The organism is Streptomyces coeruleorubidus (genome assembly GCF_008705135.1).
Classification (GTDB): domain Bacteria; phylum Actinomycetota; class Actinomycetes; order Streptomycetales; family Streptomycetaceae; genus Streptomyces; species Streptomyces coeruleofuscus.
This window is the reverse complement of the sequence record NZ_CP023694.1, coordinates 6,968,015-7,025,685: the sequence shown is the minus strand read 5'-3', so window position 1 is coordinate 7,025,685 and position 57,671 is coordinate 6,968,015. Positions and strand designations below refer to the sequence as shown.

The following is a 57,671-nucleotide window of genomic DNA, read 5'->3' as shown; positions in this document are numbered from 1 at the left end:
CTGGTGCTGCTGGCGTTCCCGGTGCTGGCCGCCGCGCTGCTGGTGCTGGAGGCCGACCGCCGCTTCGGGGCGCAGGTGTTCAACGCGGAGAACGGCGGCGCCGTCCTCTGGCAGCACCTGTTCTGGTTCTTCGGCCACCCCGAGGTGTACATCCTGGCCCTGCCGTTCTTCGGCGTGATCACCGAGATCATCCCCGTCTTCGCGCGCAAGCCGATCTTCGGATACACGGGGCTGATCGGCGCCACGCTCGCCATCGCCGGTCTGTCCGTGACGGTGTGGGCGCACCACATGTTCGCGACGGGAGCGGTGCTGCTGCCGTTCTTCTCCTTCATGACGTATCTGATCGCCGTGCCGACAGGGGTGAAGTTCTTCAACTGGATCGGCACGATGTGGAGGGGCTCGCTGTCCTTCGAGCCGCCGATGCTCTGGGCGGCCGGGTTCCTGGTCACGTTCCTCTTCGGCGGTCTGACCGGCGTCATCCTCGGCTCGCCGCCCCTGGACTGGCACGTGACCGACTCCTACTTCGTGGTCGCGCATTTCCACTACGTGCTCTTCGGCACGATCGTGTTCGCGATGTTCGGCGGCTTCAGCTTCTGGTGGCCGAAGATGACCGGCACGATGCTGGACGAACGCCTCGAGAAGATCCACTTCTGGACGCTGTTCACCGGCTTCCACACCACGTTCCTGGTGCAGCACTGGCTGGGCGCCGAGGGCATGCCCCGCCGGTACGCCGACTACCTCGCGGCGGACGGCTTCACCTGGCTGAACACCGTCTCGTCGATCGGCGCGTTCCTGCTGGGCCTGTCCACGCTGCCGTTCCTGTACAACGTGTGGAAGACCGCCCAGGAGGGCAAGCGGGTCGAGGTCGACGACCCCTGGGGATACGGGCGTTCCCTGGAGTGGGCGACCTCGTGTCCGCCTCCGCGGCACAACTTCGTCACCCTGCCGCGCATCCGCTCCGAATCCCCCGCCTTCGACCTGCACCATCCCGACGTGGCCCAGCTGGACGAGGCGGAGAACACCGGCAAACGCGATGTCGTCGAGCCCGGCGGGCACAAGGGCGAACGGCCGTGAGACCCGGCGGCCACGAGGCTCCGTACGACGATGCGCGGCACGCGCTGGCCGACGAGGCCGAGGGCTACCTCCTCGCGCACGCCCATCGCGACCAGGCGCGACGCGAAGCCGAGGACCTCTGCGCACGCATGCCGTGGCTGACCACGGCCCAAGCCGAGGAACTCATCGGCCACTACGTCCGCCGGCGCCTCGACGTCACCCGTGAGCTGCTGCACAGCACCGTCCGGCGGGCCGGGGAACTGCGTCAGGAGTACGAGAGCCGCTACGCCGCCCTCCGGCACACCCTGCTCCGCCGCCACGCCGCCTGCGCCTGCGCCGTCCTGGCCTGCGCGGGCGGAGTGAGCGCCCTGACGGTCCTGCTCACCCGCTGACCAGTTCGTGTTCCGGTTCCGACTGCGGTGCCGGCACGGCCTTCCGTTCCCACCGACCGGTGGTCCGTACGTAGCCGTAGATCACCGAGGCCATCGCCAGGATGAGCAGCGGCCCGAACAGCCACGGACGTTCGGCCATCTCCATCGGCAGATAGCGATAGGACGCCAAGAGCGCGGCGAAGACGGCCACTCCGTAGGTGACGAGCTGGACTCCCGACCGGTCCCAGCCGCGTTCGAGCGAGCGCAGGGCGGCCTCGATCGTGAGCGTGAACACCACACCGGCCACGAGGTCCACGCCGTAGTGGTAGCCGAATCCGAGCGTCGCGGTGAGCGTGGCGATCAGCCAGAACGTGCCCGCGTACCGCAGCACGCGTGGGCCCCTGCGGGAATGGATGAAGATGGCGGTGGCCCAGGCCGTGTGCAGGCTGGGCATGCAGTTGCGGGGGGTGATCTCGTCGAACGGTATCTCGTGCGGAGCGGCGCTGATCGGCGGTGGCAGGTCCGGCCACAGGTTGGCCACCGCCCAGTGTCCGCCGTCGGCGCCGTAGGCGAAGATCGGGCCGACGACCGGGAAGATCATGTAGATGCCCGGCCCGAGGACGCCGATGACCAGGAAGGTGCGCACCAGATGATGGCGCGGGAAGCGCCGCTCGGCCGCCACGTGACGGAGCTGGTACAGCGCGACGACGACCGCGGCCACCGCCAGTTGGGCGTAGACGTAGTCGAGGGCGCGGGCACCGACCGGGCCGGTGGCCGTGACGATCCGGCCCACCAGCCACGACGGGTTGCCCAGCGCGTGGTCGGCGACCGCCAGGTACGGGTCGAGCACCATCGGGCGGGTCTTCGAGGTGATGAGCAGCCAGGTGTCACCGGTCTTGCGGCCGGCCAGCAGCAGCAGACCCAGCCCGACACCCTTCAGCAGCAGAACACGTTCCTGGCCGGTGCGGCGCGTGACGGCGATGACCGCGCAGCCCAGAATCACCCACAACGCGCCGTTGCCGAAGGGATGGCCGTCGGTCAGATCGGCGCCGACCGCCCATCGCACCACGAGGAAGACGGCGTCGATGCCGATCGCGGCGCCGAGCGCGACGTACCGTTGCCGCCGGGTGAGCACCACCATCGTCAGCGCCATGCAGGCGTACAGCAGGAAGCCGGACTTGGGAGCGACGATCACCTCTTGCACCTGGCTGGTGATCGGCCCGGGCATCCCGTAGCGGCGCGCCGCGATCTCCAGCGCGACGAGGAAGCCGAGGGTCACCAGACCTGCCGTGGCCCACAGCATCGTGCGCGGTCGAGGCCATGCGGCGAGCGTGATTCGGCGTCTTATGCGCGAGAAAATCCGCGTTGTTATAGGTATCAATTGTTTTAGTCGATTTGTTAGTTGTGATGAGTGTGATCGTCACGCGATCGAACATGCTATCGGAGTGGTGCGCCCGGAGCCCCGTCCAGCAGAAGACCGATCGCAGCCGCCGCGTCCACGACCGTCCGGTCGGCCCGCAACCCGCCGCCGGGCCAACGGTCCTGTCCGCCGACCCACATCGTCCGCAGCCCGGCAGCGCGACCACCCGCGATGTCGTGCCCGGGATTGTCGCCGATCATCCATCCCCCGCCGGCCGGCATCAGACCGCACCGTTCGGCGGCCAGCCGGAGCCGCAGTTGTCACAGGCCGTCGAGCACTCTCGGATCGCACCGCACCAGCTCCGGCATCCGAGCGCGATAGGCCGCCCACAACTCCTCAACCGGTTCCACCAGTCGAAAGGCGTGGGCGCCCTGCCTGTCCGCAGCGATCAGCCGGCCCGCTGCCTCACCTCCGAGCTGTCGCTCGCCGGTAAAATCATTTCTACTGTTCCTGTCACTCGATCTCCGGAGGGCGTCCGCTCCGGAGCATGCGCAGCACGGCCCGTTCGGCGGGTCCATGCGTGGCCGGGATGCCGTATGCGCCCTCGTCGCCGAGGTGGGGCAGCACGGCGGCGACCGTCACGCCCTCCTCGTACAGCTCGATCACCCGCGGGTTGATGTAGGAAGCCCGGCAGACCGCGGGCGTGTTGCCGAGGTACCCGGCCACTTCGCGCGTGGCCCGGGCGATGGCACGGCGCCGGGCGGTCTCACTGCGCGCCACGGGGTGGGAGACGGCCAGTGCCACAGCGGCCATGACGGTGGCGTGCCAGGTTCGGAAGTCCTTGGCGGTGATCTCCAGGCCGGCGATTTCCCTGAGGTACGCGTTGACGTCGTCACCGTTCACGTCGTGCCAGGCCCGCCGCTCCCAGTAGGCAAGGAGCCGGTCACCGCCGCCCCGGCGCCGCAGCAACGCGGTGAGGCTGCGGCAGGCGGCGGGGTCCGCGACGGTCTGGAGCTCGACCGTGCCGGGACCGGCCGCTCCTCCCGTGCGGTGCCGTCCAGTACCCAGCCGGCCGCGTGCTTGTTCCTCGTGGCGCCGGCACTACACGGATGCCCGCCCGTCTCGCCCACACGCCGGGCGAGCCACCGTCCGGCGCCGCCTTCGGCGGGCCGGCGGCGGCTGATCGACCGCGTCGGGCCGAACCGGGCCCCGCCCGTGGCCGGGCGGGGCCCGCGCGCGTCAGTCCGGGTTGTCAGTCCTGTTTTCCGCGCCCGGTGAGCATGTCGCGCAGGCGGTCGACCATGCCGGTGCCGGGCGCGAGGAGTTTGTTGGCGGGTGGGGTGTCCGGCGCGGAGGGGTGCGGGCGGGTGGGCGCGTGCTCCTTGGCCGAGCGGACCTCCTCACCGAGCTTCGTCAGGGCATCGGCGGAGCAGACGTCGGCCAGCATCGGGAAGAGCCGGTTCTCCTCGTCGCTGACATGGGCGGTGACGGCGTTCTTCAGCCGCAGGATCAGCGTGTCGAAACGCCCGTCGCCGGGCCGGCAGTCTTCGAGTTCCTTGAGCATGCGCTCGACTTCGCCGTGGTCGGCGATCTCCTTGTCGGCGAGATCGTCTCCCCCGTCGACGTACCGTCGCACCGCCGGGTACAGGTACTCCTCCTCGGCCACCGAGTGCCGGATCAGCTCCATCGTGAGCCGGTCCGCCAGTTCACGTCGCCGCTCGTCGGCCCCGGGCAGCGCTTCGATCTGCGCGAAGAGGTCGTCCACCTCGCGGTGATCCGTGGTCAGTTCCTGGATGACGTTTCCGCCGTGTCCCATGGGTTCTCCACTCCTTGTCGTTCTGAGGCCGGGGGCCGCGGCCGGCGCCGTCCAGCCCTCCGGCGGCTCGCCACCCAGCAGGGATACCTGCCACGCCCGAACCGGCGACCTCATGCGGGACCGCCACTTCACTCCGGTGGCGGACAGCATCCGGCCGCCACCGCGGCGGAGTTCTCCTCCCGACCCCGCTTATGACGGCCTTCCGTGGGCACACGTGTGATGCCCGAAAGGGCAGCAAACGGAAGGAGTTGTCGTGTCGTTCCTCTGGGCGATCATCGCCGGACTCATCATCGGCCTGCTGGCCAAGCTCGTCATTCCCGGACGTCAGCCCATACCCCTGTGGCTGACGGTCATCATGGGCATCATCGGGGCCGTCGCCGGCAACGCGCTCGCCACCGCAATCGGCGTGCGCGACACCGGCGGTATCGACTGGATCCGCCACATCTTCCAGATCGGCATCGCAGCCGTCCTCATCGCGTTCGTCACCCCGATGTGGGCCCGACGGCGCGCATGACGGCCCACCCACCTCACGGGACGACGTGCCAGGCGTGCGAGCAGTGAACTGGAACCCCTGGGGGCCGCTTCGGGCCCCTGACGGCAGCGGGCCCCCAGGGATCCGGACGACGGTCGGAACCGCCGGGCAGCCGAGTGGCGTACGAGCGGGAAACGGCACGACGGCGCCCGTGCGGGCGACCGCCTCTCACGCCACCTCCGCGAAGACCTCCGTCCACTGCCCGCCATGCCCCGCACGGCCTGCCCAGGACGCCGTACTGCGCAGAGCCGGCATGAGCGCCGCCGGGGTCGCCTCGTCGCGCATCAACGCGTACAGCTCCGGCGATATGTCGCCGAGGCTCTGGGCCGCCACCTCCACCAACTGCCGGGCGAAGAAGATGTCCTTCCGGGCGAAGCCGAGAATCGTGTCTGTCAGGCGCTCACGGTCCTCGAGGCTTACCACCCGCAGGTAGAACCGCCAGTCGTCGGCCAGGCGCTCCCGCCAGTTGCCCTTGCCGGAAGGGTGCACCCCGTTGGTGAAGTCGAGGACGCGGTCCAGGAGTGCGCGGGCCGCGTCGCGATGGCCGGCGGCGGCGAGGCGGCAGCACAGGTGAGGCAGGTGCTCGAAGCGGCGGCGCCACGCGGGCAGGGCGATTTCCCCGTCACCCTCCGGGAGGTGGACCGGGAGATCCGCGAAGACCAACTTCTCCAGTGGCGCGAGGATTTCGGCCACCGGGCGAGACTCGATGTCGTCGAAGTGAGCATGCAGGGCGATCCTCAGCAGATACGCCTCATTGGCCGCCAGCATGAACTGGCGGCCGTGGTGATCGTACGGCGGACCGGCCGTCTTCTTCGCCTCCCCACCCCGTTCTTCCACGGCCCGCAGGACGGGTTCCAGCCTGGCCAGCGGGTCCTGCCCGCGCCACAACACCGCCTGCCGGTGCAGCTGTTCGCCGATGCCCATCAGGACCGTCTTGTGGATCTCCCCGTTGCGTGTGGCCGTCAGCCACGCGAGCGACTCGTCGACGGTCACCGGGAGGAGGCCGCCCTGGGTGACCGCCAGCATTTCCAGTCTGAGCCCGATGGTCTTGAGGCCGACGGGGGACTCCTGGAGGGTCTTGCCGATCGCGATCAGCGTCTCCCGGTGACCGGGATCCTCCAGGACGCCGGTCAGCATCTCGGGGCCGAGCAGGGCCAGCCGCTTGAGGCCGGTCAAGTCACCGCTGCGGACAGCGTCCTCGTGGAGCGGGCCGAGCAGGCGGTCGGGCTGGTCCGCGGCACGGCGGCCGAGGGCCTCCCGCAGCCGTACCGCGTAGCCGTCGGTGGCGGGCGGGGCGGTGGTGACGTGGAGGGCGAGGGCGCGCTCGGCGACGGGGTGTCGGCCCGCCGCGGCCGCCACCGTGAGGGAGTGCGGCCACGGGTCGCTCAGCCAGCGCCGGAGGCTGGAATCGGACAAGCGGTCCGGGTCCCGGGGCTGCCACAGGCAGGCGGCGATGGTCTCGGCCGGCAGGGGCACCTTGTCCCTGTCGAGGGCCTTGGCGATCACACCCGTCGTGCCTTGTTCGACGTCCAGTGTCTCGGTGGGTCTCAGGTGCCGCCGGCACCAGTCGCGGGCGGCGGTGACGCCCTGCCTGGCCGACTCCTGGGACAGCAGGGGCGCCAGCAGATACTTGGCGATGTGCTCGGCCGACTCGGGTGAGCCGGCGGCGCCGGCGAGTAGTTTCAGGAAGCGCTGGACCGGTCGGGAGGGCCGAGTGGCGAGCACCTCGGCCAGGGCACGCAGGCGCAGGGCGGCGGACGGGCCGGGGGGACCGGCCGACAGGTCCTCCACCACACGTCCGACAGCCTCCTCGATCTCCGGAACGGTGGCCGTCCGCAAGCCGGCCGCCCAGGCGGCGGCCGCCACCGGGAGGAGCTTGTCGAGGCTCGCCTGCCACGCCTTCTCCTGAAGTCCGTCGAGGAGTTCCGGCAGCTTCGCGATGTGCTTGCCGTACCGGGTGGGGTCCTCGGCGGCGAGGTGGGACAGCGCCGCCAGGGTGTGCAGCAGGGCCGGCCTGTTGCGAAAGGCGACCGCGGCGTTCAGCAGCTTGGTGAGCGCGGTCGCGCACTTCTCCGGCGACGCCGTGTGGAGACCCAGCAGGAGAAGGGTCAGGTCCCGGCCGAGCGGAAGGCAGTCGAGCAGTTCCCGCTCCTCGAAGCCGAGCAGGCGCGAGGCGGAGAGGAAGGTCGCGACCTCGTCGGGCTGCTGGTACGCGAGGTGGGTGACGGCGATGAGGACCCGGCGTCGGTCCTGGCGGTCCTCGCGTTCCCAGATGGCGCGCAGGGTGCGCGGCCAGGCCGCCGGCGCCGGATTGCTCGTGCCGGTGAGCACCGTCATGTACGACGTGGTCTGCCAGGGATCGGCGTTCCGCAGCGTCTCGACGGCCGCGCGCACCGCGTCCTGCGGCGGGTGGCGCAGGCCGGCGTGAATGCGCAGCGCAGTGAGGCGGGTGGCCGCGTGATCGTGGCACATCAGCTTGTCCAGCGCGCTGTACCAGCCCGCCGCACCCTCACGGTCCGCGAGGTGAAAGGCGTGCCGGGCGGCCTCCGCGAGGAGCAGGTCGTCCGGGTGGTCGGTGACGCGGTCGGCCGTTGCGACGAGCCCGCGCTCGGCGGCCCGCAAGGCCTGACCGGCCGCGTGCTCGGCGAACGCCTGGTGGTGGAAGGCGATGCGACCGCCCTCCACCTTGCGCAGCACGCCCCGGCGCAACAGCACGGACACCGCCCGCTCGGCGCGCCGCCGCCTGAGCGCCGCATGGGCGACAAGAGCGGTCACCGCGTCAGCGTGGCGCAGTTCCGGTTTGCCCTCGCGGAGCATCGCCAGGCCCAGTACCCGTACCTCCTCCGACAGGTTCCACCCGGCCTCTTCGTCCGTCGGCTCGTCGCCGAACACGGCGTGGCGGACGTCCTCGGTCACACGAGCCGCCCAGTACTCCCGGAAGAGGTCGGTGACGTCGAGGTCCCTGTCGCGTGGCCCGGCCGGGGCGTAGACGTCGAACAGCATGCGCAGGGACAGGGGGTGCCGGATCAGTTGTCCGAGCGGCAGTCCTCGGGCCGCCGCGTACACGAGCGTGGAACGCATCCGCTGCGCCAGCGGCTCCCCGGGACTCCGTCCGTGAAGTCCGCCTCCCTCGCGTGGGCTCGGCAGGCCGGGGTCGCGGCAGAAGACCCGCAGGTAGGCCTCCACGGCACGGTCGAGTTCGGAGTCCGGCTCCCATGGGGCGCCGACGTGCTGCACGGCGCTCGCTGCGGTGCGGCCGTCGTCGTAGCCCTCGAGGTGCTCCTTGATCAGCAGTGCCTCGGTGCCCGCCGGCTCGCGCTCCTCCAGTCTGCGTGCCTCCACCGACCGGCACGCGATGGCGACGGCCACGCCCAGCGCGCGGGCGCGCCGGACCAGAGCCACCAGCCGGTCCCGTCCCTCGTCCGTGTCGTCGTGGAGCAATAGATCCGCGGTGTCCAGCAACAGGGCGACGCGGCCGGATCCCTGCTGTGCCCGCACGGCGGACTGCTTTGCCTCAAGGGCTGCCACCAGCTCCCTGAGCTTCAGATCCGCCGGGTGGTCCGGAGTGCCGAGCAGGGCGGCCGCCGAGACGGCCACGACCGTCCACCCCGCTTCGCGCAGTTCCTCCCGCACCCCCCACAGTACGCAGCTCTTGCCGGTGCCCGGCTCGCCGAGCACGGCGCTGCCCTGTGAGCCACGGTTGACCGACTGGTTCCTCAGACCCTTGACGAGCACCTTCTGGGCCTTGCGTGTGACGTACACGTCACGCAGGTGAACGCCGGCCCGACCGCGGTCGTCCAGCAGGGGTACGACGGCCTCCCAGGCGCGCACGGTCCGCCGGTCGGCCAGGTCGACCTTGCGGAGGGCCACGCGGATCTCGTCCTCGTCGGACGGGACGGAAGGGGCCGTGGCCCGGGCAGGCCGGGCAGGCATCCCGGTGAGCCGGGCGTTGAGCGTGCCGGTGCGGGGCGAGGGGAGGCGGGAGGACGCCAGGACGGACCGCCGGTGTGCCTTCTCCTCCTGATCCGCGCGTTCGAGTTTCCTGCTCAGCTCGTCCTCGTCCGCGTACGGCGAATCACAGGTGGCCGGGTCGCAGCCGACCCGGGCGCGCACGATGGCGAACCATTCGAGGTTCCACAACTCGCCTTTGCGCCATGCCGTCATGGCGGACGCGCCGACGCCGAACCACTTCCCGACCGTCCCGTTCAGCGGCTGGCATGCGGTCTCGGGGTCGCCGTGCTCCGCCGTCCAGTGCGCCAGGGCCTCCCACAACCACGCGGTCTCCGGACGCGTTTCGCGGTCGTGACAGTCCGCCACAGACGTCCAGTCGAGTCGGCGGCCGCGTCCCGGTAGCAGCGGCCGCGCGTTCGCCGATTTCTTCACCACTTCCCCCGGCTCACCGCGCTGAAGAATTCCCCACATCCTGCCAGGTCGTCATGGTCCCGGCCGTCCGTTCTCCGGATGCGGGAGTGCGGAGCGCGAGAAGAAATCAGTCTGCGAGGCCTGCTGGGGGCGCTGGTCGCCGACCGGCCTCCGCACAGGGCGAGTTGAGCCCGGGGCGGGGCAGGACCTCGTACGGCCGAGGAGCCGACATGTCACTCGACACGCTGCACGAACTGCTGAACCTCGCACAGGACCACCTGCCGGCCCTGCCCGGCCCGACCGGTCCGGTGACCGCCGCGCTCATGCTGGCGCGGACCACCGTACGACACCTGTCGCTGATCTGGCTCGCGCGTGGGGCCACCCCGCAGGAGCGGGCGCTGATCCTGGCCGCGTTGCACGGCTCGCCGCGGCCGACCTGGCGGGACCGCTGCCGGCACCGGGTACGGCGTATGACGCGCCGCCGGTGAGTGGGACGCAGGCTTCCCGGACGGTTCGCCGCGCGTGGGGTGCGGCGGCCGTCCGGAGGGTCCCCTGGGGAGGGCACGTGGTGTCGGTGACCTCGACGGTGACCGCGGAACGGGCATGGCGCATGCCGACTTGGCCCCGAGTGGGCCGCAGGGCGCACGAGCTACCGGCAATCGCCCCAACCATGGTCCGTCCGAGGGACCCTGGACCTTTCCGAGGCCGCTCAAGATACGTCCTGGCGGAAGAGGCCTCACTATGGGTCTCAAGCAGGAAGCCCGCCCCACCGAACCGGCTTGGCGGCAAGATCGGCGGGGCGAGCACTGAGTACCAGGAGGTACCGCTATGAGTGTGGCTCCAACTCGCTCCGTACTGTCAATCGCTCGCCCGAAGGGCTGGGCGGCCCTGCTCATCGTCATCGTGATCGTCTATACCCCGGCGGCACAGATCCAGGACATCCTGACCAGTCTGATCGCCCTGTCAGGAGTGCTCGTCTCGGGCTCGGCAGTGAGGGCCGTATCAGCGCGACAGCCGCAGACGACCGCGTAAGAAGGGACCAGGCTCGATCGGGCCGGGAGGGGCGGCCACCACCGGGAAGTCGGGAGAGGACCAAGCGTGCCCCTCGCGTGCCCGATCGAGCAGCGGTCGGCGTTGCTTCCGCACCGGCTTCTGTACCTGCCTCATCACGGCGTCGAACCGGAGAGCCAAGTCCGCGCCGTGGCTACCCGAGAACGTCACGGTCGACGTCGGTATCGGTCGCCGCCAGCACCGTGACCCGGGTCCGGGTGGGATCGAGTACGGCGAAGGCCGCGTCCGACGTGTCGTGGTGGAACCAGTCCGTGAACGCCATGAACCGCAGCCACCGGTGATCTGTGGCCTGCCGCACCGCTTCGAGGAACGGTACGCCTGCGGGCAGCCCCATGAGCGCGTACAGACTTTCCCAGGCATACAGCCGCGCGTACGCGCCGCCCTGTCCTTGGCCGTTCACTCCGCCGTGGTACGAAGCCGAGAAGAGTTCGTTGAGGACATCGTCGGGCGTCGTCGCGCAGGCGAGTGCGCTGCCCCGGCGCCCGCCCTCACCTGCCAGACAGCGCAGGGGCAGTTCCGTGATGAAGGACATGCCGAAGTCGTCAGGGTTGAGCGGGCTCGGCAACGTGAAGAACCGTGCCTCAGGCTCACAGGCCCATCCGCCGGCCGTGAACGGCCGGGCAGCCGCCTCCGCCCGCCCGTCGTCTCGTGTGTCACTGGCCCTGCCGCCCGCGACGGCACCGCTGTCGGTCGAGGGAACCTCCGGGAAACGCGACCGGAGCTGCGTCGGCGTCTTGATCGGCCCCAGTCCCCGGACACGAACCGTGAAGCGGTGCTCGATGTCCAGGCGCGTCCTGGGCAACCGAGCCAGCGGGTGTCCCAGCTCACTCAGCCTTTCGGCGTACGCGTCCAGGGTGCGCCGGCCGGCCCCTGAACCGATCAGCGCCAACTCTCCGAGAAGACAGGCCCGAAGCTCCACCGCCGGACTCGGGATTCCGTCCGGCAACTCGCCGAACAGAGGCTCGAGGTCCCGCAGGCGCTGAGCCTTGACCAGCTTCGCGGCCACCGAGCGCAGCAACCGGTCGGCTTCCCCACGATCCGTGGCCTCGACGGGCAGCAGCCGGCCCACAATGTCCACGGCAAACGTCGCACAGTCCCGCGAGCGCGTGTCGGCGAGGGTCTCGGCGATCCGCCCGGCGGCCCGCGCCACGCAGGCGCCGCCGGGCCCCTCGGCGGACGCCCGCCGGCACAACTGCTCCACCGCTGCGTACAGCTCCTCCGGCCTGTGCTCGGCCAGATGCTGCAACTCTGGTCCCGACCACTCCGGGAGAGGTCGATCAGAAGCGTCGTCGCCGGGCGTCGCTCGGTTGTGGCTCACGCTCCGAGCCTACGAGCAGGAGATCAAGCAACTTTGGACAAGGATCCGACCCCCGGTGATCCGGAGCGAGTGCGCAAGCTCGCCAAGACTCTTCAGGGAGGAGTTCTCGGGTGTCCCGAAGAACTTGAGGAAACGGATCGGGGCATGCTGTCCCACCACCGCCAATCTCCGGGAAAGCGCAGGTCAGGAGCCCTTCCCGACAGGTTCGAGAATCGCCACGCACTCCACATGATGCGTCATCGGAAAGATGTCGACTTGGACGAGCTGCGGAAACTACCAGGTATGTCGAGTCCGATCGGTGTGGTGCGCCCGGCCAGGCGGCCCCGTCGCACGCTTGCTGGTTCATCCCCTGGATGACCGCCGCATAGAAGGCCGCGAGCCCATCGGCGTCCACGTCGGCGCCGAGCAGTCCTGCATCGATGTCGTCGCGGATGCGGGCGACGATCGACCCAGCACCGGCGCCACCCCGAAGGCCCGGAACCCCCTCGACATCGACGAACTGACCGAACGGTTGGTCGCGGCTGCCGGCGCGGAAGGGCTCGACACATTCGCAGTCAGTGGGTACTCACTCGGCTGCCCCGTCGCGATCAGCTCACTCGTGCTGAGCGCGTCTTTCACGTACGCCGAAACCCGCACCGATCTCGCAGCCTCCGTCTGGCACCAGTTGTTCGCGTCCGGTCAGCAGACACTGCTCGCTGAGTACCTGAACCTGATGGGGCTCGGTGAAGCAGCCTTGAACGCCCTTACCCCGGACCAGGCCCACGTCATCGCCGAGCAACTCGCTCCCGACCGGACACCTGCCGTTCGTCGAACGCCCTCAGGGGTGGCAGGCTCATGACTGATTTCCTCGCACGGAACTGAGGACCAGGAGCCCCTCACCTCTTCCTGGCCAGGCTCTGGACCAAGGAAAAGGATTCATCCACCCGGAAATCCGCATCCAGGGGAAAATTCCTTCCCCCTCACACACGTGGACATCATCACGGCCTCGACGAACCATGGTGCCAGGACCACCGCCGGCGGGTCACGGATGACGAAAAGGGACAGACTGCCATGATCGAGACGGTTTCCTTCAAGAACAAGGCCGTGGAAATCGCGGCACACCTGCACCTGCCGGACGACTTCTCAGAGGACAAGAAATACCCGGCTCTCGTCGGAATTCACCCGGCCGGCGGAGTGAAGGAACAGACCATCGGCCACTACGCGAAGCGGCTGGCCGCGCACGGATTCGTCACTGTGGTCTACGACTCCTCCTACCAAGGAGAAAGCGGCGGCGAGCCTCGCCTTCTGGAGGACCCGACGGCGAGAGTCGAGGACGCCCGCTGCGCAGCGGACTTCCTCACCACTCTCCCGTTCGTCGACACCGAACGGATCGGCGTTTTCGGCATCTGCGCCGGCGGCGGTTACGCGATCAGCGTGGCGCAGACCGAACGCCGCTTCAAGGCGGTGGCCACCGTCAGCGCGGCTCCGATGGGTGAGGGCTCCAGAGGCTTCCTGGGACACCTGTCACCGGTGTCCGAGCAGATCAAGACGCTGGAAATGGTCGCCCAGCAGCGCACGGCGGAGGCCAGGGGTGCGGACCCGGCCTACGCCCCGTTCGTCCCGGAAACGCTGGAAGAGATCGACGACAACACCCCGGACCTCCTGCGTGAGGGGTACGACTACTACAGGACGCCCCGCGGTCAGCAACCCCGCTCGAAGGGCCGTTTCCTGCTGAGCAGCATGGACAGGATGTATGCCTTCTCGGCCTTCGACCAGATTCCGGAACTGCTGACCCAGCCGATGCTCCTCATCGCGGGGAGCAAGGCGGACACCAAGATCTTCAGCGATCAGGCCTACGAGCTTTCCAACGGCCCGAAGGAGCTGTTCGTCGTCGAGGGCGCGACGCACATCGCCATGTATGACGTACCGGAGTACGTGGATCAAGCGATCAGCAAGATGGTGAATTTCTTCGCCGTCCTATAGCAGTGCACTCTTCCGACGCACAGCTCGGTTCACCCGGACAGAGAAAATCGTGGTGCCGAGGTCGTCTCGATCTCCGTCGACACGATCACCGACGAGCAGTGGGCCCAGCTGGACGCCGCTGACGCGATCATCTTCGGTTCCGCCACGTACATGGGCACCGCCTCGGCGGCCTTCCACTCGTTCGCCCAGGCCAGTAGCAAGCGCTGGTTTCCCCACGCCTGGGTGGACAAGCTCGCCGCGGGGTTCACCAACGCCGGCGCCCAGAGCCCGACCGACGCGGGTCCGGATGCGGTCCACCGCTCCGACATCGCCACCGCCGAGCACCTGGTTGCGCGCGTCGCCCGTCAGGCGGCGATCTTCCGCGCCGGGCGCGCCACCCTCGCCGCCTGACCACGCGGACTTCCCGCAACAGCCACACAAACACCCCACGCACACGAGGAGTGAACCGTGTCCGAATCCCCGAGCCTGGCCCTCATCCGCCGGGTGTACGAATCCCGCATGGCCCCGGAGGTCACCAGCGAGGTCATGGCGCCGGACCTCGTCTGGGACATCACCCCCGGATTCCCGAACAGCGGCGTCTACCACGGCTGGGACGACGTGGCGAAGAACTTCTTCGGCGCGACGATGACCAGCTACGAGTTCTTCGGCGCGGTACCGGAGGAGTTCTACGCGGACGACGAAGGCCACGTCTTCGTGTTCGGGCACTACCACGCTGAGACGAAGACCGGGAACAAGGCCGACGTCCGCTTCATCCACCTGTGGACCGTCCGCGACGGCAAGGCGGTCAGCATGCGGCAGGCCGCTGACAGCCACGTCCTCCAGGAAGCCCTCAACGGCTGACATCACCACCGGGAGAAACACCCCATGACGAAGATCCTCTTTGTGATCACCGCGTCCGACCACTGGACGCTGGCCGACGGCACCCGCCACCCGGCCGGCTTCTGGGCCGAGGAGGCGATCGGCCCGTACCAGGTCTTCAAGGAGGCCGGATACGGGATCGCCGCGGCCACCCCCGGCGGCGTGCCGCCCACCGTGGACGCCCTCAGCCTCACTCCCGACTTCAACGGCGGCGAGGAGGGCGCGGAGCGCATGCGCTCCGCGCTGCGTGAGGCCACCGAGCTGGCACACCCCATGCGGATCGAGGACGTGAACATCGACGACTACGACGCCGTCTTCTACCCCGGCGGCTGGGGCCCCATGGAGGACCTGCCCGACGACGGCGCCTCCGGCAGGCTGCTCACCGACTGGCTCGGCTCCGGCAAGCCCGTGTCCCTGGTGTGCCACGGCCCCGCCGCCCTGCTCGCCACCATCGGCACCGACGGGACCTCCCCGTTCGCCGGCTACCGCCTGACCGGGCTGTCCAACGCCGAGGAGAAGCAGAACGGTCTCGCGGACCGCGCGAAGTGGCTGCTCCAGGACCGGCTCGTGAACGAGCTCAGGGCCGACTACCGCGAGGCCGACCCGTTCACCCCGCACGTCGAGGTCGACCGCACCCTGTACACCGGCCAGAACCCCTACTCGGCCGTCCCCCTGGCCCAGGAACTGGTCAAGGCACTGAGCTGACACCACACAGCACCGCATGATCCCCGGCCACCCGGTACGCCCACGGCGCGTACCGGGCCCGCGTCTCACCTCGTGTAATCACATGAGCGGGAGATAAAATTCTCGTGCGCCGGCAGCCGAAATCCGGGGGAGAATTACCTCCCCATTACTTACAGTGCCGGGCCCTTGTGCGAGGCTGGAGATCATGCACCGCGACCCGCACCTGAACGAGCTGGGCGAGTTCCTCAAGGCCCGCCGTGCCGAACTCAGTCCCTCCGAAGTCGGGCTCCGCGGCGGGCAACGGCGGCGTGTGAGCGGGCTGCGCCGCGAGGAAGTGGCTCTTCTCGCCTCGATCAGCACCGAGTACTACACGCGCATCGAGCAGGGTCGTCTCCAGGCATCGGCCGCTCTCCTGAACGACATCGCCCGGGTGCTCCGGCTCAACGAGGCTCAGCACACCTACCTCTTCGATCTCGCGACCAGGCAGAGGGTGCGCCCTCCGTTCTCGGGCGACCGCCAGCAGGTGGATCCGCAGTTGCAGCGCATGCTGGACGATCTCACCGCCACTCCTGCCTTCGTCATCGGCCGACGGACCGACGTTCTCGGCTGGAACCAGCTCGCCGCAGGGCTGTGGACCGACTTCGGCCGCTACCCGGAAGAAGAGCGTGTGTTCATCCGGCTGCTGTTCACCGAGCCCTGGATGCGCGAGCTGTACGCGGACTGGGAGGAGGTCACCCGACTGGCCATCGCTCACCTGCGCATGGAGAGCGCACGGTATCCCGGCGAACCGCGCCTCGCCGCTCTGGTCGAGACCCTCTCCGCCCGCGACGCCCAGTTCCGTCAGTGGTGGGCCGAACATGACGTCGCCATGCGGGACAAGGGCACGAAGAAGCTCCGTCACCCGGTGGTGGGCGAGTTGACGCTCGACTGGAACACCCTCACGTGCGGTACGGATCCCGAGCAGCACATCATCGTCTGGAACGCCGAGTCCGGTTCCCCGTCCCACGACGCCCTGCGCCTTCTGGCCTCCTGGTCGGCGGAACAGAAGCGGACGGCGTCCGACACCGTCGCGTGAGCCTCCGGCCTCTCCGGGACCGGAGAGGCCGGAGGAGGACTACCTCACAGCGTTCACGCCCGTGAGGTCCGCCGACAATTCCCACAGGCGCGCTGCCTGTTCCGGGCGATCGCCCAGTCCATTCCGGCCCGGGTGGGATGCATCCAGGGGCTAATCCTTCCCCTGTCCGTCGCGCCGAGCGGCACCGCCACACGGTGCCCCAGGTCGCTCCGCGCCCCACGACGCGAGGAGGCGCAGTCCGTCATGGGACGGAGTGCGCGACTTCGAGCGATCGTCCCCCGGTCGAACCGCGTCGGCCGACGGCGCTCGAACAGCCGTCCCTCTGTCGCTGCCCGCGAGCCGGACGACGTCCGCACGGCGCGGCTCCCGGTACGCGCCGACGTGTCCCGAGCCAAGGGGGGTAAGGATTTCTCCCCTGGATAAGTCCCCCCTCGAGTGGAACTCTCCCCTTTGCGAGTTCGCGCGAAGAGGCCAGGGTCGAGGAAAGGGAAGCAGACGTCCCGTCGGGCGCGGGCGGAATTGTTTCCGGACATCACCCGCATTCCGCACTTCACGCGACCGGCGAATGACGACAGGCACATACACATCCCCCAGGAATGCCCGGCCGAGCGCCAGGCGCCCTGATCCGAAACACCCGCCAGGAGCACCACCACATGACCGACCGGAAGAAGTTCGCGCCGTCGGCGATCCACGAGTTCGCCCCGAAGCTCGCCGAGGTCACCGACACGGTCCTGTTCGGTGACATCTGGGAGCGGCCGGGCCTGTCCCCACGTGACCGCAGCCTGGTCACCGTCACCGCGCTCGTCGCCCTCCACCGCACCGACCAGCTCGGCTTCCACCTCGGCAAGGCGCTGGAGAACGGCGTGACCAAGGACGAACTCGTCGAGGCCATCACCCATCTGGCCTTCTACGCCGGGTGGCCCAACGCCATGTCAGCGGTGACCCAGCTCAAGGCGATCGTGGACAAGGCAGACGAGTCGGCCTGAGATCCGCCCCACCCGTCGCTCCCAGGGCGCGGGCCCCTCGTCTGCCCCGCTCCCACGCCCGGCCTCCGCAACCCGACCCATCGAAGACCAGAGGCACGCCATGCGAGCAACCGTCATCCACGCGCCCGGCGACATCCGGGTGGAGAACCGTCCCGAGCCGGAGATCACCGCACCGACGGACGCCGTCATCCGCACCGTCGCCACCTGCGTGTGCGGCTCCGACCTGTGGAGCTACCGCGGCGTCATGCCGGTCGACGAGCCGCAGCCGATCGGCCACGAGTACGTCGGCGTCGTGGAGGAGGTCGGCAGCGAGGTGTCGGGCGTCGAGCCCGGCCAGTTCGTCATCGGCTCCTTCGTCGCATCCGACAACACCTGCCCGGTCTGCCGCGCCGGTTACCACACCTCCTGTCAGCACGCGGAGTGGGTCACCGGCTGCCAGGCCGAGTACGTCCGCGTCCCCCTGGCCGAAGGCACCCTGGTCGCCGTACCGGAGCAGCCGACCGAGGAGCTGATACCGAGCCTGCTGACGTTGTCCGACGTGATGGGCACCGGCTGGTACGCGGCCAAGGCTGCCGGGGTCAGGCCCGGTGCGACGGCCGTGGTGGTCGGTGACGGGGCGGTCGGCCTGTGCGCCGTCATCGCCGCGAAGGAACTGGGTGCAGAGCGTGTCATCGCCATGAGCCGGCACGAGTCCCGTCAGAAGCTGGCCCGGGAGTTCGGTGCCACCGACATCATCACCGAGCGCGGTGATGAGGGGGTGGCACGGGTCAAGGAGCTGACGGACGGCACAGGCGCCGACTCGGTGCTGGAATGCGTCGGCACCCAGCAGTCAATGCAGCAGGCGCTGCGGTCCACCCGTCCGGGCGGCAACGTCGGCTTCGTCGGCATGCCGCACGGCGTGCGGATCGACGGGCAGGAACTGTTCTTCTCCCACGTCGGCCTGCGCGGCGGTCCCGCGCCCGTGCGGGCCTATCTGCCCGACCTGATCCACCGCGTCCTGTCCGGCCGTATCGACCCCGGCAGGGTCTTCGACCTCACCCTGCCCCTGGACGAAGTCGCCGAGGGCTACAAAGCCATGGACGAGCGTCGCGCCATCAAGACGCTGCTGCATCCGTGACCTCGCGCCCGACGGAGAACCACCGATGACGACATGGACGAGCGACGAGCTCCAACGCATCGCCGAGGCGGAGGAGTTGGAACTGGCCCCACTGCGGCGTGACGGCACGTTGCGCGCGCCGGTGCCGGTCTGGGTCGTCCGCGACGGTGACGACCTGTACGTCCGCTCCTTCCGGGGCACGGACGGCGGCTGGTGGCGTACGGCCCGCGCCGGCCGTGCTGGGCACGTCCGCGCCGGCGGCGTCGACAAGGACGTCGCCTTCACCGACGTACGCGACGACGAGACCAACGACCGTATCGACACCGCCTACCGCACCAAGTACGGCCACTACGGCGGCGCATACGTCCACCCCATGGTCGCCTCCCGCGCCACGACGCTGCGCCTGGTCCCGAGATGAGCGGGACGATCCGGTGGGAGGCCGCCGAGCCCCCGCCGGCACCCGAACTCTCACAGGAGTAAGTCCCATGCTCGGTCTCGAACTCGTCGTACTCCTCGGCGTGGCCGTGCTGGCGGGCAACGTCCTGGCGCAGCGTCTCGGCGTCGCGCCGCCCGTCGTCCTGCTCGCCCTGGGTGCCCTGCTCGGTCTGGTCCCGGCCGTCCGTCAGACCCAACTACCACCCGAAGTCGTACTGTTGCTCTTCCTTCCCGTGCTTCTGTACTGGGAGAGCCTGACGACCTCGAGCCGGGAGATCCGCTCGAACCTGCGCGGCATCGTCCTGATGAGCACACTCCTGGTCATCCTCACCGCGTGGGCCGTGGCGGCCGCGGGGCACGCGCTGGGGCTGCCATGGGGGCCCGCCTGGGTGCTGGGCGCGGCGGTGGCGCCCACCGACGCCACGGCGGTCGGTGCGCTGGCCCGCGCGCTGCCGCGTCGCCAGGTCACGGTGCTGCGCGCGGAGAGTCTCGTCAACGACGGCACCGCGCTGGTCATCTTCGGCCTGGCGGTCGGTCTGACCGTCGGTGAGGAGCATCTCACCGTCCCCCACGTCGGGGCGCTGTTCCTCCTCGCCTACGGCGGTGGGGCTGCCGTGGGCGTGGCGGTCGCCTGGGTCAACATGAATCTGCGGCGCCGCCTCCAGGACCCGTTGCTGGGCAATCTCGTCATGATCCTGGCGCCGTTCACGGCCTATCTGCTCGCCGAGCTGATCCATGCCTCGGGGGTCCTCGCGGTCGTGGTGTGTGGGCTGATCATGGCTCAGGTCGCGCCCCGTATCATCCGCGCCGAGCACCGTCGGCAGGCGCTGGCGTTCTGGCCGCTGGCCACGTTCATCATCAACGCCACGCTGTTCGTCCTGGTCGGTGTGGAACTGCAGTACGCGCTACGGCACATGAGCCGGCCGGACCTCACAGACGCGTTGATCGCGATCGGTGTGGTCAGCGTGGTGCTGGTAGTCGTACGGTTCGCGTTCCTGTTCGGCTCCGCCTACCTGATCCGCGCGCTCGACCGGCGACCGGAGCAGCGGCTGCGGCGCATGAGCGACCGGGCGCGCACTGTCAGCGGGTTCGCGGGCTTCCGGGGGGCGGTGTCCCTGGCCGTGGCCCTGTCGGTACCGGAGATTCTTGACTCCGGTGCGCCTTTCCCGAACCGTGACTTCATCGTCTTCGTCACCTCCGGCGTCATCGTGGTGACGCTCGTGGGGCAGGGACTGCTGCTGCCAGGGGTGGTGCGCTGGGCCCGGCTGCCGCGGGACACCTCCGTAGAGGAGGAAGAACTCCTGGCCGAGACCAAGGCCGGCGAGGAGGCCCTTGAGGCACTGCCTCGGCTCGCCGCCGATCTGGGCACGTCCCCACGGGTCGCGGAGTGGCTGAGTCAGGAGTACGAGGCCCAACTGGCCGCCGTGCGGGCGCGGGGCGCGGGCGCCGATGGCGACCCCGCCCTGCTGCACAACCGTCACTACAACGCGCTGAGGCTCGCCCTCATCGCCCACAAGCGCGGGACCGTCGTCCGGCTGCGCGACGAGCAACGGATCGACGACACCGTTCTGCGCCGGCTCCAGACCACCTTGGACTACGAGGAGGTGCGGCTGGCCGGAACGGAGGTGGAGTGAGCCGACGCCACCGGCCCGGCACGAAACCCACGAGGAAGGACCCCGTCATGCCCTCCGGCTTCATCGACGTCCACGCCCACCTCCTGCCCGACTTCTACGTCCGGCAGGCGACGGCGGCGGGTCACACCCACCCCGACGGGATGGGGAGCTGGCCGTCCTGGTCGGTGGAAGCCCACCTCGACCTCATGGACCGCAACGGCATCACGACCGCGATGTTGTCCATCTCCTCCCCCGGCGTCCACTTCGGCGACGACAAAGCGGCCCGCCTCCTCGCCCGGCGCGTGAACGAGTACACCGCCGAGCTGACCCGCGAACACCCGGACCGCTTCGGCAACTTCGTGTCGCTGCCCCTCCCGGACGTGGATGGCGCACTGGAGGAAATCCGCTTCGCCTTCGACACACTGCGCGCGGACGGCGTGACCCTGCTCACGCACACACACGGCGTGTATCTGGGCGAGGAGCGCCTCGAACCGGTCTTCGCCGAGCTGGACCGCCGGCGGGCCGTGGTCTTCCTGCACCCCACCTCCCCTCTGGGGTGGGAGCAGTCGGCGCTCGGCAGGCCGCGACCGATGGTGGAGTACGTCTTCGACACAGCTCGCGCTGTCACGGATCTGGTGATGGCGGGGGTGCTGACACGTCACCCGAACCTGCGCGTCATCGTCCCGCACTGTGGCGGTGTGCTGCCCGTCCTCGCCGACCGCGTCGACGAGTTCATGCGGCTGTTCCTGCCGGCACAGGAACCCCCGTCGTCCGACGCGGTGCAACAACTGCGCGGCCTGTACTACGACACGGCAGGCACCGCCTTCCCCCGCCAAGTCCCCGCGCTACTGAACCTCGTCGAACCGGACCGGGTGCTGTTCGGCAGCGACTACTGCTGGACGCCTCCCGCACTGGCCGACGCTCACATCGCGGCGATCGACGCAGCCGAGTCACCGGTCGGAGGGGCCACGTGGCGTTCCCTGACCACGGTCAACGCCGAGCGCCTGTTCCCGGGGAGGTCACGGTGATCTCCATCGGCTTCCGTACCTTTCCCGGCCGGACCATCGCGCTTGAGCAGGGCAGACCTCGACGAATGTGCCCCGTGTACGCCTGACGACCGCACATGCTCGGTGCTCGTACGGGCGACGACCAGTCCCGCGGGCGCCCCGGCACGACACGGTCGTCGAGGCCGCTGCAGCGCGTACAGCGCTCCGTGCCGGGCCCGAACCACAGTGCCAACCGGACAGGGAGGACCACTCATGACGATGATCTACAACCACCTCGGCCGGACCGGCCTGAAGGTCAGCAAGCTCGGCCTGGGGACCATGAACTTCGGCTGGGTCACCGACGAGTCCACCAGCTTCGCCCTCCTCGACCGGGCCGTCGAGGAGGGCATCAACTTCGTCGACACCGCTGACGTGTACGGCGGACCGCAGTCCCCCGGCATGACGGAGGGCTACGGTCTCTCCGAGGAGATCATCGGCCGCTGGCTGGCCCAGGGCGGCGGCCGGCGCGACCGGATCGTGCTGGCCACCAAGCTCTACCAGCCCATGGGCACCGGCCCGAACGACAAGTATCTCTCGGCCTACAAGATCCGCAGGGCAGCCGAGGCCAGCCTCCGACGGCTGCAGACCGATCACATCGACCTGTACCAGATGCACCACATCGACCGCTCGACACCGTGGGACGAGATCTGGCAGGCCATGGAGCAACTCGTCCGCGAGGGCAAGGTCACCTACGTCGGCAGCAGCAACTTCGCCGGCTGGCACATCGCCACCGCACAGCAGGAAGCGAACAAGCGGCATTTCCTGGGCCTCGTGTCCGAGCAGAGCCTGTACAACCTCAACGCCCGCACCATCGAACTCGAACTGATTCCCGCTCTGCGCCACTACGGTCTCGGCCTGATCCCGTGGAGTCCGCTGGGCGGCGGCCTGCTCGGTGGCGCCCTGCGCAAGGCCGACAGCGGCCGACGCTCATCTCCCGGCTTCCTGTCCACCGTCGAGCAGAACCGGCCGCAGCTCGAACGGTACGAAGCCCTGTGCGCGGATCTCGGCGAGCGCCCGGCGGACGTCGCACTGGCCTGGCTGCTGCACAACTCAGCCGTCGCCACCACCATCGTCGGGCCGCGCACCCCCGAGCAACTGACCGAATCGCTGCGAGCCCCGCACCTGACCCTCGCGCCCGAGACGCTCCGCGCGCTCGACGAGATCTGGCCGGGTCCCGGAGGCGAAGCTCCCGAAGCGTACGCCTGGTAGCGCGGCGACAGGAGGCCGTTGGCCGGGTACCGCGCCGCCGAGAACGACGTCCGCCGCTACCGCACCCGCCACAACAACCGCCATCACCAAGGAGGACACGATGCACCGGCGCGCACTTCGGCGCGACCTGCAAGTCCTTGCTGCCGGCCTCGGCGGCACCCTTCCCGACACCGAAGAGGCCGTCGCATGAACGACCAGGCGACACGGCCGACTGGTCCCCGGCCGGCCACAACGCCCACGCGACACGTCGGGCCGGCCCTGTCCACGCTGCTGATGCTGCTCACCGTGTTCGGCCCCGTCTCGATGGACCTCTACCTGCCGGTCCTGCCCTCGCTGACGAGCGATCTCGGCGCGGCCACCTCCGAGGCACAGTTCACCCTGACCGCCTGTCTGATCGGGCTCGCTGCCGGGCAGATCATCGCCGGGCCGCTGTCGGACCGGTTCGGACGCCGCCCACCGCTGCTCACAGGCATCGCCGCGTACATCGCCGCGTCCGTGCTGTGCGCGATCAGCCCGAACCTCGTGACCCTGGTGATCGCCCGGCTCGTGCAGGGGCTGGCAGGCGCGGTGGGGATCGTCATCGCGCAGGCGGCCGGCCGGGACGTCTATGAAGGCGGTGCGCTGATCCGCTACTTCGGGCGACTGACCGTCCTCGGCGGTCTCGCCGCGATCGTCGGCCCCGTCCTGGGAGGGCAACTCGCCCGCATCACCGACTGGCGCGGCACCTTCCTCTTCCTCGCCGTGCTCGGAGTGCTGCTGCTGGTGGCCACCCTGATCATCTTCGGCGAGACGCTTCCCGGGGATCAGCGCACCAGTGGCGGCATGAGACAGACGGGCCGCGACTTCCGGCGCCTGTTCTCCGACCGCCTCTTCGTCGGCTCCGTGTTCATCACGGGTCTGACCTATGCCGCGCTGTTCGCTTACCTCTCCGGAGCGACCTACATCCTCCAAGGCGCCTACGGGCTCTCCCCGCAGGCATACTCCGTCGCCTTCGGTGCGAACTCCGCCGGTTTCATGGCCTTCGGCTACCTCGGCGGCCGCACTGCCGAGCGGTGGTCCGAGCGCGGCGCGCTCGTCATCGGCCTTGCCATGACCGCCGTCGGCTCCGTCGGGCTCCTCGCGACCGGACTGTGGAACCTGCCTCTGCCCGTCGTGCTCGCCTCCCTGTTCGTCCTCGCTTCCGGGGTCGCGTTCGCGGCACCCCCCACCACGTCGCTCGCCCTGGCCGACTACCCGGAACTCGCGGGCACCGCGTCCTCGGCACTCGGCTGCGCCCGCTTCGGGCTCGGAGGAGTCGCCGCACCGCTCGTAGGCGTCGGCGGCGCCCACGCCGTCCTCCCTCTGGGCATCGTCACCGTCGCCTCGATCGCACTCGGCGTCGTGGCCCATGCCGTATTCGTCAAGCAGTCGAGTCGCGACGACTTGGCCTGAGGGAGCACTCCCAGAACCACCTCCCACATCCATCAACCGGAGTATTCGATACCGCCATGAAGTACACACGACTTGGAACCTCAGGACTCGTTATCAGTCGCCTCGCGCTCGGCTGCATGACCTTCGGTGATTCAGCGAACGCTTTGAAGTGGGCACTCAGCGAGGAGGAATCGGAGCCGATATTCCGACAAGCCGTCGACCTGGGCATCACCTTCTGGGACACCGCAAATGTCTACAGTTTCGGCAGCTCGGAAGAGATCGTCGGGCGCGCGATCAAAAAGTACACGCGCCGCGAGGACATCGTGCTCGCCACCAAACTCTTCTACCCCATGCACTCCGGTCCAGGGGGATCCGGAACGTCCCGCAAGGCGGTCATGGAGCAGATCGACGCGTCCCTGACCCGGCTCGGTACGGACTACGTGGACCTCTACCAGATCCACCGACTTGACCACGAGACGCCCGCCGAGGAGACGATGGAGGCCCTCCACGACGTCGTCAAGGCGGGCAAGGTGCGCTACATCGGCGCCTCCTCGATGCTGTCCTGGGAGTTCGCCAAGCTGCAGTACACCGCTGATCTGCACGGGTGGACGCGGTTCGTGTCCATGCAGGACCAGTACAACCTCCTCATGCGTGAAGAGGAACGGGAGATGTTCGGCCTGCTCGCAGATCAGGGCGTCGGAAGCATCCCATGGAGCCCGCTGGCGCGCGGCCGGCTCACCCGGCCCTGGGGTGAGCAGACCCGACGGTCGGAGACCGACCCCGCATACGGGCGCCTCTTCGTCGAAGAAGAGTCGAACCGGAAGATCATCGAAGAAGTGCAGTCGGTAGCCCAGGCACGCGGCGTGTCCATGGCTACGGTCGCACTCGCGTGGGTCCTGGCGAATCCCGTGGTCAGCGCCCCGATCATCGGGGCATCCAAGCCACACCACTTGGCGGACGCCGCCGCGGCCCTCGACATCAGCCTGACGGACGAAGAGACCACCCGGCTCGAAGCGCACTACACGCCTCGGTTTGCCACCGGCATGAGCGCCGCAGACCGCCCGCCGGCTCGCTGACGGCAGCCTACGAATCTGTAAGGGAGGGGGAGAAACCGAACCTGGGAAAAATCCTTCCCCCCTCCCCACTTTGAACACTGGGTACGGTGAATTACGGCGTGGGTCGCCCACGCGGTAATTCACCTCTCTGCCGAACATCGCGGCGAACACAGGAACGTGAGGAAACTCCCGGATGAAAGTCATAGGACTGAGCGAGTACGGCGGCCCCGAAGTGCTGCGGCCGTTCGAGCTTCCCGACCCGCGCCCCGGAACACAGGAGGTGCTGGTACGGGTCCTCGCCGCCGGTGTGAACCCCGTCGACGCGATGCTCCGCTCCGGGCAGCTGCGGCAGATGTACCAAGGGAAGACGCCCCCGTTCGTCCCCGGGATGGAGGTCGCCGGCACGATCGAGGAGGTCGGCAGCGGGGTGAATCCCCGCTGGGGCCTGGTGGCCGGTGCTTACGTCGTCGGGTTCGTGGACAATCTGGGCAGCCGCGGCGGTTACAGCGAATATCTCGCCCTTTCCGCACGATCAGTGGTCCTGGCCCCCACCGGCGCGTCCAGCGCCGCGGCGGCCGGCTTTTTGAACAACGCGCTCACCGCCCGCAACGTGCTCGACGCCTTCCGACTGCCCCCGGGTGCCACCCTCCTGGTCACCGGCGCGGCAGGTTCGGTCGGTGGCTACCTGGTCGAACTCGGTGTCGCAGAGGGCCTGCACGTAGTAGCCGTCGCGGCCGAGGACGACGCGGACCTGCTCCGCTCACTCGGCGCGCAGACACTCGTGCCCCGCGGCCCCGGCATCGCCGAGCGCGCACTGAAGGAACTAGGCGGCCCGGTGGACGCGGTGGCGGACGCGGCCCTGCTGCACGAACAGATCGCTCCCGCCGTCCGGGACAGCGGCCAGATCGGCATCCTGCGCTCCTGGGACGGCGACCCAGGACGCGGCATCACGGTCAAACACCTCAACGTGCGGGAACGGGACCGGGACCGCGACGCGACAGTACGGCTCCGCGACCAGGCCGAAGACGGCACGATCACCCTGCGCCCCGCCCTGCCCTTCGACGCGGATGACGCAGGAGCCGCGCACATACGACTCGAACAAGGCGCCCTGCGTGAACGCATCGTCCTGACCTTCGACCACGGCAACTGACGGTCCGACTCGACAGGACAGACCCACTCGGCTCATCGAGTGGGTCGACCGGCAAGGAGGAGAACAATGCACACACGAACGCTGGGGCGGGACCTGCGCGTCTCCGCGATCGGGCTCGGCGCCATGGGCATGTCCCAGAGCTACGGCCCCAATCCCGGTGACCGCAAGGACATGATCGCCGTACTCCGCGGCGCCGTCGAACGCGGCGTCACGTTCTTCGACACCGCAGAGGTGTATGGCCCGTACGTCAACGAGGAACTCGTCGGAGAAGCCCTCGCACCGCTGCGCGACCAGGTGGTGATCGCCACCAAGTTCGGCTTCCACATCGAGAACGGCGCGCCCGCCGGGCTCAACAGCCGCCCCGAACAGATCCGCGCCGTGGCCGATGCCTCCCTCAGGCGCCTCGGAGTGGACACGATCGACCTCTTCTACCAGCACCGCGTCGACCCGGACGTACCGATCGAGGACGTTGCCGGCACGGTGGGTGAACTGGTTCAGGAGGGCAAGGTGCGCTGCTTCGGGCTCTCGGAGGCCGGCGCGCAGACCATCCGCCGCGCTCACGCGGTGCATCCGGTTACGGCGGTGCAGAGCGAGTACTCGCTGTGGACCCGGGACCCCGAACCGCAGGTGCTGCCCACCTGTGCGGCCCTCGGCATCGGCTTCGTGCCGTTCAGTCCGCTCGGCAAGGGGTTCCTGACCGGAACGGTCGACGCGTCCACCTCGTTCACGGACGGCGACGTCCGCACCACCATCCCCCGGTTCTCCGCGGGGAACCGCACGGCGAACCAGGCTCTGGTGGACCATGTCGCGACGCTCGCCCAGGCCAAGGGCGCCACACCCGGCCAGGTCGCCCTCGCCTGGCTCCTCGCCCAGCACCCGTCGATCGTCCCGATCCCCGGGACACGGCGCCTGTCCCGCGTCGAGGAGAACACGGACGCCACTCAACTTCCTCTCTCCGCCGACGAACTGGCCGACCTGAACGCATTGGCCGGCCGGATCGGCGTGCAGGGCGACCGCTACAACGAGCACCACATGTCCCTGGTCGACAAGTAACAGAGACCCGTAGGGCTTATGGGCTGACGCCTTATCAGCGCGAGCGTCACATGAGCGTCAGGACTGCCGTGCGCTGCCCCGCGATGCCCCGGGGGCAGCACACGCCCGCCTTCCCGGCAATGACCGGAGCCGCAGGTCAGAGGCGTTCGTACGGCATGCGACGTGCTCCACCCCTTGCACCCACGAAAACAAGTCGACCCACAACACCAAGATCGGCCTCATCCTGCAAAACAGCAGGTCAGGTTTGTTTCTCGGCCGGCCGACCGCGTGCGGACGTCCCGAGCGTCAAGCGAGCGTCATGACGGACAGGCGGTCCGTCCACTGCACCGACGCCGCCAGGCCACCGAGCAGGACCACGAGGTGCGTCAGGTCGGACCGGACTGCCCGAGCGGCCAGTGTGGTGTCAATCCTCGTGGCGCTCGGGTCGACCGGTGGGCGGAGCAGATGATCGCCCGACGGAGTGGGGGGCTATGTCGCACAGGCCCCCCGCGCCCGACGGGGTGCAACAACTGCGGGGCCTGTACTACGACACGGCAGGCACTGCCTTCCCCCGCCAGGTCCCCGCGCTGCTGAACCTCGCCGAACCGGAACGCGTGCTGTTCGGCAGCGACTACTGCTGGACGCCTCCCGCACTGGCCGACGCCCACATCGCGGCGGTCGACGCGGCCGAGTCACCGGCCGAAGGAGGCACGTGGCGTTCCCTGACCACCGCCAACGCCAAGCGCCTGTTCCCGGGCGGGTCACGGTGATCTCCATCGACTTCCGTACGTGTCCCGGCCCGATCACCTCAGGGGCGGCGCCGGCACCGCCCCGCCGCACCACCCCGATCCCCGCGGCCAGGCCGCCGAGACCCCGGACGGCGGTCCGCCGCGGTCACCCGCCTCCGTCGGTCCCGGCGGCGTGCGGTGGCACGGTGGTGTGGGTCCCGTCCGGGGCGACCATCACCGCGTGCCCCACGCAGTGCAGCATGGGCAGGTCGGAGGGGTGGTCGCCGTAGGCCCAGCAGTCGGCCGGGTCGATGTCGGGGTGGCGGGCGAGGAGCCGGCGCACCAGGGTGCGCTTGCCCTCGCCGATGGCCGGGGGGCCGATCAGTTCGCCGGTGAGCAGCGGCCCGCAGCGTTCGAGTCTCGCGCCGAGGGCGAACCGCGCCCCGACCGCCTCGGCGATGACGGCCAGCAGCGGCGGGAAGGTGCCGGAGACCAGGGCGACGGACGCGCCCTCGGCCCGGTGCCGGCGCAGCGCGGCCAGTGTGGTGGGGAGATAGAAGCCGTCGGCCCGGCTGTGCTCCCCGTACCACCGGCGGGCCGCGGCCTCGGCCTCCGCGGCCGGGCAGCCCCGGAAGGCCCTGTGGAAACGGCGGTTGGCCTCCGCGCGGGGCAGACCGGCCAGTGCGCCGAGCAGTTCGTCGGCCCGGCGCACTCCGTCCGCGCCGTGCATCCGCGCGAAGTGGTCGCGGAGGAAGTCCGGGCCGCTCTTGCGGCCGATCAGCGTCTCGTCCACGTCGAAGAACACCAGCCGGCGGGGGCCCTCGGGGCGTGCCCGCGCAGCGGGCCGGGAGGGTGTGGGGCGGAGAGGCGGCGTCGCGGGTCGCGGGGACCGGTTGCGCCCGCTGCGGGTGTCAGTGAACACCGGCGACCACCTCCGCCGGCGCGGAGTGCGCCGTGAACCGGGGCGCGGCCGCCGAGCAGGCCGCCGGCAGCTCGGCCGCCTGCTCGGGACGGTCTTCGAAGTCGGCGAACACCGAGTCGGCGTAGAGGGCCGCCGCGGTCTCCCGGCGCACGGCCTGGTGCGCGGCCAGCACGTGGACGTCGCGCCAGGTGCGCTCCAGCGGCCCCGAGCCGCCGCATGCGTGGGTTCCGGCCGCGCGGAACAGCCGCTCGACGGCGGTGACCAGGTGCTGTGCGGCGGCCGCCGCGACCCGGCGGTTGCGGGCCACGTCCCGCTCGGCGCGGGTGCCCGAGTCGGCCCGCAGCGCCGCGTCCCCGAGCAGCAGTTCGGCGGCCTCGATGTCGTCGGCCGACTGCGCCAGCGTCAGCTGGAGCGTGGCGCGCTCCGAGGGCCGGCCGGCTCCCCTGCGCGCGGCCCACGCGGTCCACTCCCGCAGGGCGTGGCGGGCCGCCCCGAGGGCGGGCGCGCACAGCAGCAGTCCCGTCCCCAGGTACGCCGGGGCGGTGTGACAGCGGGACCGTCCGGGCCCGGGAGAGCCCGCCAGCACGTCCGACAGCGAGCAGGTGCGGTGGTCGGGTACCACCACCGGGCCGTCGAGGACCGCGGTGTGGCTGCCGGTGCCGCGCATTCCGGTGCTGCGCCACGTCTCCCGTACGTGGATCTCGGCGGCGGGGACGGCGAAGAGCCGGCACCGGCCGCCAGGTAACCGCGGTTCGTCCGGTTCCGGGGCCGCGAGCAGCAGCCAGTCCGCGTCCGCGACCCCGCTGACGCACTCCCAGGTGCCGCTGAGCAGCCAGCCACCGGAGCAGCGGGCGGCCGAGCCGGAGGGCCGCAGTCCGGCGGCGATCCGCACATCGGGCGATCGGCCCCACAGGTCGAGCTGCCCTTCGAGGGGCAGGTGGGCGGCGTATCTGCCGTGGGTCGCCCACAAGGCGGCGCACCACGCGGCGGACGCACATCCCTCGCCGACGGCCGCCACCTCGGCGAGGAGGTCGCTGAAGGTTCCCTCGGTACCGTGCCAGCCCCCGGGCACGAAGTGACGGGCGAAGCCGGCGCGGGTCAGCAGCGCGACGGTCTCCGCGGACAGCCGGCCGGTGGCGTCCGCCGCCGACGCGTGTGCCGCGGCGGAGGCCACGGCGCCCGCCAGTTGTCCGCGCGCCCGCGGCGCGCCACCCTGTGCCCCCTGGCCTGTGCAGATTTGACGCCGGTTCACCTATCGCTCTCCTTTACTCCACGACTAGAATTCGTTCGGGAACGAATCTTTCTCGGCCGGTCCTTCACCACCGGGCCGGGGTGAAGGAGGTGATCAGCGTGGTCAAGCAGGCGCGTGCCCTTCGGACGCACGATCGCGTCCTCGACGCCGCCGCGTACGAGTTCGCACGCTACGGCTACGTGAACGCGAACCTGCAGCGCATCGCCGACCGGATCGGGTTGACCAAGGGCGCCCTGTACGGGCACTTCTCCAGCAAGGAGAAGCTGGCCGCCGCGCTGACGGAACATCTGTCCCGGAGCGTGCGGACGCTGCTGGACGGGGCCAGGACCTCGCCCGAGCCGGCCACGAGCCGGCTGGAGGCCCTGGTGCTCGGACTCGGCAAACTCTTCGAGACCGACCACAGGGCGCAGGCGGCCCTGCGGCTGGAGGTGGAGGCGGCTCGGGCGGCCGACACGGTGGCTCCTCTCCTGAGCGACACCCATGGCATCGCGCTCGAACTCGTGGGCGAGGTGCAGCGGGGACGGCACTGGGACGGGGCACCGCCGGCCGACGCCCTGGCCGATCTCATCGTCGCGGCGTTCTGCACCGCGCTGTGGACCGGCGTCTGCGCGGGCCCGGACCGGTCCGGGCCCAGCGTCGCCGCGATGTGGGGCGTGCTGACGCGCGCGATGGGGACACGCGCGTCAGCCTGAGCCCCGACGACCGTGCGGCCCCGGGTCCGGGCCGGTGGGCCGCCGCTACCAGGAGGCCGGGACGGCCGCCGCCGGGCGGGTGCCCACGCAGGCCCAGGCAGTCCGTGCGCGGGCCAGTACGGTGTCACCCTGGACCGCCGAGACGGACAGCTGAAACGTTTCCTGCGGACGGGCGCCCGACGCGCACTCATCGACCACCAGCTGGGTGGGCCGGTCGAACTCGCCGAAGGCCAGGCACTGCACCGTGGTCCGGGCCAGCGCGAACGACAGGTCGGCGAACGGGCCGTCGCACGCCTCGTGCACCTTGAGGTGGCCGAGCTGGCGGAAGCCCTCCAGCATCACCATCATCGGGATGTGGTCGGTGGGGTGATCGAAGAGCACCGCGTGGTCGCGGTCCACGCGCAACCGCCACTCGTCGGGCCTCGCGGCCTCTTCCAGGACGCAGTCCCGCCAGCGCAGCCGCCCCACCCGATGCGGGGGCGTGCGCGGCGCCCCGGAGGCGGCCGTCCGCGCCGGTAAGGTGGCCGGCGCGTCCGAGGCGCCGCCGCCGAGCCGGCGCAGCAGGCGGTAGCGCCGTTCGTCCACCATCAGCATGCTGATGGTGCCCCAGCCGCACGCGCGGCCGCCGACGACGAGCCGGAAGTCCATCCGGGCCCCGCTCCTGCCCCGCGCGTCGTCGCCGTCCCAGGTCCACTCGCCCACCAGGAACACCGAGAGCGGTACGCCCTCGACCCGCAGGGCGGCGGGGTCGGTGATCTCGAAGTCGATGTCGCGGCCGATGAAGCGCCGGCCGAGCGGCACACCGCAGTGCTGATGGGCGACGTAGACCATCCCCTGACGCAGGGTCTCCGCGAGCAGCAGGGGATCGCTCAGACCGTTCTCGTCCGGGTGGTAGAGCGCGTGGTCGCGCGGCCACTGGGCGGCGACGACGAACTCGCGGTCACCGGCACGGGCACCGTCGGTGACGAACACCTCCGCGACGGAGCTGCGGTGCACCAGCTCACGCGTCACGGGACGTGCAAAGCTCAACGAATCACAGGCGTGAACCATTGCTGACGCCTGAGGGATGCTGGGATGATTGAGTACGACTGACATCTGGGATTCGCCTCCCCCGTACTGGAAGAACCAGGACCATGCGAACTAACAGACGTGCGGCGCCCTTCGGCACGAAATTAATATACCTTCGGGAAGGTATCTTGCAAGGCTCGGGCGGAGCACAGCGGATGATCGGTCATCCCTGCTGGTCAGAGGGGCGAAACCCGCGAAGCGTCCGCACGTGCCCCGGCCCAATCCCCCCACGAACCGGCCACCGAAAGCAGCGGACGGCACGGCACGAATGGACGTCATGAGCGAACACAGCGACGCGACACAGACCTCGCGCATCTCCGGCGGCACCTCGGTCGACGACACCTCGCACCTCAAGCAGGAGCGCGCCATCCGCACCCGGCGCACCATCCTCGACGCGGCCGCGGAGGTCTTCGCCCGGCACGGCTACCCGAACGTCACCATCAAGGACATCGCCGACGGCGCGGAGATGACCAAGGGCGCGGTGTACTTCCACTTCTCCAACAAGGAGGCCCTCGCGGTCGCCGTGACGGAGGAGTTCTACCGCAGGCTCAACGAGATCGTCACTCCCGCGCTCGAGGGCGACCACTCCTCGCCCTCGACGGTGGTGGACGTGATGCTGCGCACCGCGGGCGGGTTCCGCGACGACGTCTACGTCAAGGCGGGGGCGCGCCTGCAGATCGAACGTCCTTACATCAAGGCGGAGATGCCGGTCCCGTACGTCGGTTTCACGTCACTGATCGTCGAACTCCTCCAGGAGTGCCAGGCCGCGGGCCGGCTGCCGGAAAGGGCGGTGCCCGAGGCCCTGGCCAGGGCCCTGGTCTCCGCCCTGTTCGGCGCCCAGCACATCTCCTGGGTGCAGAACGACCGGGCCGACATCGTGGAGCGGGTCGAGGAGATCCTCGACGCCTTCGCCCTGCTGTCGGTGCCGGCGCGGTAGGACCGTGTGGCCGGGAAAGTGCGGCGGGAGCCGGTGAACCGCTCCGTTGGCCGCACCCGCCACGCCGGCCGGCGGCGGGCCGGACGGTTCAGTCCAGGAAGGCGGCCTCTATCCAGCGACGCAGGGCGCCCGGCCGCATGCGGTGCAGCCGGTCCACGCTGTCGGACACCTCGTGCGGGCCGCCGACCGACAGGAACTTCTCCCGCACCAGGTCCGCGTGCCGGACCCGGGTCTCCGGGCCGGCCGCACCGACCGGAATCAGCCGGGTGCGCGACACCGTACGGCCGTCGGTCAGCCGGACGGTGACCCGGGCACCGGTGGCCTTCGTGGCACGGGAGAAGTCCCGGTCGTCGGCGCTCAGCGGGCCCAGCAGGTCGACCAGCTCGTCCCCGCCGAAGCCGCGCAGCCACGGCACGGCACGCTCCCCCGCCTCCCGTACCGCCTCGCCGAACGGGGCGTCGGACAGGAACAGTTCGCGCGTCATCTCGGTGTCGTGCTCCAGGCGCACCCGCCGGGCCAGCGCCCAGCGGGCCGGGTCGTCCAGGTGCGGGGAGGAGAAGTCGTCCACGGTGAACTCGCCGGTGAGCAGGGTGGTCGCGACGGGGTAGGGCACGTCGAGGACCAGGGCGCCGAGCGGAGAGCCCGGACCGTTGACGTACCGGGCGGCGCGCTCACCGGCGAAGAGCGTGTACAGGGACGCCTCGACGACCACCTCGGCCACGTCCTCGGGCCGCAGGCCGCCCAGTTCCCGGTGGATCTCGGCGGCGCAGTCCACAGCCGCGTCGATGCCCGGCCCGCCGGGGTGCATCTTGAAGGAAAGCGTGTCGGTGTGCCAGCGCCGGCCCAGCCCCTTGGCCACCGCCTGCGGCAGCGGCACGGTGGCGAACCGGGCGAGGAAGCCGTCCTCGTGCTCGACGATGTCGGGAGCGCCGCGCAGCCCCGCGTACGCCGCGTCGCAGGCGTCCATGGCGGTGCGCACCGGGGTGAAGGTGTTGAACAGACGGGCGTCGCTGGCCAGGAAGGCGCGCATCAGGGGCCAGTTGGGCATGGCGAAGGCCAGCCCGAAGGCGTTCTCGAAGAGCGCGGCCGGGGCCCGGTCGCAGTGCAGCCGGCCGGCCACCGCGCCCGCCAGGTGCGTGTGCACGGCGCTCTGGCCGCGCAGCGGGCCGAGGGTGGCCGAGGCGGTGATGCGGGCCGCGCACTCGTTGGCCGCGACGACGGCGGTCAGCAGGGACAGCCCGTCGAGCCGGCGGGTGTAGGCGAAGGCGAGCGGTACCGCGACGGTGGAGTTCGACAGGTGCCCGGCGTAGGCGGTGTCGTCGAGATTGAGCCAGGACCCGAGGGCGGCGAAGACGCCCGCGGCGGTGCGTGGGTCGCGCTGCATGGGGTGCCCGAAGGCCGCCACCAACCGCCGTCCCAGCGGGTGCTGGAGCCCGGCCCTGATGGATGCAGCCTGCGAGAGCACCTGACTGGCGGCGAGCTTCAGCACCCGGCACGGGATGTGCTCGGGGCGCAGCGTCGCCGCCCACTGGGACAGTTCACGCAGCGGGGTGTCGGTGGGCCGGCGAGGACGCCTGGGCGCCGTGCTCCCCCAGTCGTCGCACAGCGCCCTGGCCACGCTCTCACCGAGTACTGCCGTCATGGCGCGAGGCACCTCTCTTGCCGTACGCCGGCCGGGGCGTGCCGAGGCCGGCGGCTGGTCGCTCCGGGCGGGTGGGAGCGGCGGCGGGAGCACCGTCGGCCGGTGCTCCCGCCGCCACGGGAGGGGTTCAGGCGGCCGGCACCTTGTCCAGGAAGCCGTAGACGGCCTTGATGCGGCCCGCCTCGTCGGCGACCAGGACGTCGAAACCGATCGCGATCGGCTCGGCGCCGGGCTCGGTGACCAGGCCCCACTGGAACCGGGCCTGGTTGTGGTGGGCGTCGACCGTGCCGTGCAGTTCGAAGGTCAGGCCCTTGAACTGCTCGCGGGCGCCCGCCACCACCGCGCCGAAGCCCTCGTGGCCCTCGACGGCGGCGAGCGGGTCGATGTACGGGGCGTCGGCGGTGAAGAGCTCGGCGATGGCCGCCGCGCGCTTGTCGGCGTCCGCCTCGTTCCAGATGGCCAGGTAGCGGTCGACGGTGGTGGTCAGGTCGCTCATGCGTGTTCTCCTCGTTTCCGTTGGTGCGGCTGACCCGACGTGCCGTCGCCAGGCGCGCGGTACGACGGGGGTTCTGGATGTCTCAGGGGGTCTCGGGGCGGTCCGGGGCCGGCGCCCACACAGGGAGGGCGCCGGGGCGGACCTCGAAGGTGGCCGTGGAGCCGATGCCGTGCTGGTACTCGCCGTCGTGCTCCAGCGGCAGCCGGCGGCCGTCGGTGCGCTCCACGGTGATGGTCCGGCCGCGCGCGTACCGCGTGGCGGGGTGGCCGATGTGGGCGGCGGTCAGGGTCAGCCGCGGCACGTCGGCCGCGGCGATCCCGTCGCCGATGACGCAGACGTCGAGCAGGCCGTCGTCGAGCAGCGAGTCGGGCAGGACGTTGAACCGGCCGCCGCGGTAGGGACCGCCGCCGACGTTCGCGAGGACGGTCGGGCCCTCGTGCACGACCCGCCCGTCGACGGTGACCCGGCCCGGGTACGGCGCGTAGCCCGCGGCGGTGTCGGCGAAGGCACGGGCGTACCGCTCGCGGCCGGTCAGCGGCAGGTCGCGGGCGGTGATCAGCGCGTCGGCGATCACACCGGAGCAGGCGCCCAGGTAGACGTACTGACGGGTCTCGGCGAGACGGGCCAGGTCCAGGCGGCGCGGGCGGGCGCTGCCGCCGATGCCGGAGTCGGTGAGGATCGCCTTGAGGGACTCCGTCCAGGGGCGGTCGCCCCACAGCATCTTGTAGCCGGAGTTGCCGGTGCCGCCGGGCACCACCGCGAGCGTGGCGCGCCCGGAGACGGGCACCAGGCCTTGGACGGCCTCCCGGACGGTGCCGTCGCCGCCGATGACGACGACCAGGTCGGGGGCGCCGGTGTGCCGTTCGAGGGCCCTGCGCACCGCGACGGTGGCGTCACCCGGTCCGGTGGTCGGGTGCACCTCGGTGCGCTCCAGGTACGAGTCGCACAACTGGCGCACCTGTTCCACCAGTTCCGGGCTGTGGCTGCCGGAGGCCGGGTTGGCCAGGATCAGTGCCCGGGTCGGGACCGGGGCTGCTGTATCTGCCATGCGGGCGTACTCCTTCGTGGGACGGCGCCGGCGGGTCCGGGGCCGGGGCCGCGCCTGCGGCTCCGGACCCACGACATCGACTCTGCCGCCGACCGCTGTCACAGCGCTGACGTGCGGCTGACGCCGACGAGGCGCACGGGCACGGGGAGGCAGGGCAGGGACACGCCGGGCATGGGGACGCGGGGCCGAGGGCACGCCCGGCCCGCCGCGGACGCCCGCGGTGCGCCGGGCCGGGCGCCACGGGCACCCTCGGCGTGACTGCGGGCGCCGCGCCCGCGGTCATGCCCCGGCGCCCCGGTCCGCGGGCGTGTGAGGCGCGTGTGCGAGGTGGGTCGGGAGTGGGGGCGAGGGGAGGGCGGGGCGCGGGCCGGGCGGTATGCCCGGCCGCCGCCCGGCCGGGGCCGGGCGGCGGCAACGCGGGAGGCCCCGCCCTCGCGGTCACTGCTTGGCGAAAGCCAGCAGGTCCGCGTTCAGACGGTCGGCGTGGGTGGCGAACAGGCCGTGGGCCGCGCCCTCGTAGGTCAGCAGGGTGCTGCCGGGAACGAGCTCCGCGGTGCGGGGACCGCACAGCGGATACGGCGCCCCGAGGTCGGCGGTGCCGTGGACGACCAGGGTGGGCACCCGGACGGCCGCCGTCTCCGCTCGCTGGTCGGTGGTGAACAACGTGCGGTAGATCTCCGTGGCGGCCCGCGGCGAGGTGTCCATGGCCAGGTCCGTCAGCCACTCGGCCAGTCGGGGCGAGAGCGGCGTGCTCGCCGGATCCGCCTCGGGGCCGGCGAAGAACGGCCAGGTCAGTGATCTCAGCCAGGCGGCCCGGTCGGTCCGGATGGCCTTCTCGATCTCCTGGAACAGCGCCATCTCCAGGCCGTCCGGGTTGTCCGGGGCGCGCAGCAGGAACGGCGTGGTCGAGGCGACCAGCGCCAGCTTCCCCACCCGCCCGGCGCCGTACCGGGACAGGTAGCGCACGGCCTCACCGCCGCCCGCCGCGTAGCCGACCAGCAGGACGTCCCGCAGGTCGAGGTGGTCGAGCAGGTCGGCGAGGTCCGAGGCGAGGGTGTCGTAGTCGTAGCCGCTCCAGGGGACGTCCGAGCGCCCGGTGCCGCGCCGGTCGTAGGTGACGCAGCGCAGCCCCTGACCGGCCAGGAACGGTGCCTGGAACTCCCACATCCGCGAGTCCGCCATGGCGGCGCTGAGCAGCACCACGGGACGTCCTTCGCCCCAGTCGGTGCAGTGGAGCCGGGTCCCGTCCCGGGTGGTGACGTACGGCATGACGCCTGCCTTCCTTGGTGGTGGGGACCCTCAGTGCCGTGCGGTGCGGCCCGGCGCCGCCAGGACCAGGGCGGAGGCCAGGAGTCCCAGGGCGATGAGCGGGACGAGCGTGACGGCGAACGCGTGCGGGTAGGCGCCCGCCGAGCCGCCGGCGTCGGCCAGGGTGGGGAAGAAGACCGCACCGGCGATCGCCACGCCGACGGCCGCGCCGCCCTCCTGGGCGGTGTTCAGCAGTCCGGAGGCGGAGGCCGCGTGCTCGGGCACGGCCGCGCCCAGCACCAGGTTGGTCAGCGGGCCGGTCGTCAGGCCCATGCCGAGCCCGGCGACGAGGAGGGCGGGCAGCAGCCACAGCACGTGTCCCGTCGTGTCCAGGCGGTCGGCGGTCAGGGCGACCGCCGCGTAGCCGATCGCGAGGGTCAGCGGGCCGACGGCCACCCTGCGGGCGGTGACCGAGGCGGCCTTGCGCGACGACACCACCGAGGCGCCGAAGTAGCCCGCGCCCAGGGCCAGGAAGACGGACCCGGACTCCAAGGGCGACAGGCCCCGGCCCAGCTGCAGGTAGAGGGCCAGCACGAAGAAGAAGGAGCCCATCGCGAGGAAGTAGACCACCGTCGCGGCCAGCCCCACCGAGAACACCCGGCCCTTGAACAGGGCGGGTTCGATCAGCGGGCCCCGGTCGGCCGCCGCCCGCCGACGCAGGTGCCAGACGGTCACCGCCAGCAGGACGGCCGCACCGGCCAGCGCCTCCCACACCCACAGCGGCCAGCCGCTCTCCTGGCCCTCCAGCAGCGCGAAGACGATGATGCCCAGGGACGCCGTGACCAGCAGGGCGCCCACGAGGTCCAGCCGGGTGCCGCCCTCACCGCGCGACTCGGGGATCGTGCGGCCGACGAAGGCCAGGGAGACCAGGCACAGCGGGACGTTGATCAGGAAGATGGTCCGCCAGCTCAGTCCCGCGATGTCGACGGTGATCAGGGCACCGCCGATGAACTGGCCGAAGACGCCGGCGATTCCGATGACCAGGCCGTAGGCGTTGAAGGCGCGGTCGCGGGCGGCGCCGGTGTACACCGTGCCGATGATGCCGAGCACCTGCGGCACCATCAGCGCGGCGGCGGCGCCCTGGGCGATGCGGGCGACGACCAGGACGGTCGCCGTGGGTGCCAGGCTGCACGCGGCCGAGGCCAGCATGAACAGCACCATGCCGAGCGTGAACATCCGCCGGCGGCCGAAGAGGTCGCCGAGCCTGCCGCCGGTGATCAGTCCCGCGGTGAAGGCGACGCCGTAGCCCACGACGAACATCTGGGCCTGGGCGGCGCTGGCGCCCAGGTCGGCCTTGATGGCGGGGACGGCCACGTTGGCGATGAAGAAGTCCAGCACCGTGATGAACGTGCCCACGAGCACCACCAGGAGGGCACCGGCCGAGGGGGCGGCGGCCGGTGCGCCGCCGGGGGGCGTCGGCGCACGCCCCTCGACGACGACTTCCGTGCTTGTCTCAGAAGTCATGACGACTCCGTTTCTCGATCATTTCGGGTGGTTGGCCGGTGGTGCCGGTACCGTGGCCGGTCACCAGGTCACGGGAAGGTGTGTCACCCCGTGGAAGACGGTGCCGCGGCGGAAGACCGTGCGCGGGTCGGCCGCCAGCCGCAGGTTCGGGAAGCGCCGCAGCAGGGAGCGCAGCGACAGCTCCATCTCCAGCCGCGCCAGCGGGGCCCCCTGGCAGTAGTGCGGGCCGAAGCCCCACTGCAGGTGGCCGCTGGTGTCGCGGTGCGGGTCGATCCGGTGCGGGCAGGCGAAGACCGACTCGTCGTGGTTGCCGGCGGGCACGGAGATGACGACGGCGTCGCCCTTGGAGACGGCCACACCGCCGAGTTCGAGGTCCTCCACCGCCAGCCGGACCATCGCGTCCTGGGAGATCGACCAGTAGCGCATCGACTCCTCGATGAAGTTCGGTATGAGCGCGCCGTCGTCGGCGGTCACCCGCGCCCGCAGGTCGTCGTCGCGCAGCAGCGCCAGGATGTTCAGGGCGATCTGGTTGGTGGTGGTCTCGTGTCCGGCCACCAGGACCAGCCGGGCGATGCCGACCAGCTCGTCCAGGGTGATGTCGCCCTTCGCGTGGTGGTTGACGGCGAGGCGGCTGATCAGGTCGTCACCAGGGCTCTCCAGCTTGCGCAACGCCAGTTTGGCCAGGTACTCGGACATCTCCTCGAAGGCGGCCAGGGAGACCGCCGGGTCCTCCTGGGAGATGGTGACGCGGGTCTTCTCGATGAAGAACGCGGAGTCCTCCTCCGGAACGCCCAGCAGCCGCGCGATGACGAGGGTCGGCAGCGCGCGGGAGAACACCGCGTGCAGGTCGGCCGGCCGGGGCAGTGCCTCCAGTTCGTCCAGCAGCTCGTCCACCAGCCGCTGGACCGGTTCGCGCAGCCGCTTCACCCGGCGCGCGGTGAACTCGGTCTGGATCATGCGGCGGAGCCGGGCGTGCTCGGGGTCGTCCAGGCGCAGGAAGGAACTCGGGTTCCCGCCGGGCGGGACCTGGATGCGCACCGGGGCGCCGGGCAGCCGTTCGTCGGCGCTGAGGCGGGGATCGCCCAGCGCCTGCCGTACGTCGGCGTACCGGGTCACCAGCCAGGCCAGGCGGGACTCGGCGGCTCCCGCCGGGAGGCGCACCACGCAGGGGGGCGCGTTGCGCAGTTCCGCCAGGATGGGCGGCGGGTCTCCGTCCTCGGTGCGGGCGAAGGGCCAGTCCAGGACATCGGTGTGGTCCGCGAGCGACACGTCGGCCTCCAGGGGTGAGGGGGCAGGCAGGTGGACTACGGGCACCGGCTTTCCTCTGTGGTCGGACTCGGACGCGCTGACGCCGCCGGGGCGGTGGGGACATGGGTGGTGTCCCGTCCAACGCCGCGGACGGTCGTGCGCCACTGTCGCGCAGTCCGCTGACACGGCGCTGACACGAGGGCCGACCGCGCTGTGGAACCCCCGGGGAACTCGTGTGGGGCCGGTGCTGGGGGTGTGGTGCAGATCGGGAAGGCGCCGTGGCGGGGCGCCTTCCCGGTGCCGCGCTGGTGCTGTGGCCGGGAAGGCCGGCCGGTCGACTCTCCGGTCGGGGCGCTGGTGCCGCGGCAGGCGACGTTCGCCCGTGAAGGAGCGGCGTCCGGTGCGTGCTCTCGGCGTGCCGGCCGGAAGCCCTCGTACTGGACGTACTTAGGCTTGCGGCCGGTGCGCCGAGAGGGCGTGCCGGGCGTCGCGACGGGGCGAACGATGCCTGCCGCGGCGCTAGCGCGCGTGGTGGGCGGCGATCCGCTGCAGGCGGTGCGCGAAGTGGGCGGTGACGGCCTGGGCGTGCGTGTCGATGTAGAAGTGGCCGCCGGAGTACTCGTTGTGGCCGAGGTAGCTGGGGGTGCGTCCCGCCCAGTGGGTCATGGCGTCCGGCTCCTCCTGCAGGGGGTCGGAGCGCCCGCCGTAGGAGGCGAGCGGGCAGGCGACCCCGGCGCCGTCGTCGACGTACTGGGCGGCGACCCTGAGGTCGGCGCGGAGCGCGGGGACCACGAGGGCGAGCATCTCGGGGTTGTCGTAGATCTCGGCCGGGAAGGAGCCCAGCTTCTTGATCCACTCGACGAGCTCGGACTCGGGCATCCGGCTCTGCTCCTCGGTGGGCTGGAAGAAGCCCACGGGCGACCAGCCGGACATGCCGACCATGACGGGCGCCGGGCCGCCCTCCTCCTCCATGCGGATGGCCAGCCGGAACGCGAGCTGGGCGCCGAGGCAGTGCCCGAAGAACGCGAAGGGCCGGTCGTCCAGGTCGTCGAGCACGGCCTCGTGCAGGGCTTCGAGCAGCGGCCAGAACTCCTCGTACGTCGGCTCCTCCCGGCGGTTGTGACGGCCTGGCAGGGTCACCGCCTGCGGGGCGATGTCGGGCGGCAGCAGGCTCTCCCAGTCCCGGTAGATGATGGCGCCGCTGCCCGCGTGCGGGAGCAGGAACAACCGGATCGAGGCGTCGGGCGAGGGCTCCACCGGGTGGAACCACTGGCCCGCACGGGACATCTGGCTGCCGGCGGTGACGGTGGCGCCGGTGTCCGTTGCGCTGGTGGTACTGGTCACGACTGTGTACTCCCCACGGTGGTGGACGGGCCGAGGGCGCGTACCGCGGGCAGCAGCACCTCGGCGATCTCCTTCAACTGCGGTTCCGGGTCGAGCGATCCGATCCTCAGGACCAGGTGGCGGGCGCCGGCCCGGACGTAGCCGCCGAGCCATTCGGCGCACTTCTCGGCGCTGCCCCAGGCGTAGGCCTGGATGGTGCGCATCTGGTCGAGGGAGCGGCCGTAGTAGTGGCTGATGTAGTGCTCCAGTTCGGCCTCGGCCGCCCGCTCGTCTCGGTTCACCGTGATCGTCGCGTAGAGGGCGGGGGTGACGGCGCCGGCGGGGCGGCCGGCCTCCTCGGCGAGCTCGGCGATCCGGCGGCGGGCCCGGCCGTAGGCGTCTGAGTCGGGCAGGAACGGCAGCCAGCCGTCGTAGCGGGTGGCGGCGCGGGCGAGCACCTTGGGGGTGTCGCTGCCCGCCAGCCACAGCGGCGGGCCGCCGGCGGTGGCCGGGGAGGGCAGCCGGTCGAGGTGGTCGGCCTGCCAGTGCCTGCCCTGGAAGTCGGCCGGTTCGCCCTCCTGTCCGGCGCGCCAGGCCGTGCGCCACAGGGCGGTGATCTCGTCGAGGCGTCCGACGCGGCCGTGGAAGCTGGCGCCGACCGAGGCGAACTCCTCCTCCGTCTCGGGCATGGGGAAGCCGGAGCCGAGCCCGAGGACCAGCCGGTCCGCGGCCACGTGGCTGAGGCTCGCGACCATGTTGGCACCGATCAACGGGTGGCGCAGGGCCGGGGTCAGGGCGGCGGTGCCGACGGTGATCCGCTCGGTGGCGGCGGCAGCGGCGGCCAGGACGACGAGCGGGTCCAGGCGGGGGCGGGCGGTGAGCGAGTCGCCCGCCCAGAGGGAGTCGAATCCCAGGGCCTCGGCCTGCCGGGCGAAGCCCAGCAGCGGGGCCGCCGCGTAGGTGCCGTTGATGGCCTGTTCCCGGGTGGGCAGCAGGATGCCGACGTGCAGGGGCCCGTTCATGGGCGACGCCTTTCTGTCCGTGGTGGCTGACGCGGTGTCATACGACCGTGCCGGCCAGCTGGTCCCGGGCCGGTGCCGTCAGCCGCTCCCGCACCGCGCGGCGCAGGATCTTGCCGGAGGGGTTGCGGGGCAGGGAGTCGGTGAAGTGGTAGGCGGTGGGGATCTTGTAGTCGGCGAGCCGGCCGCGCAGGGAGAGCAGCAGTTCGCGCGGGTGCGCCTCGGCGCCGGGGCGCAGGACGACGACCGCGTGCACGCTCTCGCCCCAGTGCTCGTCGGGCAGGCCGACGACGGCGGCGTCGGCCACGGCCGGGTGCGCGGCGAGCGCCTTCTCGACCTCGGCCGGGTAGATGTTCTGCCCGGCGACGATGATCGTGTCGTTGATGCGGTCGCACAGGTGGAGGTAGCCGTCCTCGTCGAGGTAGCCGGCGTCCCCCATGTGCAGCCACTCCCCCACCAGGGTGCGCGCGGTGGCCTCGGGCAGGTTCCAGTAGCCGAGCATCCGGGACGGGGCGCGCACGCAGATCTGGCCGATCTCCCCGGGCGGGAGGGGGTCGCCGTCGGGGCCGATCACCTTGACCTCGTTGCCGGGGCACGGCCTGCCGACCGAGTCCAGCACCGGGCTGCCCGGGTGGTGCGCTTCGGGCGGCAGGCACACCGCCACACTGCCGGTCTCGGTACTGGCGTAGATCTGCGCGAACTCGCAGCCGTAGGTCTCCAGGCACTGCTTGAGCAGGGTCTCGGACATGGGCGCCGCGCCGTAGGCGATCTTGCGCAGGGAGGTGAACGCCTCTGGTCCCGCGCCGCGTTCGACGGCCATCATCTGGAGCATGGCGGGGGCCGCGAAGGTGGTGGTGACCTTGTGGGTGCGGATCAGCCGGACCGCTTCCTGCGGGTCGAACTGCGGCATGATCACGTTGGTGCCGCCGGCGTTGAAGGTGTGCAGGAACCAGCCGATGCCCGCGACGCCGAAGCCCGGCAGCGAGATGAGGCTGACGTCGTCGGGCAGCCAGTCGATCCAGGCGACGCCGTGCTCGCGCATCGCGTGCGGCAGGGTGAAGAAGCTGCGGTGGGCGAGGACGGCGCCCTTGGGCAGTCCGGTGGTGCCGCTGGTGTAGATCTGCACCACGGCGTCGTCGGGGCCGGTGCCCGGCACCGGCTCGGAGTCGGGCTGGTCGGCGGCCCAGGCGGGCAGGCCCGCGCCGCGGGCGGGTTCGCCGTCGGCGTCGGTGCCGTCGACGCGGATCACCCGCCGCAGACCGGGCAGTTGGTGGCGCACCGCGGCGACGGTGTCCCAGAACTCGTCGTCGACGAAGATCAGGGCGGCGCCGGAGTCGCGCAGGATGTGGTCCACCTCGGTCGGGGTGAGCCGCCAGTTGACCGGCACCAGGACCGCGCCCGCCTTGGCGCAGGCGAGCATCACCACGTAGTAGTTCTCCGACTCGCGCCCCAGGTAGGCGACCCGGTCGCCGCGCCGCGCGCCGCCGGCGCGCAGGGCGTGCGCGGCACGGCTGCTGTCGCGGTGCAGCTTGTCGTAGGTGGTGACGCGGCCCTCGCAGATGATGGCCGGGTGGTCCGGCCGGCTGCCGGCGTGGGCCCGTGAGGAGTGGGTGAGCGTCCAGCGCTCCCTCGGTATGCCGCTGGGTGTGTCAGTCATGATCCGTCCTTAGGTGCGTCAGGCGGCCGGCACCGGCTCGAGCTGCCCGCAGAGGAACTGGGCCAGCTGCCGCACGGTCGGGTGGTCGTGGGTGAGCGAGGCCGGCAGGGGCAGCCGGAACGCCTGCTCCAGGGCGGCCTTGACCTGCTGGGCCATCAGCGAGTCCAGGCCCAGGGAGACGAACTCGGTGTTCGGGTTCAGTTCGTCGCCCTCCTCCAGGTGCAGGACGGCGGCGACCTTCTCGCGGACGACCCCGGTCACGGCGGCGGTCCGCTCGGCCGGCGGGAGGGCGGCGAGCGCGGTGAGGTCGAGGCCTGTGTCGTCGTCGGAGGCGTTGCGGGCGAGCCGGTCGTAGAACAGGTCGCCGGTGACGCTGCCCGCGACGTAGCGGTCCCAGTCGAACTCGCCGACCACCCGCTGGGTGCGGGGACGTCCCCAGAGCCTGGCCAGGGTGTCCAGGGCGCGGGTCGGGGAGAAGAAGCGCACGCCGCTGCGTTCGATCTCCTGGCTGAGGTGCTCCTCCAGGCGGGCCGACATGCCGACCCGTGCCCAGGCGCCCCAGTTCACCGACAGGCCGGGCACGCCCCGCCGGCCGCGCCACTCGGCGAGGGCGTCGAGGGCGGCGCTGGCCGCGGCGTAGTGGCCCTGGGTGGCGCCGCCGAGTACCGAGGCGATCGAGGAGTAGGTGACGAAGAAGTCCAGTTCCGGGAAGGAGGACTGGGCGGCCTCGTGCAGCAGCCAGCCGCCGTACGCCTTGGCCTCCAGCTGGGCGTCGATGGCCTCCCAGGTCAGCTCGGCGACGAGCTTCTTGTCGTAGGCGCCTGCGGCGTGCACGATCCCGCCCACCGGGTGCGGGCCGGCCGCGAGGTGCCGCACCAGCCGCCGCACGTCCTCGGCACGGCCGATGTCGGCCCGGACCAGGTCGAGTTCGGCGTGCTCGGCGAGGTCGGCGAGGACGGGGGCGGCCTCCTCGGTGGGCCGTCCGCTGCGGCTGACCAGCGTCAGGTGGCGGGCGCCGAGGGCGATCAGCTTGCGGGCGGTGACCAGGCCGAGGCCGCCCAGACCGCCGGTGACGAGGTAGGTGCGGTCCGGGCGCAGGGCGGCCGAGACCTCCTCGGCGGGGGCGGCGGACTCCGCCTCGGAGGCGTCCGGGAGGGTCACCCAGGACTGTCCCGACGGGTCCGACAGGGCCGTCCGCAGCGCCTCGCCGGTCTCGTCGAGGCGGAAGTGCCGGGCGCCGTCGTCCTCTTCGGCGGGCGGGGCGTGCACCACGGCCGGAGCGGGGACGGTGAGCGTGGAGCGGAACGTGCCGTCGTGGCGTACGAGGACGTCGTCGCCCGGCGCGAACCCGGTGCCCTCGGCCGCGGCGAGGACCGTGCCGGTGGCCGCGGTGCCGAGCAGCGGCGGGGGCTCCTCCTCCGCGCCGAGCAGTTCCTCGCGCTCCGCGCGGCCGGTGTCCAGGGCGGTGCGGGCGTCGTCGGCGGTCAGGCCGACCGACCGGACGCGGATCTGGACCTCGTCGGCCCCCGGGGGCACGTCCGTGGCGGCGACCAACGCGAGGTCGGACAGGTCGCCCGAGTCGGGGGCGCGCAGTTCGAAGCCGCCGGACCAGGTGAGCGGGGCGTCGCCGGAGAGGAGCCGGCGGACGTAGCGGCGGCCCGGACGGTAGGCGACCTGGTACTCGCCGGGCGGTTCGGCGTGCCACTCCTCCAGCAGCGGGGCCAGGCCGCTGCCGGGGGCGACGTCGACCAGGGTGGCCCGGTACTGGGGGTACTCGGTGAGCAGCACCCGGCCGAAGCCCCAGAGCGTGGCGGCGGCCAGGTGTCCGCCGTCGCCGGCCGGGTCGCCGGGCAGCCACTGGGCTCCCTCGGTCACCAGCCACAGGCGGGGCGGCCGGGGGGTGTCCGCGGCGTCCAGCGCGGTGATCAGGGCAAGCAGTTCGCGGTAGTTCTCCTCGCACTCGGCGCGCAGCCGGTCGGCGGACATGGCCTGCGGGAGCTGCCGCCATACGCGGCAGACGTCGGTGACGGTGGGGTCCTCCAGGGCCGCCTTGAGTTCGGTGAGACCGGCGCCCCGGGTGACCTTCAGGCCGGGCCGTCCGGCGAGGTCGGCGGCGCGGGAGGGCGACGGGTCGAGCAGCACGACGTGCCGGGCGGGGGTGGTCTGCGGTGCGGGCAGGGCGCGGCGGACCCACTCGGGGCGGTGCAGGAACCGGCGGCGGCCGGTGCTGCCCTCGGGGCGGGCCAGCCGGACGCCGAGCAGTTCGGCGACCGGGTCGCCGTTCTCCAGGAGCAGCACGTCGGCGGTGCGGCGGTCCTGGTCGCCGTGCACCCGGGCGAGGACGCGCAGCTCCTCGCCGCGGGGCTTGCGGAAGTGGCGGACCGAGGCGACGCCGCGGGGCACGAACACCGGGCCCTCGGGGTCGAGGACGACGCACGCCTGGACGGCGGCCTCCACGAGCTCCGCCGGCACGTGTTCGACGGCGGAGGCGTTCCGGCCGGTCAGCTCCCCGATGACCAGGCCATCGGCGTGCCGGGCGGCGCGCAGCAGCAGCCGCATCCGGGGGCCGTGCGGGCGGCCGACGGAGGCGAGGTCGGTGTAGATGTCCTCGTCGTCGATCTGCGTTCCGGCGGGGGCGAGGCCCGCGTCCAGTTCGGCCAGTTCGGAGACGGGGACCACCGGTTCGGGGTCGGCGGCGATCACCGCGGTGGCGTGCACGTCCTCCTCCCCGCCGACGACCGTGAACACCGCCACCTCGGCGCCCCCGCCCGGCAGCGGCCGCCAGCGGGTGGTCAGGGCGGTCCTGGTCTCGGCGGGAACGTCGAGCGGCGCGAGCAGCCGGAGGTCGCGCACGGCGGACCGGGCGTGGCCCCGGACCGCGTCCTGGACCGCGAACAGCAGGTCGACGTAGGCGCCGGCGGGCAGGGTGGTGTGTCCGCCGTCGGCGAGGTCGGCGAGCGGGCCGAGGTCCTCGGCGGCGAACTCCGCGGTGAACTCCCGTACCCCCGAGGCGAAGCGCTCCTCGGTGCCGAGCAGCGGGTGGCGGGCGGTGCCGCCCGCGGCGGCGCGGCGGGGTCCGGCGGCCGGCAGCCAGTAGCGCTTGCGCTGGAAGGCGTAGGTGGGCAGGTCCGCCTTGGCCGGCACGGCGTGCCCGGCGTGGTAGCCGGGCCAGGAGACGGTGAGTCCGGCGGCGTAGTACTCGGCGAGTGCGGTCAGGGTGGTGGTGGCCGTCCGGTCCCGGCGGCGCAGGCTGGCCAGCCACAGGTGGTCCTCGGCGACGACGCCGCGCCGGGCGAGCGCGGTCAGCGCGGCCTGCGGGCCGATCTCGATCATGGCGTGCCGGCCGCGCCGGGCCACCGCGCGGATGCCGTCCAGGAAACGCACGGGTTCGCCGATGTGCCGCACCCAGTAGTCGGGGGTGGCGATGTCGCGGAACCGGGCGAGCCGTCCGGTCACGTTGGAGATCAGGCTGATGGCCGGCTCGTGGAACTCGATGCCGTCGAGTGCGGCGCGGAAGTCGTCGTAGACCTCGGCCATCTGCGGGGAGTGGAAGGCGTGCGAGACCGCGAGCCGGTCGATGCGCACGCCGCGCTCCTTGAGGATGGCGCAGACCTCGTCCAGGGCGGGGAGGGCGCCGGAGACGACGCACTGGTCGGGGGCGTTGACCGCGGCCAGGGCGAGGTCGGGGCGGCTCTCCAGGAGCGGCTCGACGTCCTCGGCGGGTGCGGCGACCGCGGCCATGCCGCCCTCGGCGCGCACCGCCTGCATCAGCCGGGCCCGCGCTGCGACCAGCCGCACGGCGTCGGGGAGGCTGAACAGGCCGGCGACCGCGGCGGCGACGACCTCGCCGATGCTGTGCCCGACCAGCACGTTGGGGCGCACGCCCCAGGCCATCCACTGCCGGGCGAGGGCGTACTCGAGGGTGAACAGGGCGGGCTGGGTGTACTCGGTGCGGTCGATCGCCCCGGGGTCTTCGGCGGTGCCGAGCAGCAGGTCGCGCACGGAGCGGTCCAGGTGCTCCGCGAACAGCCGGTCGCACGCGTCGACGTGGGAGCGGAACTCCGGGAGGGCCTCGTAGAGGGCGGCGCCCATGCCGGCGTACTGGGAGCCCTGGCCGGTGAACATGAAGGCCGTCTTGCGGATGCCGCTGGGGCCCTCGTGGTCCTGGCCGGCCGCCCGGTCCAGGAGCCGGGCCAGGGCGGCGCGGTCGGCGACCGGGGCGGCGACGCGGTAGGGGTGGTGGGTGCGGGCGACGTTGGCGGTGTGGCAGAGGGCGTCGAGAGGGAGGTCGGGCCGCTCGTCGAGCAGCCGCCGGTGGTTCGCGGCCTGCTCGCGCAGGGCGGCGGAGCTCTTGGCGGAGAGGGTGAACAGCGGGGCGGCCGGCGTGCCGGAGGACTGCGGCGCGGGGCTCGCCTCCGGTGCCTGCTCCAGGACCACCGCGCCGATGGTGCCGGCGAAGCCGAAGCTGTTCACGACCGCGCGGCGCACCTCGGCCCGCCATGGCTCGCAGGCGGTCGGCACGCGCAGCGGGTAGAGGTCCCAGGGGATGCGCCCGGACGGGGTGGTGAGGTTCAGGTGCGGGTAGATGGTGCCGGAGCGCAGCTGCAGCACCGTCTTGATGACGCCGACGATGCCGGAGGCCGGCTCCATGTGGCCCAGGTTGGTCTTCACCGACGCGGTGAGCACGGGGTTGTCGGCGGTGTGCGACTCGGCGAACACGTCCCCGATGGCGCCGAACTCGATCGGGTCGCCGAGCGGGGTGCCGGTGCCGTGCGCCTCCACGTACTGGATGTCCTCGGGGGCGAGGCGGGCGGTGGCCAGCGCGGCGCGGATCACCTTCTCCTGCGCGGGGCCGTTGGGCACGGTCAGTCCGGCGCTGTCGCCGTCCTGGCCGACGGCGGTGCCGCGCACCAGGGCGAGCACCCGGTCGCCGTCACGCTCGGCGTCGGAGAGCAGCTTGAGGACCAGGACGCCGCAGCCCTCGGCGCGCGCGTAGCCGTCGGCCGACTCGTCGAAGGTCTTGCACTGCCCGTCCGGGGCGAGCATCTGCGCGTTGGAGAACATCACCGGGATGCGCGGGTGGTGCAGGGCGTTGACGCCGCCGCACAGCGCGATGTCGGTCTCGCCGGAGCGCAGGGCCTGCACCGCCAGGTGCAGGGCGACGAGGGAGGACGAGCAGGCGGTGTCGACGCTCATGCTGGGTCCGCGCCACCCCAGGAAGTACGACAGCCGGCCCGACAGCGGGAACATCGTGATGCCGGAGGCCAGGTGGCCGTCCATCTCCTCGTACGGCAGGGACTCCAGCTCCAGCGCGTAGTCGATGGAGCTGGCGCCGACGTAGACGCCGCCGTTGCCGCGGCGCAGCGGTGCCGGGTCGATGTTGGCGTGCTCCAGGGCCTGCCAGGCGGTCTCCAGCAGCAGGCGCTGCTGGGGGTCCATGTACCGGGCCTCCTTCGGGGAGATGTTGAAGAAGGCGGCGTCGAAGAGGTCCACGCGGTCGAGGAAGCCCCCCGCGGTGGTGTGGATCTTCCCCTTGTCCTCGGGGGTCTCGGGGGTGAACGCGGCCACGTCCCACCGGTCCTGCGGGATCGGGCCGATCCCGCTGCGCCCCTCCCGCAGGAAGGCGTCGAACTCGTCGGGCGAGGTGCTGCCGCCGGGGAATCGCAGACCGATTCCGACGATCGCGACCGGCTCGGGCGGCTGCTGGGATTCCGCACGCGGCATGGAGGGGCTCCTTAGCTTTCCTGAGAGGAACTGTCCTGGACGGCCTGGGTCAAGTGGTCCACCAGATGGGCGACCGTCGGCTCGTTGAAGAGCACGCTGACGTTGATGGAGAGATCAAGGAGCCGCTCCAGGCTCTGCCGTATCTCGGTCAGCCGCAGTGAGGTGAGTCCGAGATCGAAATAGCTGATGTCGAGCGGGAGGTCCTCGGATTCGTCCATGAGGAGAACCGCCCTGAATTTCTTCAGGACGATCGACTCGATTTCTTCGGCGAGTTCGGCGCGCGGCAGATCACGCAGGCGCTGAACAGTGCTGTCGACGGGTGGCATGCGGTCATGCAAGCAACGCAGGCTGACGCCCCACTGACGGACGGCTGGGCCGGCTTGGCTGAATCAGCCCCCTGTCAGCGCCGGGTCAGATTCCACTGCCACGCTCGCACTGCTTCGAAAAATCCGCTCGCCACAGGTGAAAGGCTGAAGATGCTTCGCGAAGCCGCGCAGGAGGAGAGTGCCGAGGCACCTTCCGATATCAAGAGCTACGACCTCTACATCGCGGGCAAGGACGTCGCGGGTGACGGGTGGGTGTACACCGTCAGCGGCCGGTCCCTGCTGGAAGACGTGTTCACCAGCGTGAGCCTGAAGCGCGCACTGGAGCAGGACCCGGAGTCGGAGGCGGCCAGGCACCCGTACGTCGTCGGGCGCTGCGCGGTCGCGGACGACGCGTCCATCGACCTGGCCACGCAGGCCGCGGCCGCCGCCGCACCCGACTGGGCGGCCGTGCCGCTGGAGCGGCGGATGCGCCTGGGCACCCGGTTCCGCGAGGAACTCATCAAGCACCAGGACGAGTTCCTGCGCATGCTGGTCGCCGAATCCCACCCGGTCAAGCTGGCCCGCTGGGAGCTGAGCTGCCTGCTGCAGATCTACTCCCCGGGCTCCCTGCGCTGGTACACCAAGCAGATGCGGGTGGAGAAGGAGTACGCCGGCCGCACGCTGGTGCTGCACCGCCAGCCCGACGGTGTGGTGGCCTTCAACCCGCCGCAGAACGCACCCCTGCCGAGCGCCGCCCTGTGCGTGCTGGCGCTGATGGCCGGCAACGCGGTGGTGGTGCGGGCACCGCGCAGCATCGCGCTGAGCACCATGTGGCTGCTGCGGGACGTGGTGGCGCCGCTGCTGGAGGAGATGGACGCGCCGGCCGGGGTGCTCAACGCGGTGTGCAGCAACCCCAAGCAGACCATGGACCGCTGGATCGCGGACCCGCTGATCAACGACATCTTCTACATCGGCGGCAGCCAGGAGGGCCTGCGCTTCGAGCAGCAGTGCGTGGCGCACGGCAAGAAGCCGATCCTCGAACTGGCGGGCAACGACGGCATCGTGGTGTGGAAGGACGCCGACGTCAAGTGGGCGGCCGAGGCCATCACCGAGGCCTTCTACGGCTCCGGCCAGATCTGCATGGTGCCCAACTACGTGCTGGTGCACCCGGACGTCGCGGACAGCCTGATCGCCGAGGTGAAGGAGCAGGTCAAGGGCATCCGGCCGGGCCTGCCCGAGGAGGAGGACGTGCTGCTGTCGCCCGTGCGGCGCAGCGAGCGGTTCTTCCGGCTGCTGCGGCAGGCGCTGGACAACGGCGCCGAGCTGGTCACCGGCGGCCACCGCACCGAACTGGACGGCACGCCCTCGGAGACGGGGGTCTTCCTCCAGCCGACGGTGGTGCGCGTGGACGGCCTGGACCGGGCGCGCACCTACGACGTGGTGCGCGAGGAGACGTTCTTCCCGCTGGTGCCGATCGTGGTCCCCGAGCGGGAGGACGACGACGCGCTCCTGGAGGCGTTCCTGCGCTTCGTCAACAGCAACGACTACGGGCTGCGCAACTCCCTGTGGTCGCGTTCCGACCACGTCATCGAGACCTTCGTGCGGCGGGTCGTCAACGGCGGCCTGCTGAAGGTCAACGACTCCCACATCGGCTTCCTGCCCTACCTGCCCAGCCACGGCGGCACCGGCCGCACCGGCGGCGCCTTCGGCGAGGCCAACTACCCGATGCTCAAGACCTCCCACGTGCAGGGCGTCAGCATCGCCCGCGGCGTCAGCCCGTACGACGCGGTGTTCGGCGCCTGACCGCCATCCGCCCCTGAACCCCGCCGTTTCCGCTGGAGGCTTCCGTTGCGTTCCCTCGACCTCGCCCGCTCCGTCTGCGAGCGCTTCCACCCCGGTCTGCTCAAGGAGCTGGACCAGATCCCGTACACCGACCGCGAGCGGCCCGGCAGCCCGGTGATCGACCTGTTCCGCATCCACGGCGGGGTCGGTCTGCTGATCCCCGAGGAGTACGGCGGCCACGGCGCCGACGCCCTGGACGCGCTGCGGGTCCAGCTGGCCCTGGGCGCCGTGTCCCCGTCGCTGGTGGCGGCCGTGTCGATGCACCACTTCACCGTCGCGATGCTGTACTCGCTGGCCGTGAAGGAGGGCCGGCTGACCGACGAGCAGACGGCCCTGCTGCGCCGGATCGTGCCCGACCAGCAGGTGATGGCGTCCGGCTGGGCCGAGGGCCGGACGGCGCAGAACATCCTCAAGCCGGCCGTGACCGCCCGCCCGGTGCGCGACGGGTTCCTGCTCACCGGCGCCAAGAAGCCGTGCAGCCTGTCCCGTTCGATGAGCCTGCTCACGGCGAGCGTCGCCATCCACGGCGACGACGGCGAGCCGGAGCTGGCGCTCGCCCTGGTGCCGGCCGACGCGCCCGGCCTGACCGTGCACCCGTACTGGGGCAACGACCTGCTGGCGGGCGCGGAGAGCGACGAGGTGCGGCTGGAGGACGTGTTCGTGCCGGCCGGCATGGTCGTGCGGGCCGGCGCCGACGACCCGCACCGCCTCGACGACCTCCAGTCGGCCGGGTTCGTCTGGTTCGAGATGCTGATCTCCGCCGGGTACGCGGGCGGTGCGCTGGCGCTGGTGGAGCAGGTGCTGGAGCGCGAGCGCGGCAGTGTGGCGGAGCGGGCCTCCCTCGCCGTGGACATGGAGGCCGCGGTCGCGCTGCTGGAGGGCGTCGCGCGGGCGACCGGCCCGGAGCCCGGTGACGAGGAGTCGGTGGCCCGCGTACTGGTGGCCCGGTACGCCGTGCAGAACGCCCTGCCCGACATCGCCTCCCGCGCCCTGGAGCTGCTGGGCGGCCTGGACTTCATCAGCGGCTCCGGTCCGGCACAGGCCGCGGCGGCGCTGCGGGCCCTCGCCTTCCACCCGCCGTCGCGCGCCGCCGCCGCCGAGCCGCTGCTGCGCTGGTTCGACGGCGGCGAGCTCGTCCTCGCCTAGGGCCTGTCGTTTGGATCATGCCGGCGTCGCGTCGGCCGAGAGGCGCAGTCACTCTCGGCCGACCTGATCCAAACAACAGGCCCTAGGGCCGCGGCCGGGACGGTTTGCCGGCCGGTGAGAACCCGGTCACGGCACCACTGCCGCGGCCGGACAGGATCCCGGCCGCGGCACGGTCCCGGTCCTGTCCGCACGACCCCACGACCCCTTGGAGTGAGCCACACGTGACCGTCATCCAGGAATCCCCGGCGGCTTCGTCCGCCGACGCCGAGGCAGAGGTCCTTGGCCTGTACCGCGCGCATCTGAGCAAGGGCCGGGCCACGCTCGCCGAGCTGTTCGGCAGCCACATGGAGGTGGCGTCCGAGGGCGCCTGGCTCACCACCAGCGACGGTGAGCGCTTCCTCAACGCCGGCGGCTACGGCGTGTTCGTGATGGGAGCCCGCCACCCGATCGTGATGGAGGAGGTGGAGCGCCAGCTGCGCACCCACCCCACCGCGACCCGCATCCTGCTGGAGCCCACCGTGGCCCGCGCGGCCGAGGCACTGGTCTCGGTGCTGCCGCCCGGTCTGGACCGGGTGCACTTCGCGCTGTCGGGGGCGGAGGCGGTGGAGACCGGCCTGAAGCTGGCCCGCGCGAACGGTTTCAGGCGCACGGTCTCCATGCGCGGCGGCTACCACGGCAAGACCCTCGGCGCGCTGTCGGCCACCGCCAAGGAGGTCTACCAGCGGCCGTTCCGCCCGCTGGTGCCCGACTTCCTGCACCTGCCCTTCGGTGACGCCGACGCCCTGGAGGCCGAACTCGCCGCCCACCCGGGCGAGGTCTGCGTCATCCTCGAACCGGTCCAGGGCGAGGGCGGTGTGATCATCCCGCCGAAGGGCTACCTCAAGCGCGTCGAGGCGCTGGTGCGCGAGTACGACGGCTTCCTGATCCTCGACGAGGTGCAGTCCGGCTTCGGCCGGCTCGGCGAGTGGTGGGGCGCCGACATCGAGGGCGTCCTCCCGGACGTCCTGCTCGCCGGCAAGGCGCTCGGCGGCGGGGTGATGCCGGTCTCGGCGGCCGTCGCCACCCGCAAGGCCTTCCGTCCCTTCGACAAGGACCCCTACGTCCACACCGCCACGTTCTCCGGCCAGCCGGTGCTGATGGCCGCGGTCCAGGGCGCCATCCGGGCCGTGAAGGAGGAGCGCCTGGTCACCAGGGCGCTGGACCTCGGCGCCCGGCTGCTGCCGGCGATCACCGAGATCGCGCGCCGCAACATCCCCGACCTCGTGGTGGACGTGCGCGGCCGGGGCCTGCTGATCGGCGTCGAGCTCGTCGAGGCCGGGCTGGCCGGCGAGCTGCTGATCGAACTGTTCAACCACGGCGTGGTCGCCAACCATTCGATGAACGGCAGCTCGGTGGTGCGGTTCACCCCGCCCGCCGTGCTCGGCGACACCGACGTGGACTTCCTCCTCAACTCCTTCGACCTGGCCACCCGCGACCTCGTACGGGGCGCGGCCAAGATGCCGGAAGGCGGTAACTGATCGTGAGGCACGTCGAACTCGATGCCCTGATACCCGGGGAGCAGGCCGAGACGGTCCTGCACGCCGTACGGCGCTGGGAGCGGTACCCGGACCTGGCGCCCCACGTCAACGCGACCACGGTGCACACCGCCTACCCCGACCCCGCCGCCTCCTCCAGTTGGGAGCTGCACTTCCGCAGCGGCCTGCTGCGCTGGACCGAGGACGACACCGTGCTGCCGGAGCAGGGCGAGATCCGCTTCGAGCAGTCCGACGGGGACTTCGACTCCTTCTCCGGGACCTGGTCGGTGACGCAGGACGGCGACGACGTCGCGGTCCGCTTCGACGCCGACTTCGACTTCGGCATCCCGAGTCTGGAGGGCATCCTCGACCCGATCGCCGAGCGGGTCATCAAGGAGACCGTGGCGTGGGCGCTGACCGGTCTGTTCCCCGCCGTGCGCATCAGCGGCGGCATCGAACTCACCCCGCCCGCCGCGGTCGGCGCCTAGCGCATCAGGGAGCTGCTGACCATGGACCAGGCAAACCCGTTCGAGACACCGCGCACGTACTCGCTGCACCGCGCCGAGTACCTGGTGGGCTTCGCTGTCACCACCGGCCTGATGATCGCCCACTTCGACGAGATCCGCTGGCTGCCGGCGATCGCCCTCTTCCTCTACATCGACCTGATCGGCTACATCCCGGGCGCGATCGCGTTCCGGCGCAGTGGCGGGCGGCCGATCCACAAGGCGTACTACGTCCTGTACAACGTGATGCACAGCCTCATCACCCAGGCCGCCGTGGCCGCGCTGTGGTGCTGGCTGGTGAAGCCGGAGTGGGCGCTGCTGGTGCTGCCCTTCCACCTCTTCGGCGACCGCGGGCTGTTCGGCAACTTCATGAAGTCCTTCGCGCTGCCCTTCGAGCCGGTCCGCCAGCCCGGCTACCTGCGGCTCCTGGACGACCTGGGCCTGCCGCACCCCAAGCCGGTCGGGCATGTGACGGACCCGGTGCCGGTCGGGCACGTCCCGGTCCGCAAGCCGGTGCCGGCGCCGCGGGCGGACGCCGTCGCGGCGCAGGAGGCCCCGGCGCGGGCCGCCGCGGCCGGAGAGTCCGCGGCCCGGCAAGCGGAGGTGCTGCGATGAGCACCGCGACCGCGACCGGCCCGCGCACACGCCGGCCCGTCCGCCAGGACCCGGCCGAACGGCGCCGGGCGCTCTACCACCTGGCGTCCCCTGTGTCGGTGCTGACCACCGGCCCGGTAAGCCGGATGCACGGCACCACCGCGAGCACGGTCACCCTGGTCTCGCGCGAGCCGCTCCTCGTCGGCGTCGTGCTGCGGGCCGGGTCGTCCTTCGCGCGGCGGGCCGCCGCCGAGGGCCGGTTCGCGATCAACGTGCTGGGCGGTGACCAGGCGGAGGTGGCTCGCCGGTTCGCCGACAGCGGGCGCCCCGACGGCAGCGCCCAGTTCGCGGGCCTGCCCTGGACGGCGGACCCGTACGCGCAGGCCCCGCTCATCGCGGGCGCGCTCGCCCACTACACCTGCCGCTTCCACTCCGCCCACGCCGCGGGCGACAGCGAGCTGCTGCTCGGCCACGTCGTGCGCGCCAGGGCGGACGAAGGGCTCCCCCTGCTGAGTTACGCCGGCCGCCTGCACGCCGGCACCCTGCATCCGGCGAAGGAGGCCGCCGCGTCATGACGCAGTCCAAGGTACTCGTGGCCCCCGAGGCCGACTGGGACAAGGCGCCCGGTCTGCTGGACGGGGCGAAGGAACTCACCCTCGGTCCCGAGGAGTGCGACCTCGCCTACTGGATCACCTCGGTGGCCCAGGGCACGCTGCGCGACCGCGGCGTGACCGGCCACCACGACGACGCGATCGTCCCGGAGTTCCTGAAGGAGCCGGGCCCGCTGCGCGAGGCGCTGGTGCTGGAGTTCGGTCTGCGCGGGCTGTCCGAGGAGCTGGCCACCCGGCTGCTCGGCCACTACGTGTCGATCGCGCCCGGCATCCCCGAGATGGAGTTCTACGCCACCCAGCTGCTCGACGAGGCACGGCACGCCCGGGTGTTCCGCAACCACCTGGTGGAGCTCGGCATCCCGGCCGACACGCTTTTGAAGAGCATCGACGAGATGGCCCGGGACTACCGCGCCCGGGTGCTGGACCCGGTGGTCGACTTCACCCTCGACATCGTCCGGGACCAGGCCGACTTCCCCGGCGGTGTCGCCGTGTTCGCCATCGTCATCGAGGGCGTGCTGGCGCCGGCCGCCGAGCTGAGCGAACGCAAGTGGACTCCCCTGTCCCCGGCCACCGGCGAGATCTCCCGCGGCACCGCGATCGACGAGATCCGCCATCTGACGGTGGCCAGCACCATCCTGCGCGACCACGTGGCCGCGCACCCCGAGTACCGTCCGCGCCTGCTGGAGATCCTGCGGGCCGGCGTGCGGCTGTGGGACGAGATCCCCGACCGGGAGTTCGTGATCCACCGCGAGGAACTGTTCCAGGAGGGCATGCTCCGGCACGCCGACCGGATCGGCGACTACGAGATCTGGCCCGGCGTGCGGATGCTCGACACCACTCCCGAGCAGCGCTACGACATGGCCGAGCGGTGGACCGACGAGATGGCCGAGGCCCGGATGGCCTACATGGGCCTGCCCCTGGAGATCCTCAGCAGTCCGGGGCCGGGCGCGTGAGCACCGGACGGGCCGCTGTGATCTGCGGGATCGGGTCGTACGTCCCGCCCGACGTGGTCACCAACGAGGATCTGGCCCGGCGCCTGGACACCTCGGACGACTGGATCCGCTCGCGCACCGGGATCGCCCGGCGCCGTGTGGTCGCCCCGGGCACGGCGACCAGCGACCTGGCGGTCGAGGC

50 protein-coding genes and 1 pseudogene (2 of these 51 running past the window's edge) are annotated in these 57,671 nt (G+C 71.4%); 31 read left to right on the top strand and 20 right to left on the bottom strand.

The genetic code is table 11. The features are described from left to right. Window positions 1–1,074, top strand: partial view of an aa3-type cytochrome oxidase subunit I gene (gene ctaD, locus CP976_RS32515; protein WP_190146836.1) — the 3' portion only. Its footprint begins 639 nt before the window's first position; 1,074 of the gene's 1,713 nt are visible here — the last part of the coding sequence; its start codon lies beyond the left edge, outside the window; its stop codon occupies window positions 1,072–1,074. Then, window positions 1,071–1,445 (top strand): hypothetical protein, encoded by a 375-nt coding sequence (locus CP976_RS32510; RefSeq protein WP_190146837.1) that lies wholly within the window; start codon window positions 1,071–1,073, stop codon window positions 1,443–1,445. The genes ctaD and CP976_RS32510 overlap by 4 nt, the downstream gene beginning before the upstream one ends. Here CP976_RS32510 and CP976_RS32505 read toward each other — a convergent pair. The 4 genes and pseudogenes from CP976_RS32505 to CP976_RS32490 form a co-directional block, all read right to left on the bottom strand. Continuing rightward, complete coding sequence (locus tag CP976_RS32505; protein WP_150483498.1) at window positions 1,435–2,727, bottom strand: phosphatase PAP2 family protein; 1,293 nt, start codon at window positions 2,725–2,727, stop codon at window positions 1,435–1,437. The genes CP976_RS32510 and CP976_RS32505 overlap by 11 nt on opposite strands. Before the next feature lie 134 nt (window positions 2,728–2,861). Then, a complete protein-coding gene (locus CP976_RS44720; protein ID WP_359031563.1) occupies window positions 2,862–3,089 on the bottom strand; it encodes an HAD hydrolase-like protein in 228 nt (75 codons plus the stop codon). 208 nt (window positions 3,090–3,297) lie between these two features. Continuing rightward, window positions 3,298–3,795, bottom strand: a pseudogene (locus CP976_RS32495) (DNA topoisomerase IB); the annotation flags it as partial. 241 nt (window positions 3,796–4,036) lie between these two features. Continuing rightward, window positions 4,037–4,600, bottom strand: a complete 564-nt coding sequence (locus CP976_RS32490; RefSeq protein ID WP_150483497.1) for a hemerythrin domain-containing protein — start codon at window positions 4,598–4,600, stop codon at window positions 4,037–4,039. A 253-nt stretch (window positions 4,601–4,853) separates the two neighbouring features. Between CP976_RS32490 and CP976_RS32485 the strand changes: the two genes are divergently transcribed. Then, the gene (locus CP976_RS32485) at window positions 4,854–5,114 is read left to right on the top strand and encodes a GlsB/YeaQ/YmgE family stress response membrane protein (protein ID WP_150483496.1); all 261 of its coding nucleotides are present in this window, start codon (window positions 4,854–4,856) and stop codon (window positions 5,112–5,114) included. Between the two features lie 186 nt (window positions 5,115–5,300). Here the strand turns inward: CP976_RS32485 and CP976_RS32480 are convergent, their stop codons facing one another. After that, entirely contained in the window at window positions 5,301–9,449 is a 4,149-nt protein-coding gene (locus tag CP976_RS32480; protein WP_150483495.1) for an ATP-binding protein, read from the bottom strand. 275 nt (window positions 9,450–9,724) lie between these two features. Between CP976_RS32480 and CP976_RS32475 the strand changes: the two genes are divergently transcribed. Further along, window positions 9,725–9,982 (top strand): hypothetical protein, encoded by a 258-nt coding sequence (locus CP976_RS32475; RefSeq protein ID WP_150483494.1) that lies wholly within the window; start codon window positions 9,725–9,727, stop codon window positions 9,980–9,982. A 716-nt stretch (window positions 9,983–10,698) separates the two neighbouring features. On the opposite strand, the gene CP976_RS32465 is transcribed toward CP976_RS32475, so the two are convergent. Next, window positions 10,699–11,883: a DUF6183 family protein gene (locus CP976_RS32465; protein ID WP_150483492.1), complete on the bottom strand. Its 1,185-nt coding sequence runs from the start codon at window positions 11,881–11,883 to the stop codon at window positions 10,699–10,701. A 334-nt stretch (window positions 11,884–12,217) separates the two neighbouring features. Between CP976_RS32465 and CP976_RS43060 the strand changes: the two genes are divergently transcribed. The 17 genes from CP976_RS43060 (at window position 12,218) to CP976_RS32380 (ending at window position 28,264) form a co-directional block, all read left to right on the top strand. Further along, window positions 12,218–12,721, top strand: a complete 504-nt coding sequence (locus CP976_RS43060) for an alpha/beta fold hydrolase (protein ID WP_167537462.1) — start codon at window positions 12,218–12,220, stop codon at window positions 12,719–12,721. A gap of 212 nt (window positions 12,722–12,933) precedes the next feature. After that, window positions 12,934–13,845: an alpha/beta hydrolase gene (locus CP976_RS32455; protein ID WP_150483491.1), complete on the top strand. Its 912-nt coding sequence runs from the start codon at window positions 12,934–12,936 to the stop codon at window positions 13,843–13,845. Window positions 13,846–13,914: 69 nt separating this feature from the next. Continuing rightward, the gene (locus tag CP976_RS32450; protein WP_150483490.1) at window positions 13,915–14,235 is read left to right on the top strand and encodes an NAD(P)H-dependent oxidoreductase; all 321 of its coding nucleotides are present in this window, start codon (window positions 13,915–13,917) and stop codon (window positions 14,233–14,235) included. Window positions 14,236–14,292: 57 nt separating this feature from the next. Continuing rightward, a complete protein-coding gene (locus CP976_RS32445; RefSeq protein WP_150483489.1) occupies window positions 14,293–14,685 on the top strand; it encodes a nuclear transport factor 2 family protein in 393 nt (130 codons plus the stop codon). Between the two features lie 24 nt (window positions 14,686–14,709). After that, window positions 14,710–15,408, top strand: a complete 699-nt coding sequence (locus tag CP976_RS32440) for a type 1 glutamine amidotransferase domain-containing protein (RefSeq protein ID WP_150483488.1) — start codon at window positions 14,710–14,712, stop codon at window positions 15,406–15,408. A 184-nt stretch (window positions 15,409–15,592) separates the two neighbouring features. Further along, window positions 15,593–16,462, top strand: coding sequence for a helix-turn-helix domain-containing protein (locus CP976_RS32435; RefSeq protein WP_086848291.1), 870 nt, complete (start codon window positions 15,593–15,595; stop codon window positions 16,460–16,462). 653 nt (window positions 16,463–17,115) lie between these two features. Then, entirely contained in the window at window positions 17,116–17,448 is a 333-nt protein-coding gene (locus tag CP976_RS32430) for a carboxymuconolactone decarboxylase family protein (RefSeq protein ID WP_150483487.1), read from the top strand. Window positions 17,449–17,548: 100 nt separating this feature from the next. Then, window positions 17,549–18,565 (top strand): zinc-dependent alcohol dehydrogenase family protein, encoded by a 1,017-nt coding sequence (locus CP976_RS32425; RefSeq protein WP_150483486.1) that lies wholly within the window; start codon window positions 17,549–17,551, stop codon window positions 18,563–18,565. Window positions 18,566–18,590: 25 nt separating this feature from the next. After that, a complete protein-coding gene (locus CP976_RS32420) occupies window positions 18,591–18,962 on the top strand; it encodes a DUF2255 family protein (protein ID WP_150483485.1) in 372 nt (123 codons plus the stop codon). Window positions 18,963–19,029: 67 nt separating this feature from the next. Then, complete coding sequence (locus tag CP976_RS32415; RefSeq protein ID WP_150483484.1) at window positions 19,030–20,613, top strand: Na+/H+ antiporter; 1,584 nt, start codon at window positions 19,030–19,032, stop codon at window positions 20,611–20,613. 47 nt (window positions 20,614–20,660) lie between these two features. After that, window positions 20,661–21,620 carry an amidohydrolase family protein gene (locus tag CP976_RS32410; protein WP_150483483.1) on the top strand — a complete coding sequence of 320 codons (960 nt, stop codon included), beginning with the start codon at window positions 20,661–20,663 and terminating at the stop codon, window positions 21,618–21,620. A gap of 237 nt (window positions 21,621–21,857) precedes the next feature. Continuing rightward, window positions 21,858–22,847 (top strand): aldo/keto reductase, encoded by a 990-nt coding sequence (locus CP976_RS32405; protein WP_150485593.1) that lies wholly within the window; start codon window positions 21,858–21,860, stop codon window positions 22,845–22,847. A 186-nt stretch (window positions 22,848–23,033) separates the two neighbouring features. After that, the gene (locus CP976_RS32400) at window positions 23,034–24,278 is read left to right on the top strand and encodes a multidrug effflux MFS transporter (protein ID WP_150483482.1); all 1,245 of its coding nucleotides are present in this window, start codon (window positions 23,034–23,036) and stop codon (window positions 24,276–24,278) included. A 56-nt stretch (window positions 24,279–24,334) separates the two neighbouring features. After that, window positions 24,335–25,333 carry an aldo/keto reductase gene (locus CP976_RS32395; protein WP_150483481.1) on the top strand — a complete coding sequence of 333 codons (999 nt, stop codon included), beginning with the start codon at window positions 24,335–24,337 and terminating at the stop codon, window positions 25,331–25,333. A 172-nt stretch (window positions 25,334–25,505) separates the two neighbouring features. After that, the gene (locus tag CP976_RS32390; protein WP_150483480.1) at window positions 25,506–26,462 is read left to right on the top strand and encodes an NADP-dependent oxidoreductase; all 957 of its coding nucleotides are present in this window, start codon (window positions 25,506–25,508) and stop codon (window positions 26,460–26,462) included. Between the two features lie 66 nt (window positions 26,463–26,528). After that, the gene (locus tag CP976_RS32385; protein ID WP_150483479.1) at window positions 26,529–27,515 is read left to right on the top strand and encodes an aldo/keto reductase; all 987 of its coding nucleotides are present in this window, start codon (window positions 26,529–26,531) and stop codon (window positions 27,513–27,515) included. A gap of 470 nt (window positions 27,516–27,985) precedes the next feature. Further along, window positions 27,986–28,264, top strand: coding sequence for an amidohydrolase family protein (locus CP976_RS32380; protein ID WP_150483478.1), 279 nt, complete (start codon window positions 27,986–27,988; stop codon window positions 28,262–28,264). A 124-nt stretch (window positions 28,265–28,388) separates the two neighbouring features. Here the strand turns inward: CP976_RS32380 and CP976_RS32375 are convergent, their stop codons facing one another. Further along, window positions 28,389–29,144 (bottom strand): HAD family hydrolase, encoded by a 756-nt coding sequence (locus CP976_RS32375; RefSeq protein ID WP_229875321.1) that lies wholly within the window; start codon window positions 29,142–29,144, stop codon window positions 28,389–28,391. Continuing rightward, the gene (locus tag CP976_RS32370; protein ID WP_229875322.1) at window positions 29,134–30,396 is read right to left on the bottom strand and encodes an acyl-CoA dehydrogenase family protein; all 1,263 of its coding nucleotides are present in this window, start codon (window positions 30,394–30,396) and stop codon (window positions 29,134–29,136) included. The genes CP976_RS32375 and CP976_RS32370 overlap by 11 nt, the downstream gene beginning before the upstream one ends. A 98-nt stretch (window positions 30,397–30,494) precedes the next feature. Between CP976_RS32370 and CP976_RS32365 the strand changes: the two genes are divergently transcribed. Then, window positions 30,495–31,088 (top strand): TetR/AcrR family transcriptional regulator, encoded by a 594-nt coding sequence (locus tag CP976_RS32365; protein ID WP_229875324.1) that lies wholly within the window; start codon window positions 30,495–30,497, stop codon window positions 31,086–31,088. A gap of 45 nt (window positions 31,089–31,133) precedes the next feature. Here the strand turns inward: CP976_RS32365 and CP976_RS32360 are convergent, their stop codons facing one another. Further along, window positions 31,134–32,099 carry a ScbA/BarX family gamma-butyrolactone biosynthesis protein gene (locus tag CP976_RS32360; RefSeq protein WP_150483476.1) on the bottom strand — a complete coding sequence of 322 codons (966 nt, stop codon included), beginning with the start codon at window positions 32,097–32,099 and terminating at the stop codon, window positions 31,134–31,136. 334 nt (window positions 32,100–32,433) lie between these two features. Here CP976_RS32360 and CP976_RS32355 point away from each other — a divergent pair, with 334 nt between their 5' ends. Further along, entirely contained in the window at window positions 32,434–33,093 is a 660-nt protein-coding gene (locus CP976_RS32355) for a ScbR family autoregulator-binding transcription factor (RefSeq protein WP_229875325.1), read from the top strand. An 88-nt stretch (window positions 33,094–33,181) separates the two neighbouring features. Here the strand turns inward: CP976_RS32355 and CP976_RS32350 are convergent, their stop codons facing one another. The 11 genes from CP976_RS32350 to CP976_RS32300 form a co-directional block, all read right to left on the bottom strand. Continuing rightward, window positions 33,182–34,735: an MmgE/PrpD family protein gene (locus CP976_RS32350; RefSeq protein ID WP_190146838.1), complete on the bottom strand. Its 1,554-nt coding sequence runs from the start codon at window positions 34,733–34,735 to the stop codon at window positions 33,182–33,184. A gap of 127 nt (window positions 34,736–34,862) precedes the next feature. Beyond that, entirely contained in the window at window positions 34,863–35,231 is a 369-nt protein-coding gene (locus tag CP976_RS32345; RefSeq protein ID WP_030234889.1) for a nuclear transport factor 2 family protein, read from the bottom strand. A gap of 82 nt (window positions 35,232–35,313) precedes the next feature. Further along, complete coding sequence (locus CP976_RS32340; protein WP_150483474.1) at window positions 35,314–36,279, bottom strand: diacylglycerol/lipid kinase family protein; 966 nt, start codon at window positions 36,277–36,279, stop codon at window positions 35,314–35,316. 438 nt (window positions 36,280–36,717) lie between these two features. After that, a complete protein-coding gene (locus CP976_RS32335; RefSeq protein ID WP_150483473.1) occupies window positions 36,718–37,548 on the bottom strand; it encodes an alpha/beta fold hydrolase in 831 nt (276 codons plus the stop codon). Between the two features lie 30 nt (window positions 37,549–37,578). Beyond that, entirely contained in the window at window positions 37,579–39,051 is a 1,473-nt protein-coding gene (locus CP976_RS32330) for an MFS transporter (RefSeq protein ID WP_150483472.1), read from the bottom strand. 60 nt (window positions 39,052–39,111) lie between these two features. Beyond that, on the bottom strand, window positions 39,112–40,365 hold the full coding sequence (locus tag CP976_RS32325) for a cytochrome P450 (RefSeq protein WP_150483471.1): 1,254 nt from the start codon (window positions 40,363–40,365) through the stop codon (window positions 39,112–39,114). Between the two features lie 453 nt (window positions 40,366–40,818). Further along, window positions 40,819–41,586 carry a thioesterase II family protein gene (locus CP976_RS32320; protein ID WP_150485589.1) on the bottom strand — a complete coding sequence of 256 codons (768 nt, stop codon included), beginning with the start codon at window positions 41,584–41,586 and terminating at the stop codon, window positions 40,819–40,821. 53 nt (window positions 41,587–41,639) lie between these two features. Further along, on the bottom strand, window positions 41,640–42,644 hold the full coding sequence (locus CP976_RS32315) for an LLM class flavin-dependent oxidoreductase (RefSeq protein ID WP_150483470.1): 1,005 nt from the start codon (window positions 42,642–42,644) through the stop codon (window positions 41,640–41,642). A gap of 37 nt (window positions 42,645–42,681) precedes the next feature. Then, window positions 42,682–44,298 carry a fatty acid--CoA ligase gene (locus CP976_RS32310; protein ID WP_150483469.1) on the bottom strand — a complete coding sequence of 539 codons (1,617 nt, stop codon included), beginning with the start codon at window positions 44,296–44,298 and terminating at the stop codon, window positions 42,682–42,684. Window positions 44,299–44,316: 18 nt separating this feature from the next. After that, entirely contained in the window at window positions 44,317–50,022 is a 5,706-nt protein-coding gene (locus CP976_RS32305) for a type I polyketide synthase (RefSeq protein ID WP_150483468.1), read from the bottom strand. Window positions 50,023–50,033: 11 nt separating this feature from the next. Further along, the gene (locus CP976_RS32300) at window positions 50,034–50,348 is read right to left on the bottom strand and encodes an acyl carrier protein (RefSeq protein ID WP_030854101.1); all 315 of its coding nucleotides are present in this window, start codon (window positions 50,346–50,348) and stop codon (window positions 50,034–50,036) included. A 150-nt stretch (window positions 50,349–50,498) separates the two neighbouring features. Between CP976_RS32300 and CP976_RS32295 the strand changes: the two genes are divergently transcribed. The 8 genes from CP976_RS32295 to CP976_RS32260 all read left to right on the top strand — a co-directional run. Next, window positions 50,499–52,130: an aldehyde dehydrogenase family protein gene (locus CP976_RS32295; protein ID WP_150483467.1), complete on the top strand. Its 1,632-nt coding sequence runs from the start codon at window positions 50,499–50,501 to the stop codon at window positions 52,128–52,130. Window positions 52,131–52,175: 45 nt separating this feature from the next. Next, on the top strand, window positions 52,176–53,315 hold the full coding sequence (locus tag CP976_RS32290; protein WP_150483466.1) for an acyl-CoA dehydrogenase family protein: 1,140 nt from the start codon (window positions 52,176–52,178) through the stop codon (window positions 53,313–53,315). A 221-nt stretch (window positions 53,316–53,536) separates the two neighbouring features. Beyond that, window positions 53,537–54,832, top strand: a complete 1,296-nt coding sequence (locus CP976_RS32285; protein WP_150483465.1) for an aspartate aminotransferase family protein — start codon at window positions 53,537–53,539, stop codon at window positions 54,830–54,832. Window positions 54,833–54,834: 2 nt separating this feature from the next. Beyond that, complete coding sequence (locus CP976_RS32280; protein WP_150483464.1) at window positions 54,835–55,317, top strand: type II toxin-antitoxin system RatA family toxin; 483 nt, start codon at window positions 54,835–54,837, stop codon at window positions 55,315–55,317. A gap of 21 nt (window positions 55,318–55,338) precedes the next feature. Continuing rightward, window positions 55,339–55,947 (top strand): hypothetical protein, encoded by a 609-nt coding sequence (locus CP976_RS32275; protein ID WP_150483463.1) that lies wholly within the window; start codon window positions 55,339–55,341, stop codon window positions 55,945–55,947. Continuing rightward, window positions 55,944–56,501: a flavin reductase family protein gene (locus tag CP976_RS32270; protein WP_150483462.1), complete on the top strand. Its 558-nt coding sequence runs from the start codon at window positions 55,944–55,946 to the stop codon at window positions 56,499–56,501. The genes CP976_RS32275 and CP976_RS32270 overlap by 4 nt, the downstream gene beginning before the upstream one ends. Beyond that, the gene (locus CP976_RS32265; RefSeq protein ID WP_150483461.1) at window positions 56,498–57,490 is read left to right on the top strand and encodes a ferritin family protein; all 993 of its coding nucleotides are present in this window, start codon (window positions 56,498–56,500) and stop codon (window positions 57,488–57,490) included. Before CP976_RS32270 ends, CP976_RS32265 begins: the two co-directional genes overlap by 4 nt. Then, on the top strand, window positions 57,487–57,671 hold the 5' portion of the coding sequence (locus CP976_RS32260; protein ID WP_150483460.1) for a beta-ketoacyl-ACP synthase III. 823 nt of this gene lie beyond the right edge of the window; 185 of the gene's 1,008 nt are visible here — the first part of the coding sequence; its start codon is at window positions 57,487–57,489; its stop codon lies beyond the right edge, outside the window. The genes CP976_RS32265 and CP976_RS32260 overlap by 4 nt, the downstream gene beginning before the upstream one ends.

Excerpts from the sequence above, each read along its gene's own strand:
- CP976_RS32505 (WP_150483498.1), bottom strand. The coding sequence starts at position 2,727 with ATGCTGTGGGCCACGGCAGGTCTGGTGACCCTCGGCTTCCTCGTCGCG.
- CP976_RS32490 (WP_150483497.1), bottom strand. The coding sequence starts at position 4,600 with ATGGGACACGGCGGAAACGTCATCCAGGAACTGACCACGGATCACCGC.
- CP976_RS32475 (WP_150483494.1), top strand. The coding sequence starts at position 9,725 with ATGTCACTCGACACGCTGCACGAACTGCTGAACCTCGCACAGGACCAC.
- CP976_RS32455 (WP_150483491.1), top strand. The coding sequence starts at position 12,934 with ATGATCGAGACGGTTTCCTTCAAGAACAAGGCCGTGGAAATCGCGGCA.
- CP976_RS32440 (WP_150483488.1), top strand. The coding sequence starts at position 14,710 with ATGACGAAGATCCTCTTTGTGATCACCGCGTCCGACCACTGGACGCTG.
- CP976_RS32435 (WP_086848291.1), top strand. The coding sequence starts at position 15,593 with ATGCACCGCGACCCGCACCTGAACGAGCTGGGCGAGTTCCTCAAGGCC.
- CP976_RS32430 (WP_150483487.1), top strand. The coding sequence starts at position 17,116 with ATGACCGACCGGAAGAAGTTCGCGCCGTCGGCGATCCACGAGTTCGCC.
- CP976_RS32425 (WP_150483486.1), top strand. The coding sequence starts at position 17,549 with ATGCGAGCAACCGTCATCCACGCGCCCGGCGACATCCGGGTGGAGAAC.
- CP976_RS32420 (WP_150483485.1), top strand. The coding sequence starts at position 18,591 with ATGACGACATGGACGAGCGACGAGCTCCAACGCATCGCCGAGGCGGAG.
- CP976_RS32415 (WP_150483484.1), top strand. The coding sequence starts at position 19,030 with ATGCTCGGTCTCGAACTCGTCGTACTCCTCGGCGTGGCCGTGCTGGCG.
- CP976_RS32410 (WP_150483483.1), top strand. The coding sequence starts at position 20,661 with ATGCCCTCCGGCTTCATCGACGTCCACGCCCACCTCCTGCCCGACTTC.
- CP976_RS32405 (WP_150485593.1), top strand. The coding sequence starts at position 21,858 with ATGATCTACAACCACCTCGGCCGGACCGGCCTGAAGGTCAGCAAGCTC.
- CP976_RS32400 (WP_150483482.1), top strand. The coding sequence starts at position 23,034 with ATGAACGACCAGGCGACACGGCCGACTGGTCCCCGGCCGGCCACAACG.
- CP976_RS32395 (WP_150483481.1), top strand. The coding sequence starts at position 24,335 with ATGAAGTACACACGACTTGGAACCTCAGGACTCGTTATCAGTCGCCTC.
- CP976_RS32390 (WP_150483480.1), top strand. The coding sequence starts at position 25,506 with ATGAAAGTCATAGGACTGAGCGAGTACGGCGGCCCCGAAGTGCTGCGG.
- CP976_RS32385 (WP_150483479.1), top strand. The coding sequence starts at position 26,529 with ATGCACACACGAACGCTGGGGCGGGACCTGCGCGTCTCCGCGATCGGG.
- CP976_RS32380 (WP_150483478.1), top strand. The coding sequence starts at position 27,986 with ATGTCGCACAGGCCCCCCGCGCCCGACGGGGTGCAACAACTGCGGGGC.
- CP976_RS32355 (WP_229875325.1), top strand. The coding sequence starts at position 32,434 with ATGAGCGAACACAGCGACGCGACACAGACCTCGCGCATCTCCGGCGGC.
- CP976_RS32350 (WP_190146838.1), bottom strand. The coding sequence starts at position 34,735 with ATGACGGCAGTACTCGGTGAGAGCGTGGCCAGGGCGCTGTGCGACGAC.
- CP976_RS32345 (WP_030234889.1), bottom strand. The coding sequence starts at position 35,231 with ATGAGCGACCTGACCACCACCGTCGACCGCTACCTGGCCATCTGGAAC.
- CP976_RS32340 (WP_150483474.1), bottom strand. The coding sequence starts at position 36,279 with ATGGCAGATACAGCAGCCCCGGTCCCGACCCGGGCACTGATCCTGGCC.
- CP976_RS32335 (WP_150483473.1), bottom strand. The coding sequence starts at position 37,548 with ATGCCGTACGTCACCACCCGGGACGGGACCCGGCTCCACTGCACCGAC.
- CP976_RS32330 (WP_150483472.1), bottom strand. The coding sequence starts at position 39,051 with ATGACTTCTGAGACAAGCACGGAAGTCGTCGTCGAGGGGCGTGCGCCG.
- CP976_RS32320 (WP_150485589.1), bottom strand. The coding sequence starts at position 41,586 with ATGTCCCGTGCGGGCCAGTGGTTCCACCCGGTGGAGCCCTCGCCCGAC.
- CP976_RS32315 (WP_150483470.1), bottom strand. The coding sequence starts at position 42,644 with ATGAACGGGCCCCTGCACGTCGGCATCCTGCTGCCCACCCGGGAACAG.
- CP976_RS32310 (WP_150483469.1), bottom strand. The coding sequence starts at position 44,298 with ATGACTGACACACCCAGCGGCATACCGAGGGAGCGCTGGACGCTCACC.
- CP976_RS32305 (WP_150483468.1), bottom strand. The coding sequence starts at position 50,022 with ATGCCGCGTGCGGAATCCCAGCAGCCGCCCGAGCCGGTCGCGATCGTC.
- CP976_RS32300 (WP_030854101.1), bottom strand. The coding sequence starts at position 50,348 with ATGCCACCCGTCGACAGCACTGTTCAGCGCCTGCGTGATCTGCCGCGC.
- CP976_RS32295 (WP_150483467.1), top strand. The coding sequence starts at position 50,499 with ATGCTTCGCGAAGCCGCGCAGGAGGAGAGTGCCGAGGCACCTTCCGAT.
- CP976_RS32275 (WP_150483463.1), top strand. The coding sequence starts at position 55,339 with ATGGACCAGGCAAACCCGTTCGAGACACCGCGCACGTACTCGCTGCAC.
- CP976_RS32270 (WP_150483462.1), top strand. The coding sequence starts at position 55,944 with ATGAGCACCGCGACCGCGACCGGCCCGCGCACACGCCGGCCCGTCCGC.
- CP976_RS32265 (WP_150483461.1), top strand. The coding sequence starts at position 56,498 with ATGACGCAGTCCAAGGTACTCGTGGCCCCCGAGGCCGACTGGGACAAG.